Origin of the sequence: Nodularia harveyana UHCC-0300, from assembly GCF_034931085.1 — a bacterium.
GTDB lineage: Bacteria > Cyanobacteriota > Cyanobacteriia > Cyanobacteriales > Nostocaceae > Nodularia > Nodularia harveyana.
This window is the reverse complement of record NZ_JAYGHG010000026.1, coordinates 1-57,671: the sequence shown is the minus strand read 5'-3', so window position 1 is coordinate 57,671 and position 57,671 is coordinate 1. Positions and strand designations below refer to the sequence as shown.

General features: G+C 41.5%; 55 protein-coding genes (1 of these 55 running past the window's edge). 30 read left to right on the top strand and 25 right to left on the bottom strand.

What is annotated here, in order from left to right; all coding sequences use genetic code 11:
• The 4 genes from VB620_RS15015 to VB620_RS15000 all read left to right on the top strand — a co-directional run.
• A protein-coding gene (locus VB620_RS15015) for a histidine phosphatase family protein (protein ID WP_323196958.1) crosses the window boundary here: on the top strand, positions 1 to 95 show its 3' portion. The gene continues 553 nt to the left of window position 1, outside the view; 95 of the gene's 648 nt are visible here — the last part of the coding sequence; the start codon falls outside the window, past its left edge; it ends in the stop codon at positions 93 to 95.
• A gap of 157 nt (positions 96 to 252) precedes the next feature.
• On the top strand, positions 253 to 1,278 hold the full coding sequence (locus VB620_RS15010; RefSeq protein ID WP_323196957.1) for a glucokinase: 1,026 nt from the start codon (positions 253 to 255) through the stop codon (positions 1,276 to 1,278).
• A 42-nt stretch (positions 1,279 to 1,320) separates the two neighbouring features.
• The gene (locus tag VB620_RS15005) at positions 1,321 to 1,908 is read left to right on the top strand and encodes a hypothetical protein (protein WP_323196956.1); all 588 of its coding nucleotides are present in this window, start codon (positions 1,321 to 1,323) and stop codon (positions 1,906 to 1,908) included.
• A gap of 32 nt (positions 1,909 to 1,940) precedes the next feature.
• Positions 1,941 to 3,041, top strand: a complete 1,101-nt coding sequence (locus VB620_RS15000) for a TRAP transporter substrate-binding protein (protein WP_323196955.1) — start codon at positions 1,941 to 1,943, stop codon at positions 3,039 to 3,041.
• Between the two features lie 113 nt (positions 3,042 to 3,154).
• Here VB620_RS15000 and VB620_RS14995 read toward each other — a convergent pair whose 3' ends face one another.
• Both VB620_RS14995 and VB620_RS14990 read right to left on the bottom strand, forming a co-directional pair.
• Complete coding sequence (locus VB620_RS14995) at positions 3,155 to 4,492, bottom strand: TRAP transporter large permease (RefSeq protein WP_323196954.1); 1,338 nt, start codon at positions 4,490 to 4,492, stop codon at positions 3,155 to 3,157.
• The gene (locus VB620_RS14990) at positions 4,476 to 5,030 is read right to left on the bottom strand and encodes a TRAP transporter small permease subunit (protein WP_323196953.1); all 555 of its coding nucleotides are present in this window, start codon (positions 5,028 to 5,030) and stop codon (positions 4,476 to 4,478) included. Before VB620_RS14990 ends, VB620_RS14995 begins: the two co-directional genes overlap by 17 nt.
• A gap of 130 nt (positions 5,031 to 5,160) precedes the next feature.
• On the opposite strand from VB620_RS14990, the gene VB620_RS14985 reads away from it, so the two are divergent.
• The 3 genes from VB620_RS14985 to VB620_RS14975 all read left to right on the top strand — a co-directional run bounded on the left by VB620_RS14985 (position 5,161) and on the right by VB620_RS14975 (position 8,264).
• Positions 5,161 to 5,760, top strand: a complete 600-nt coding sequence (locus VB620_RS14985) for a cytochrome b/b6 domain-containing protein (protein ID WP_323196952.1) — start codon at positions 5,161 to 5,163, stop codon at positions 5,758 to 5,760.
• Between the two features lie 75 nt (positions 5,761 to 5,835).
• Positions 5,836 to 6,543 carry a molybdopterin-dependent oxidoreductase gene (locus VB620_RS14980; RefSeq protein WP_323196951.1) on the top strand — a complete coding sequence of 236 codons (708 nt, stop codon included), beginning with the start codon at positions 5,836 to 5,838 and terminating at the stop codon, positions 6,541 to 6,543.
• Positions 6,544 to 6,824: 281 nt separating this feature from the next.
• Positions 6,825 to 8,264, top strand: coding sequence for a bifunctional orotidine-5'-phosphate decarboxylase/orotate phosphoribosyltransferase (locus tag VB620_RS14975; protein WP_323196950.1), 1,440 nt, complete (start codon positions 6,825 to 6,827; stop codon positions 8,262 to 8,264).
• A 29-nt stretch (positions 8,265 to 8,293) separates the two neighbouring features.
• On the opposite strand, the gene VB620_RS14970 is transcribed toward VB620_RS14975, so the two are convergent.
• Entirely contained in the window at positions 8,294 to 9,352 is a 1,059-nt protein-coding gene (locus VB620_RS14970) for a DMT family transporter (protein WP_323196949.1), read from the bottom strand.
• Positions 9,353 to 9,549: 197 nt separating this feature from the next.
• Here VB620_RS14970 and VB620_RS14965 point away from each other — a divergent pair, with 197 nt between their 5' ends.
• Both VB620_RS14965 and VB620_RS14960 read left to right on the top strand, forming a co-directional pair.
• Positions 9,550 to 10,902 carry a histidine phosphatase family protein gene (locus VB620_RS14965; RefSeq protein ID WP_323196948.1) on the top strand — a complete coding sequence of 451 codons (1,353 nt, stop codon included), beginning with the start codon at positions 9,550 to 9,552 and terminating at the stop codon, positions 10,900 to 10,902.
• Positions 10,903 to 11,286: 384 nt separating this feature from the next.
• A complete protein-coding gene (locus VB620_RS14960; RefSeq protein WP_323196947.1) occupies positions 11,287 to 12,543 on the top strand; it encodes a dihydroorotase in 1,257 nt (418 codons plus the stop codon).
• A 96-nt stretch (positions 12,544 to 12,639) separates the two neighbouring features.
• Here the strand turns inward: VB620_RS14960 and era are convergent, their stop codons facing one another.
• On the bottom strand, positions 12,640 to 13,614 hold the full coding sequence (era, locus tag VB620_RS14955) for a GTPase Era (protein WP_323196946.1): 975 nt from the start codon (positions 13,612 to 13,614) through the stop codon (positions 12,640 to 12,642).
• A 623-nt stretch (positions 13,615 to 14,237) separates the two neighbouring features.
• Between era and VB620_RS14950 the strand changes: the two genes are divergently transcribed.
• Positions 14,238 to 15,638 carry a carotenoid oxygenase family protein gene (locus VB620_RS14950; RefSeq protein ID WP_323196945.1) on the top strand — a complete coding sequence of 467 codons (1,401 nt, stop codon included), beginning with the start codon at positions 14,238 to 14,240 and terminating at the stop codon, positions 15,636 to 15,638.
• 64 nt (positions 15,639 to 15,702) lie between these two features.
• On the opposite strand, the gene VB620_RS14945 is transcribed toward VB620_RS14950, so the two are convergent.
• The 8 genes from VB620_RS14945 to VB620_RS14910 form a co-directional block, all read right to left on the bottom strand.
• On the bottom strand, positions 15,703 to 16,764 hold the full coding sequence (locus tag VB620_RS14945; RefSeq protein ID WP_323196944.1) for a hypothetical protein: 1,062 nt from the start codon (positions 16,762 to 16,764) through the stop codon (positions 15,703 to 15,705).
• A gap of 68 nt (positions 16,765 to 16,832) precedes the next feature.
• On the bottom strand, positions 16,833 to 17,948 hold the full coding sequence (locus VB620_RS14940; RefSeq protein ID WP_323196975.1) for an LptF/LptG family permease: 1,116 nt from the start codon (positions 17,946 to 17,948) through the stop codon (positions 16,833 to 16,835).
• A 326-nt stretch (positions 17,949 to 18,274) separates the two neighbouring features.
• On the bottom strand, positions 18,275 to 19,003 hold the full coding sequence (lptB, locus tag VB620_RS14935) for an LPS export ABC transporter ATP-binding protein (RefSeq protein ID WP_323196943.1): 729 nt from the start codon (positions 19,001 to 19,003) through the stop codon (positions 18,275 to 18,277).
• A 190-nt stretch (positions 19,004 to 19,193) separates the two neighbouring features.
• Positions 19,194 to 19,640 (bottom strand): LptA/OstA family protein, encoded by a 447-nt coding sequence (locus VB620_RS14930; RefSeq protein WP_407674224.1) that lies wholly within the window; start codon positions 19,638 to 19,640, stop codon positions 19,194 to 19,196.
• 354 nt (positions 19,641 to 19,994) lie between these two features.
• The gene (locus VB620_RS14925; RefSeq protein WP_323196942.1) at positions 19,995 to 20,387 is read right to left on the bottom strand and encodes a DUF309 domain-containing protein; all 393 of its coding nucleotides are present in this window, start codon (positions 20,385 to 20,387) and stop codon (positions 19,995 to 19,997) included.
• Entirely contained in the window at positions 20,384 to 20,749 is a 366-nt protein-coding gene (locus VB620_RS14920) for a ferredoxin thioredoxin reductase catalytic beta subunit (protein ID WP_323196941.1), read from the bottom strand. Before VB620_RS14920 ends, VB620_RS14925 begins: the two co-directional genes overlap by 4 nt.
• Before the next feature lie 118 nt (positions 20,750 to 20,867).
• A complete protein-coding gene (locus VB620_RS14915) occupies positions 20,868 to 22,016 on the bottom strand; it encodes a DUF58 domain-containing protein (protein WP_323196940.1) in 1,149 nt (382 codons plus the stop codon).
• A 154-nt stretch (positions 22,017 to 22,170) separates the two neighbouring features.
• Positions 22,171 to 22,659 (bottom strand): hypothetical protein, encoded by a 489-nt coding sequence (locus VB620_RS14910; protein WP_323196939.1) that lies wholly within the window; start codon positions 22,657 to 22,659, stop codon positions 22,171 to 22,173.
• 463 nt (positions 22,660 to 23,122) lie between these two features.
• Between VB620_RS14910 and VB620_RS14905 the strand changes: the two genes are divergently transcribed.
• Positions 23,123 to 23,344 (top strand): DUF4327 family protein, encoded by a 222-nt coding sequence (locus VB620_RS14905; protein ID WP_323196938.1) that lies wholly within the window; start codon positions 23,123 to 23,125, stop codon positions 23,342 to 23,344.
• Positions 23,345 to 24,289: 945 nt separating this feature from the next.
• Here VB620_RS14905 and VB620_RS14900 read toward each other — a convergent pair.
• The 5 genes from VB620_RS14900 to VB620_RS14880 all read right to left on the bottom strand — a co-directional run bounded on the left by VB620_RS14900 (position 24,290) and on the right by VB620_RS14880 (position 28,471).
• Positions 24,290 to 24,628 (bottom strand): P-II family nitrogen regulator, encoded by a 339-nt coding sequence (locus VB620_RS14900; protein WP_323196937.1) that lies wholly within the window; start codon positions 24,626 to 24,628, stop codon positions 24,290 to 24,292.
• Positions 24,629 to 24,867: 239 nt separating this feature from the next.
• Positions 24,868 to 25,428 (bottom strand): hypothetical protein, encoded by a 561-nt coding sequence (locus VB620_RS14895; protein ID WP_323196936.1) that lies wholly within the window; start codon positions 25,426 to 25,428, stop codon positions 24,868 to 24,870.
• 31 nt (positions 25,429 to 25,459) lie between these two features.
• Positions 25,460 to 26,296, bottom strand: coding sequence for a bifunctional hydroxymethylpyrimidine kinase/phosphomethylpyrimidine kinase (gene thiD / locus VB620_RS14890; protein WP_323196935.1), 837 nt, complete (start codon positions 26,294 to 26,296; stop codon positions 25,460 to 25,462).
• A gap of 5 nt (positions 26,297 to 26,301) precedes the next feature.
• Positions 26,302 to 27,960 (bottom strand): hypothetical protein, encoded by a 1,659-nt coding sequence (locus VB620_RS14885; protein ID WP_323196934.1) that lies wholly within the window; start codon positions 27,958 to 27,960, stop codon positions 26,302 to 26,304.
• A gap of 94 nt (positions 27,961 to 28,054) precedes the next feature.
• The gene (locus VB620_RS14880; RefSeq protein ID WP_323196933.1) at positions 28,055 to 28,471 is read right to left on the bottom strand and encodes a hypothetical protein; all 417 of its coding nucleotides are present in this window, start codon (positions 28,469 to 28,471) and stop codon (positions 28,055 to 28,057) included.
• 109 nt (positions 28,472 to 28,580) lie between these two features.
• Between VB620_RS14880 and VB620_RS14875 the strand changes: the two genes are divergently transcribed.
• The 3 genes from VB620_RS14875 (at position 28,581) to hetF (ending at position 35,373) form a co-directional block, all read left to right on the top strand.
• A complete protein-coding gene (locus VB620_RS14875; RefSeq protein WP_323196932.1) occupies positions 28,581 to 30,434 on the top strand; it encodes a S8 family peptidase in 1,854 nt (617 codons plus the stop codon).
• A 118-nt stretch (positions 30,435 to 30,552) separates the two neighbouring features.
• Positions 30,553 to 30,777, top strand: a complete 225-nt coding sequence (locus tag VB620_RS14870; RefSeq protein WP_323196931.1) for a hypothetical protein — start codon at positions 30,553 to 30,555, stop codon at positions 30,775 to 30,777.
• Positions 30,778 to 32,883: 2,106 nt separating this feature from the next.
• Positions 32,884 to 35,373 carry a cell division protein HetF gene (hetF, locus tag VB620_RS14865; protein WP_323196930.1) on the top strand — a complete coding sequence of 830 codons (2,490 nt, stop codon included), beginning with the start codon at positions 32,884 to 32,886 and terminating at the stop codon, positions 35,371 to 35,373.
• A gap of 3 nt (positions 35,374 to 35,376) precedes the next feature.
• On the opposite strand, the gene VB620_RS14860 is transcribed toward hetF, so the two are convergent.
• From VB620_RS14860 to VB620_RS14850, 3 genes are all read right to left on the bottom strand, one after another.
• Positions 35,377 to 35,934, bottom strand: a complete 558-nt coding sequence (locus VB620_RS14860; protein WP_323196929.1) for a peroxiredoxin — start codon at positions 35,932 to 35,934, stop codon at positions 35,377 to 35,379.
• A gap of 45 nt (positions 35,935 to 35,979) precedes the next feature.
• Positions 35,980 to 36,222 (bottom strand): regulatory protein SipA, encoded by a 243-nt coding sequence (gene sipA / locus VB620_RS14855; RefSeq protein WP_323196973.1) that lies wholly within the window; start codon positions 36,220 to 36,222, stop codon positions 35,980 to 35,982.
• A gap of 161 nt (positions 36,223 to 36,383) precedes the next feature.
• Positions 36,384 to 36,899 (bottom strand): P pilus assembly/Cpx signaling pathway, periplasmic inhibitor/zinc-resistance associated protein, encoded by a 516-nt coding sequence (locus VB620_RS14850; RefSeq protein WP_323196928.1) that lies wholly within the window; start codon positions 36,897 to 36,899, stop codon positions 36,384 to 36,386.
• A gap of 325 nt (positions 36,900 to 37,224) precedes the next feature.
• Between VB620_RS14850 and VB620_RS14845 the strand changes: the two genes are divergently transcribed.
• From VB620_RS14845 to VB620_RS14820, 6 genes are all read left to right on the top strand, one after another.
• A complete protein-coding gene (locus VB620_RS14845) occupies positions 37,225 to 38,439 on the top strand; it encodes a sensor histidine kinase (protein WP_323196927.1) in 1,215 nt (404 codons plus the stop codon).
• Positions 38,436 to 39,098 (top strand): response regulator transcription factor, encoded by a 663-nt coding sequence (locus tag VB620_RS14840; RefSeq protein WP_323196926.1) that lies wholly within the window; start codon positions 38,436 to 38,438, stop codon positions 39,096 to 39,098. Before VB620_RS14845 ends, VB620_RS14840 begins: the two co-directional genes overlap by 4 nt.
• Before the next feature lie 365 nt (positions 39,099 to 39,463).
• Positions 39,464 to 39,835: a roadblock/LC7 domain-containing protein gene (locus VB620_RS14835; protein ID WP_323196925.1), complete on the top strand. Its 372-nt coding sequence runs from the start codon at positions 39,464 to 39,466 to the stop codon at positions 39,833 to 39,835.
• A gap of 142 nt (positions 39,836 to 39,977) precedes the next feature.
• Complete coding sequence (locus VB620_RS14830; protein WP_323196924.1) at positions 39,978 to 40,517, top strand: GTP-binding protein; 540 nt, start codon at positions 39,978 to 39,980, stop codon at positions 40,515 to 40,517.
• A 34-nt stretch (positions 40,518 to 40,551) separates the two neighbouring features.
• Positions 40,552 to 41,406, top strand: a complete 855-nt coding sequence (locus VB620_RS14825) for a DUF4388 domain-containing protein (RefSeq protein WP_323196923.1) — start codon at positions 40,552 to 40,554, stop codon at positions 41,404 to 41,406.
• A gap of 108 nt (positions 41,407 to 41,514) precedes the next feature.
• Positions 41,515 to 42,069, top strand: a complete 555-nt coding sequence (locus VB620_RS14820) for a protoglobin domain-containing protein (protein ID WP_323196922.1) — start codon at positions 41,515 to 41,517, stop codon at positions 42,067 to 42,069.
• A 70-nt stretch (positions 42,070 to 42,139) separates the two neighbouring features.
• Here VB620_RS14820 and VB620_RS14815 read toward each other — a convergent pair whose 3' ends face one another.
• Positions 42,140 to 42,574: a nucleoside deaminase gene (locus VB620_RS14815; protein ID WP_323196921.1), complete on the bottom strand. Its 435-nt coding sequence runs from the start codon at positions 42,572 to 42,574 to the stop codon at positions 42,140 to 42,142.
• 182 nt (positions 42,575 to 42,756) lie between these two features.
• Here VB620_RS14815 and VB620_RS14810 point away from each other — a divergent pair, with 182 nt between their 5' ends.
• A complete protein-coding gene (locus VB620_RS14810; protein WP_323196920.1) occupies positions 42,757 to 44,202 on the top strand; it encodes a sensor histidine kinase in 1,446 nt (481 codons plus the stop codon).
• Between the two features lie 94 nt (positions 44,203 to 44,296).
• Here VB620_RS14810 and VB620_RS14805 read toward each other — a convergent pair whose 3' ends face one another.
• Complete coding sequence (locus VB620_RS14805) at positions 44,297 to 45,778, bottom strand: UDP-N-acetylmuramoyl-L-alanyl-D-glutamate--2,6-diaminopimelate ligase (RefSeq protein WP_323196919.1); 1,482 nt, start codon at positions 45,776 to 45,778, stop codon at positions 44,297 to 44,299.
• 52 nt (positions 45,779 to 45,830) lie between these two features.
• The gene (locus VB620_RS14800) at positions 45,831 to 46,103 is read right to left on the bottom strand and encodes a glutaredoxin family protein (RefSeq protein WP_323196918.1); all 273 of its coding nucleotides are present in this window, start codon (positions 46,101 to 46,103) and stop codon (positions 45,831 to 45,833) included.
• A gap of 112 nt (positions 46,104 to 46,215) precedes the next feature.
• On the opposite strand from VB620_RS14800, the gene VB620_RS14795 reads away from it, so the two are divergent.
• From VB620_RS14795 to VB620_RS14770, 6 genes are all read left to right on the top strand, one after another.
• On the top strand, positions 46,216 to 47,340 hold the full coding sequence (locus VB620_RS14795; RefSeq protein ID WP_323196917.1) for an RNA-guided endonuclease InsQ/TnpB family protein: 1,125 nt from the start codon (positions 46,216 to 46,218) through the stop codon (positions 47,338 to 47,340).
• 79 nt (positions 47,341 to 47,419) lie between these two features.
• Positions 47,420 to 47,977: a Uma2 family endonuclease gene (locus VB620_RS14790; protein ID WP_323196972.1), complete on the top strand. Its 558-nt coding sequence runs from the start codon at positions 47,420 to 47,422 to the stop codon at positions 47,975 to 47,977.
• A 158-nt stretch (positions 47,978 to 48,135) separates the two neighbouring features.
• On the top strand, positions 48,136 to 48,345 hold the full coding sequence (locus VB620_RS14785) for a hypothetical protein (protein ID WP_323196916.1): 210 nt from the start codon (positions 48,136 to 48,138) through the stop codon (positions 48,343 to 48,345).
• Between the two features lie 695 nt (positions 48,346 to 49,040).
• A complete protein-coding gene (locus VB620_RS14780) occupies positions 49,041 to 49,592 on the top strand; it encodes an IS607 family transposase (RefSeq protein WP_323196971.1) in 552 nt (183 codons plus the stop codon).
• On the top strand, positions 49,495 to 50,700 hold the full coding sequence (locus tag VB620_RS14775; protein WP_323196970.1) for an RNA-guided endonuclease InsQ/TnpB family protein: 1,206 nt from the start codon (positions 49,495 to 49,497) through the stop codon (positions 50,698 to 50,700). The genes VB620_RS14780 and VB620_RS14775 overlap by 98 nt, the downstream gene beginning before the upstream one ends.
• Positions 50,701 to 50,779: 79 nt before the next feature.
• A complete protein-coding gene (locus tag VB620_RS14770) occupies positions 50,780 to 52,045 on the top strand; it encodes an exonuclease SbcCD subunit D (RefSeq protein ID WP_323196915.1) in 1,266 nt (421 codons plus the stop codon).
• 151 nt (positions 52,046 to 52,196) lie between these two features.
• Here the strand turns inward: VB620_RS14770 and VB620_RS14765 are convergent, their stop codons facing one another.
• Positions 52,197 to 52,892, bottom strand: coding sequence for a PEP-CTERM sorting domain-containing protein (locus VB620_RS14765; protein ID WP_323196914.1), 696 nt, complete (start codon positions 52,890 to 52,892; stop codon positions 52,197 to 52,199).
• Between the two features lie 216 nt (positions 52,893 to 53,108).
• Here VB620_RS14765 and VB620_RS14760 point away from each other — a divergent pair, with 216 nt between their 5' ends.
• Complete coding sequence (locus VB620_RS14760) at positions 53,109 to 54,545, top strand: lipase family alpha/beta hydrolase (protein WP_323196912.1); 1,437 nt, start codon at positions 53,109 to 53,111, stop codon at positions 54,543 to 54,545.
• Positions 54,546 to 54,661: 116 nt separating this feature from the next.
• On the top strand, positions 54,662 to 56,857 hold the full coding sequence (locus VB620_RS14755; RefSeq protein ID WP_323196911.1) for a single-stranded-DNA-specific exonuclease RecJ: 2,196 nt from the start codon (positions 54,662 to 54,664) through the stop codon (positions 56,855 to 56,857).
• Positions 56,858 to 56,913: 56 nt separating this feature from the next.
• Here the strand turns inward: VB620_RS14755 and psb30 are convergent, their stop codons facing one another.
• Positions 56,914 to 57,036 (bottom strand): photosystem II reaction center protein Ycf12/Psb30, encoded by a 123-nt coding sequence (gene psb30 / locus VB620_RS14750; protein ID WP_323196910.1) that lies wholly within the window; start codon positions 57,034 to 57,036, stop codon positions 56,914 to 56,916.
• Positions 57,037 to 57,165: 129 nt separating this feature from the next.
• Here psb30 and VB620_RS14745 point away from each other — a divergent pair, with 129 nt between their 5' ends.
• The gene (locus tag VB620_RS14745; protein WP_323196909.1) at positions 57,166 to 57,516 is read left to right on the top strand and encodes a YkgJ family cysteine cluster protein; all 351 of its coding nucleotides are present in this window, start codon (positions 57,166 to 57,168) and stop codon (positions 57,514 to 57,516) included.
• Positions 57,517 to 57,671 lie beyond the last annotated feature (155 nt).

Genomic DNA, 57,671 nt, shown 5'->3' with positions numbered 1-57,671 from the left:
TGAAAGTGGTGCGTCAAGATGATCAATGGTTGCTAGAACTAAAGGGAGATACTTCCCATTTGACAGATATAGAGGAAGTGATTCGATTTGCTTAAATAATAACTCGCTGCATCCTGGGTTGACTCTACAGAAAATAGGCTTTTCAGGCTTTTCATTGATTTTCAATGGTCTGTTTATTTACGCCGACTTGTACTAGATTTATCTGTGGGTTGAACCAAAATCCAAAATCTAAAATCTAAAATCTAAAATTGTATGACTTTGTTATTAGCAGGAGACATCGGCGGTACAAAAACTATCTTGCGGTTGGTGGAAGCATCAGACTCGCTAGAGTTAAACACGCTGAATGAGGAGACTTACAAAAGTGGAGATTTTGGGGATTTAGTGCCGTTGGTACAGCAATTTCTGGCTAAGGCGAATGTAGGTACACCAGAAAAAGCTTGTTTTGCGATCGCCGGACCCGTGGTCAATAATACAGCCAAGCTCACCAATTTAACCTGGTTTCTCGATACTGACCGTTTAAAACAAGAATTGGGCATTAATTCTATCTCCCTAATTAATGACTTTGCGGCTGTGGGTTACGGGATTTTGGGGTTAACTAAATCAGATTTGCTAACTTTGCAAGTCGGGAAACACCAACCAGAAGCACCCATTGCGGTAATTGGGGCGGGAACTGGTTTAGGACAAGGATTTTTAATTAAACAGGGTAATCATTATCAAGTGTTTCCCTCAGAAGGTGGACACGCTGATTTTGCTCCCCGCAGCGAGTTAGAATTTCAGCTATTGAAATACCTGTTAGATAAACATGATATCCAGCGTGTGTCTGTGGAAAGGGTAGTTTCGGGACAGGGAATTGTCGCCATTTATCAATTTTTGCGAGACAGAAAAATCTCCAGCGAATCCCCAGAAATCGCCCAAGTAGTCAGAACCTGGGAACAGGAAGCCGGACAGCCGGAAAAAAGCGTTGATCCTGGGGCTACTATTGGAGCCGCCGCACTGGATGGAAGCGATCGCCTTTCTGTTCAAACCTTAAAATTATTTGTAGACATTTACGGCGCAGAAGCCGGCAACCTCGCCCTGAAACTCTTACCCTCTGGTGGTTTATATATTGCCGGTGGGATTGCACCCAAAATTCAAACCCTGCTACAAAACGGCAGTTTTCTCCTCAACTTCAGCCAAAAAGGTAGAATGCGTCCACTTCTCGAAGATATCCCCGTGTATATAATTCTCAACCAACAAGTGGGGCTAATTGGTGCAGCTTTAAGTGCGGCTAGGCTATAACCAATAGCATCGGTAATAACAGCATCCGTAATCGCTAAAATTATGACTTTTAAATATTTATTCCCACTCCTCACCGCCACTCTCATCTCTAGCGGTTCTCCCCTTCTAGCAGCCGAAAAACCCCAAACTCCACCAGAAACTCCAGTAGTACAACCAAAATGGCAGGTATACACCGCACCAGACGGAGGCTTTACCGTCTTAATGCCAGGACAGCCAGAAAAAGATACCCAAATCCAAAAAACCTACATGGGGGAGATTAACTTAGAAATGTTTGTTGCTGAACCCCCAAAGCAGCAAGTAGCATATTTGGTTGTTTACAATGATTTTCCTTACAGTTACGGTGAAATCACAGACCCCGAAGTAATACTGAATAACGCCAGGGATATGGCCTTAAAAACTACCAGAAGTAATTTAATTAGGCAGGGTCAAGTACGTACTTATAGCGGCATTCCCGGCAAAGAAATTGAATATGTGAATACTGGCGGCAAAATTACCAGAAATAGAATGTATGTTCTCAATGGTCGTTTGTATCAAGTCATGGCCATCACCAGTAAAAAACAACAGCGCACCTTAGCTAAAACCATTACCGGCTATTTAAATTCCTTCAATTTAGTTGTGAAAAGTAATTAGCCACTCCCCACTCCCCACTCCCTATACCAAGCATGAAACGTAGAAAAATTATTAACACAGGTGCGATCGCCACTGCAACAGCCATCACATTAAGTTCCTGTGCGCGTACCCAAACCGCCGCTAACATCCAAACTGGACTACCGAATCTGCGGTGGCGAATGGTAACTAGCTGGCCGAAATCTCTAGGGATTTTTAGCGGTGCAGAGATACTTGCTAAACGAGTCAGCGAAATGACCAACGGACGTTTCACCATTACACCCTTAGCCGCAGGGGAACTAGTTCCGGGGTTGCAAGTCATGGACACAGTGCAAGCAGGAACAGTGGAATGCGGACATACAGCCAATTATTATTACATCGGTAAAAACTTAGCCTTAGCCTTCGGCACCTCCGTACCCTTCGGCTTAAACGCCCAACAGCAAAACTCTTGGCTATATCATGGTGGCGGACTAGAAACCATGCAAAAAATTTATAGCGACTTCAATATAATTAACTTTCCAGCCGGTAACACTGGCGCACAGATGGGAGGATGGTTTAAAAGAGAAATTAACACCGTTGCCGACCTCCAAGGTTTAAAAATGCGGATTCCCGGATTAGGGGGACAAGTCATCTCTCGCATGGGTGTGAACGCGCAAGTATTACCAGGAGGCGAAATTTTTCTAGCACTAGATAGAGGCGCAATCGATGCCGCAGAATGGGTAGGCCCCTACGATGATGAGAAACTAGGGTTACACAAAGCCGCCCAGTTTTACTATTATCCCGGTTGGTGGGAACCAGGGCCAACCTTAGATGTACTAGTTAATCGTAGTGCTTGGGACAAATTACCTCCAGAATACCAAGCCATATTCAAAACAGCAGCTTATGAAGCCAACATGAATATGCTAGCTGAATATGATGCCTTGAATGGTCAAGCCCTAGCAAGATTAACCGCCGGCGGTACTAAATTAGTTGCCTTCAGCCCAGAAATCATGCAAGCATCTCAAAAAGCCTCCGTTGACTTCTTAGAAGAAAATGCTACTAAAGACGCAAATTTCAAACAAGTTTACGAACAGTGGAAAGGCTTCCGTAAACAAGTTTTCGACTGGAACCGTGTCAATGAATTAAGCTACGCCAATTTCGCCATCTCTAATAGTTAGGTGTGGGGAGTGGGGAGTGTGGGAAGTGTGGGAGGTGTGGGAAAAATGTTCTCCCCTTTCTTCTCTTTCTCCCCTCCTCGCTTGCGGGGAGGGGTTGGGGGTGGGGTAATCTTTCACCTTCCCAAATTCGGTAAAAAACTCACAATACCGGGGAAAGCGATAATTAATAGCAAAACTAAAATTTGCAGCAAAACAAACGGGATAACGCCCCGATAAATGTCAGATGTCGTGACTTCTGGAGGTGCGACACCACGGAGGTAAAACAACGCAAAACCAAAGGGCGGTGTGAGGAAGGATGTTTGCAGATTTGCTCCCAAAATCACACCATACCAAACCAAATCAATGCCTAATTCTTCGGCTACTGGCACAAATAAGGGGATGACAATAAAAGCAATCTCGAAAAAGTCGATAAAAAAGCCAAGAATAAACACCGTCACCATGCTGACCATTAAAAAGCCGATTTTACCGCCGGGAAGATTCGCCAGGACATCGAACATAAATTGATCGCCATTTAAACCCCGGAATACTAAACTAAAGGCAGTGGAACCCAAGAGAATAAACAGCACCATGCTGGTGATTTTTAAAGTTGTATCACAAACCCGACGCAGAGATTCTAAGGTAAGTTGACGATTTGCAGCCGCTAATGCGATCGCACCAGCACAACCCACAGCACCCGCCTCAGTCGGTGTCGCAAAGCCAAAAAAGATACTTCCCAAAACCAATAAAATCAAAATCAACGGCGGTAACATCACCTGAATAATCCGTTTTCCCAAAGCCTTCCCACCAATATCCCGCACCTCAGCAGGCAAAGCTGGCGCTAAATCCGGCTTTAAAAATGCCACAATCAGCACATGAATAGCAAACGCCCCCGACATCATCAAACCCGGAATCAGGGAACCCAAAAATAAATCCCCAACAGAAATCCCCAACTGATCACCCAGTACCACCAAAACCACACTCGGCGGGATAATTTGCCCCAAAGTCCCCGATGCTGCAATCACACCAGTAGCTAATTGCTTGTTATATCCATAGCGCAGCATAATCGGCAGAGAAATTAAACCCATAGCCACCACCGTAGCCGCTACCACCCCAGTAGTTGCAGCCAACAGCGCCCCCACCAACACCACAGCTAAAGCCAATCCGCCACGCAACCGCCCCAAAACAATCCCCATTGTTTCCAACAAATTCTCAGCTATCCCAGATTTCTCCAGCATAGACCCCATAAAAATAAAATAGGGGATAGCCAACAGAGTATAATTTGACATAATGCCGAAAATGCGCTGAGGCATAGCAGTGAGAAACACCGGGTCAAATACATCCAATGAAATCCCGATTATTCCAAATAAAATTGCCACCCCACCCAGAGAAAAAGCTACAGGATATCCCAGAGATAGCAGCACTAACGCCCCCGCAAACATCACTAGCCCCAGCCATTCATAATCCAGTGTCATGATTTGCCTCCTGGGGTTCGAGTCTGCCTTGAATAATTGCCAAATTTTTGATGACCTGAGAAATTCCTTGGAAAATTAACAACACAAAAGCCACAATAATCATGGTTTTAATCGGGTAGCGGGGTAAACCATCATGATCAGGCGATGTTTCCCAAATTTGCCACGAAGCCACGACAGTATCCCAAGAAAAAAATATCACCATCAGACAGAAGGGAATCAGAAATAATACTGTTCCTAACAAATCTGCTAGTGCTTTCCGCCGAGGCGGCCAATTACTGTAAAAAACATCCACCCTCACGTGTTCATTGTGCTTTAACGTGTAGCTTGCACCCAACAAGAAAATTAAATCAAAAATATACCACTGGGCTTCTCTATATGCGTTAGAACTTAAATCAACCCCAATTAATCCCCCCAGGTATTCCCCTAAAACATTCCATACACCAAGTATCACCATGACTAGCACCAACCAATTGGTTAATTTACCAATCCATTCAGTACAGATATCAATAATTCTGGCTATCCTTAAGAGTCTTTCCACTGCTTAAAACTTTGTTTCATTCTGTCTTAGTGGTTTATCTTATTATCTTTTGACTACAAAGGTACAAAGTCATAAAGAAGAGATGACTAAGAATTATGATTGAGTTGTCGGTTTAATTACAGTTTAATCAATGAGTCTTAATGTTCCCTCTCCCCAGCGCCGATTACATATTCAAGCCATAGGCGCGAAGATTTTCCACTCTGTAAATATCATCAGTTTATTTCTCATGCTCACCAGTGGACTACAAATTTACAATGCTAACCCCGTATTTGGTGGACGTGCGGGTTTACACATTCCCCCCATATTTACTTTGGGAGGTTGGTTAGCCGGGGGTAGACATTGGCATTTTGCAGCTATGTGGTTATTTTCATTAAATCTGCTGTGGTATGGACTTTATGTTTTAATTACCCGACGCTGGCGCAGTCGATTTGTGGGTGTAAATGACATCAAAGCATTACAAAAAACGCAAAATTCTCGGCGTTTAACTTACGCTTGGCATCGGATAATTTATACAGCAATTATCCCTATTTTACTGTTAGCATTACTCACAGGGATAGGAATGTATAAACCTGCTCAATTTCCCTGGATTGTAGAGATGTTCGGCGATTGGCAAGCATTAAGAATTGTGCATTTTGCTACAGTACCAATAGTAATTATATTTACCATTATTCACTGGATATTAGGTAAAAAAGCTGGCGGTTCCCAACTAACAGAATCCATGTTTTGGTAAATTAACTGAATTAAAATCGCTCAAAAAACCATCTATGTTTATCTGCGGTTAATTCCTCTAAAATCCTCAAAATCTATGAATTTCCATCATTTACAGCGTCGTCAATTTCTCAAAGTTTCAGGTTTATCTAGCTTAAGTTTACTTCTAAGCGGCTGTGGTACACCTCTATTTGAAGATATAGTAGGGACACTTTCTGAACCACTAAATCGCCAAGTGGGAGAATTAATATTAAACCCCCAAAAACCTGTACCAGAATTTTCTCTAAGTGAAATTCAACCGGAGAAATTAATAGTTAATACTTTCAGAGGTACACCAATTATTGACCCAGAACAATATCGTTTAATTATTGATGGTGCAGTAAACAATCCTCTCAGTCTTACTTTGGCAGAAATTCAGGCTTTACCCCAAACTTCTATGATTATTCGCCATGTTTGTGTGGAAGGTTGGGCGGCTATAGTACAGTGGGGTGGTGTATGTCTGCGGGAAATTATCGCTCTTGCGGAACCTCAAGCTAATGTCAAGTTTGCTTATTTTAAATCGGCTGATGGTTACTACGAAAGTTGGGATATAGCTTCTGCTTTACATCCTCAAACTTTGTTAGCTTATGAGAAAAATGGCGAAATTTTACCTGTTGATAATGGTGCGCCTTTACGTTTAGCTTCTCCTATTAAACTCGGTTATAAGCAGAGTAAATGGGTAACGCAAATCTCCCTTGTGAGTGGTTTATCTCTGTTTAAGGGTTACTGGGAAGATCAGGGTTATGACTGGTTTGCTGGACTTTAGAGAGTTTTAACAGTTAACGGTTAACAGTTATCAGTTATCAGTATTGTAGGGTGCGTTAGGATGAAATCCGTAACGCACCATTATTAAGGGTTTGGTGCGTTACGCTACCGCTAACACACCCTACTGGATTGACAAGCTTAAAACAGTGCATTATGAAAAAGCCGAAAACATTGATTTATCTCAATTTTCTGAAAAATCTATTGCAACATTTTAGCCTTGTCAGTCCACTACGTGTTTGTTAAATAATCAAATAGTAGTCCTATATTTAGGTGATTATAAAGATGAATTTTCTGGAGAAGTTAGAGGCTAGTATATCGCAAAATCAAAGTTTACTTTTTGTAGGTCTTGACCCGAATCCTGAGATGATGTCTGCTGATTATAAATCTCAGGATATGATTTCTGACTTGCAGAAGTGGTTAGAATTTATTATTAGGGAAACTGCGGATTTTGTCTGTGCTTATAAGCCGACTTTGGGATTTTATGAGGCTTTAGGTGTTCGTGGTTTAGAATTACTAGAAAAAGTTTTGGCGGCTATTCCCAGTCATATTCCTATTATTTTAGATGCGAAACATAGTGATTTAAATACAAGTACGGTGTTTGCACGTACAGTTTTTACAGAATGGAATGTAGATGCAATTACTCTGAGTCCTTATACAGGTCAAGACCATGTAGCACCGTTTTTAGTTTACCCTGATAAGGCGGTATTTATTTTATGTTGTACTTCTAATTTAGGTGCTGCATCTTTACAACAATATCCCAGTAATGATTCACCGCTTTATTTACAGGTGGTGAAGGAGTCGAAAAATTGGGGGACTCCAGAACAGTTGGCGTTGGAAGTAGGGACGACAAATCCGGAAGTGATGGCGCTAATTCGCTCAGTTGCGCCGGAAAGAATGATTATGGCGCGGAGTATTTGGGCTGAGGGTAGTAATTTCAATCAAATTTTAGAGGCTGGGTTGAATGCTGAGAATGATGGGTTATTGATTCCGGTTCCTCAAGATATGTTGAGTCAACCGAATTTAAGGGAAAGTATTCAGGCTTTATCTGCTGAAATTAATCTGGCAAAAACTAAAATTGTCCGTGATGCTTCTAGTTGTACTGTATTGTTACCTGATGTTTCTGTTGTGAATCAGCACTCGCAGCAAGATTTGATTTTGCAACTTTATGATATTGGTTGCATTATGTTTGGTAATTTTGTGCAAGCGTCAGGGGCTACTTTTCCTTATTATATTGATTTACGGGAAATTATTTCTAATCCCCAAGTTTTTCATCAAGTTCTGATTGCTTATGAGGAGATTTTAAATTCTCTAAGTTTTGATAGGTTGGCGGGTATTCCTTACGGTTCTTTACCTACTGCGACTGGTTTATCTTTGCGTCTCCATTGTCCGATGATTTATCCCCGGAAGGAGGTAAAAGCACATGGAACTCGTAGGTTAATTGAGGGTAATTTTCAGGTTGGTGAAACTGTGGTGGTGGTTGATGATATTTTAATCACTGGTAAAAGTGTGATGGAGGGTGCGGAAAAGTTGCAATCAGCAGGTTTGAATGTTCGGGATATTGTGGTGTTGATTGATCATGAACAAGGTGTGAAAGCACGATTACTTAATAATGGTTATCAAGCCCATGCGGTGTTCACTTTGGGAGAAATTACGGAAACTCTTTATCGGGCTGGGAGAATTAATCAGGAGCAGTTTTTAGCTTTTCATGAAAGTGAAGGTTAGCTGAAATAAATATGATTAACTACCTGTTGTTAAATGCCTTTAAATCCAATTTCACTTTCTATTTCTTGTTGTGCTGGTGCAGATTTTATGCTGTCGGGTGTATGTCTGCGATTATGTTTTTGCCAAATACCAAATTGGCTGAGAGATACCCCAACTAAAATGACGCTACCGCCTATGTATTGGGCTAGGGTAGGGGTTTCGCCGAGGATGAAATAAGCTGCTAAAATTCCGGTGACCGGGGTAAAGGAGGCGACTAAGGAAGCCACAGAGACAGAGGACTTTCGCAAACCCTGCACCCAAAATGACTGACCTAAAACTATAATGACTATGCCATATAACAACATCCACTGCCATAAAAAAGGTGAAAATATATCCATAAAATGTTCGCTACCATAAAGAATGATGGCAGTAAAAAAAAATATCATAGTTCCCAAGGCAGTGCGAAAGATGCTATATATTCCTATGGGAATCTGAGAGAGATAGTTTTTACTAATGATGGTAGATATGGCTAGGGCTACTGATGCGATCGCAGTTAAGATTTCCCCAAGTCCTAAATTAAAACCGCCAAGATTCATCATCTCTTGTCCTGGTGGCTGAAGAAAGATAGCCAGGATTACACCCATAAAGGCGGCGATCGCACCCACAACTTCCCAAATATTTACCCGTTCCCCCAACAACCAAAAGGATAAAGCTAAAATCAATGGGGGTTCCAATCTCCCCACCAAAATAATATTATTCACCTCAGTTAACTCCAAGGCTTGGAAAATTAAACTGGGAGAAATAGCACCCGCAAGAATGGCTACCACAATCAAAATTAACCAATTCTTCCGGGATATTTGCCTCAAACTTGCTTTGTTCCACTGTCGCCCATAGATCAACATCAGAACCATTAAACCGCAGAAGTTCCCCACAAATAAAACGTTACACAATGAAATCGGATTGCGACCATCTATTAAGTTTTCAGCACCGATTTCTGTCAGCTTGCGAGTAACTGCACCAGAACCGCCAAAAATCAAGATTGCTAGCCAGAGATAGGCTTGTCCGGGAATATTAGAGATGGAACGATACCATTTTTTTTGACTAGCCACAATCACACCACAGTATTGAAAACGCTGTTGATCATACTAGGCTTTACTAATTACGTCTAGGTCAGGAAATCACAGTATTATTGCATTTGTGTTATTTACCCCTGTGGGCGAGACTAATTGATGATGGCGGGTATTTATGAATTAAGCTCCTGCAATCGTTGTAGAATTATACCTTTAGATATAGGAGGGGAATGCAGATGACTCGTGTCATCATTGTGCGCCACGGAGAAAGCAGCTATAACACCGAGCGGCGAATCCAAGGACGTACCGATGTATCAAGGTTAACGGAAAAAGGTTGTGCAGATGCCAGTAAGGTAGGAAAAGCCCTCAGCAGTATTTCGTTTAGTGCTATTTATCACAGTCCTCTCCAGCGAGCGAAACAAACAGCCGAGATTATATATAGTGAGTTAAAGACTGATTCTCAGAAATCAGTGACTCCGCAAAGTTCCGATCAACTGATGGAAATTGATTTGCCTTTGTGGGCAGAAATGCTGAGTGCTGAGGTTAAAGTAAAGTTTAGCGAAGACTACCACATCTGGAAAGAACGCCCCCATGAATTGCGGATGTTGGTAAAAGATGCACAAGGAACTAGAGAACATTTTCCGGTGCTGTCTATCTATGAACAAGCGCAGTCATTTTGGCAAGAAATTTTGTCACGTCATCAAGGGGAAACTATCCTGATAGTGGCGCATAATGGCATTAATCGCGCCCTGATTAGTACAGCTTTGGGGATTCCTCCTAGCCGCTACCATTCTCTACAGCAATCTAACTGTTGTATCAGTGTCCTCAATTTTGCTGGTGGTTTAGGAGAACCAGTGCAATTAGAATCAATGAATCAAACCCAACACTTGGGTGAGGTTTTTCCCTCTTTGCGACCAGATCATCAAGGTGTACGGTTGTTGCTGGTGCGTCATGGAGAAACTGAATGGAATCGCCAAACCAGATTTCAAGGTCAAATTGATATTCCCCTCAATGACAATGGTAAAAAACAAGGACAAACAGCTGGGGAATTTCTCCAAGATGTGACTATTGACTTTGCTGTTAGTAGTTCAATGATGCGCCCGAAAGAAACAGCAGAATTAATATTGGCTCACCATCCTAATGTAAATTTAGAATTACAAGATGGTTTGAGAGAAATCAGTCATGGACTGTGGGAAGGAAAGTTAGAAAAAGAGATCGAGGAAGAGTTTCCTGGAGAGTTGGAGCGCTGGAGACTTGTACCAGCAGAGGTGCAAATGCCAGAAGGTGAAAATTTGCAGGATGTTTGTGAGCGTAGTGTGGCATCTTGGCAATCAATTGTAGAAGCTGCATTGGCTAAAAAACTCCAAACTGGTTTAATCGTGGCTCACGATGCGACTAATAAGACTTTGTTGTGTCATGTTCTGGGTTTATCAACGGAAAACTTCTGGAATTTCCGCCAGGGTAATGGTGCTGTGAGTGTTATTGATTACCCATCCGGATTAAATGGTTTACCTGTGTTACAAGCGATGAATATTACTAGTCATTTGAGTGGAGGGGTGTTAGATAAAACTGCGGCTGGAGCCTTGTAATCAAATTCTGGCGAAGGAAAATAAAACCACAGAGACATAGAAAAAATACTGTTATGTTCATCTGTGGTTATAAATAATTTTTGTTGTATCGGTTCTTGGGTAATACCAACAGGACTTACGCAAAATATCTCTCAAACCCTTATTTCTCTGTGTACTCTGTGTCTCTGTGGTTCGTTATTCCGTCACTTGTGCGTAAGTCCTCACCAATTTAAAAATAAAGATGTATCAAAATAACCCCACCCTAACCCTCCTCCGAAGTTCACCCGGAGGGAAACCCTCCTTGTGACTTCTCCCCGGAAGCAGGGAGGGAACTGGAGAGGTCGAAATAATATGCAGTTGGGATAAGTCTGAAAATAAATTGTCTAAATAATAATCTGAAATTATATGGCGGAATTGCTACGACAGGTAAGGATAATTGATCCAGGTTTGGAAATTGACGAAATTGCTGATGTTCTGATTGCTGATGGTGAAGTTAAAGCTGTCGCTAGCCAGATTTCTGATTTGAGTTCGGATGCTGAAATTAAAGATTGTCGGGGCTTGGTTCTCGGTACTGGTTTAGTGGATTTGTATAGTCATTCCGGCGAACCTGGATTCGAGGAACGGGAAACTCTGTCATCTTTATTACAGGCTGCTGCGGCTGGGGGCTTTACGCGCATCGGTATTTTACCTGATACGTCTCCCGCTATTGATCATCCTGCTATGGTGTCACAGTTGCATCAAAGGGTTGGGGAAATGGTAAATATGCCCCATGTTGATATTTGGGGGGCGCTGAGTCTGGATTTGGCGGGGAAGCAATTGACGGAATTAACAGATTTAGCTGCTGCGGGTGTGGTGGGTTTTACGGATGGTAAGGCTGGGGAGAATTTGGGGTTTGTCCGCCGGGTTTTGGAATATCTGCGACCTGTGGGTAAACCGGTGGCTTTTTCTCCTGGCGATCGCCTATTATCTGCGAATGGAGTTGTCCGTGAAGGTACGGAAGCTCTACGTTTGGGTTTACCACCAATCCCTGCTAGTGCGGAAACAACGGCGATCGCATCTTTGATCGAATTAGTCGCAGCTACAGGTACACCAGTACATATCATGCGGGTTTCTACCGCTCGCAGTGTGGAACTCATCGCCTCGGCTAAGGCTGCGGGTTTACCGATCACCGCCAGCACCACTTGGATGCATTTGTTACTTGACACTAAAGCTATTAAGAGTTATAATACAAGTCTCCGTTTAGACCCACCTTTAGGTAATTCCAGCGATGTGGAGGCTTTAGCTGAGGGTGTGAAAGCAGGTGTCATTGATGCGATCGCCATTGATCATGCAGGTTACACTTATGAGGAGAAAGTCCAAGCCTTTGCAGAATCGCCCCCAGGCGCAATTGGTTTGGAATTAGCATTACCTTTGTTATGGCAGAATTTGGTAGAAACTGGCAAATTTACCGCATTACAACTATGGCGAGCTTTAAGCACCCAACCAGCCAGATGTTTGCAACAGGTTCCCAGTACAATTACTCCTGATCACAAAGCAGAACTTACCTTATTTGACCCCCAGGATATCTGGAAAGTGGAAAAGAAAAATCTTTGTACACTGTCTCAGAATACACCCTGGCTCGGACAAGAAATCAAGGGGCGGGTTGTGCAGATTTGGGTATAAGTTCAGTTATCAGTTATCAGTTATCAGTTATCAGTTATCAGTTATCAGTTAGTTGTTTTTTCATTTGACAAATGACTAATGACTAATGACTAATGACTATTCTTCCACACGGTAGCCCAACTCTGCTAAACTCATCCGGGATTGTCGCCATTTTGGTTGCACTTTGACGAACAGTTCTAGATAAACTTTACCATCAAGGAGTTTTTGAATTTGTTCGCGGGCTGCGCTACCAATGGCTTTGAGCATAGAGCCACCTTTCCCAATCAAAATCCCTTTTTGAGAATCTCTTTCAACGTGTATAGTTGCCAGGATACGGGTAATAGTGGGAGCTTCTTCGACTAAATCAATGGCGATCGCCACTGAATGGGGAACTTCTTCCCGTGTTAACAGTAAAATCTGTTCCCGAATTAACTCACCCATGATAAACCGTTCCGGTTGGTCGGTTACTAAGTCCGGGGGATAATAAAACGGCCCGGTTTCTAAACCTGCAATTAATAACTGTTGTAATTCTGGTAAACCGGCGCTAGTTTGGGCGGAAAACTTGACTGTCGGCCATTGTTGCTCTTTAGCTAAAGACTGGTAACTTTGATCAATGAGGTCAAAATTCGACGGTTGTTGGTCAATTTTATTTAAACCCAAAATCACAGGGGTTTCAGTCCTAATTAGCAAATCTACAATAAAGCGATCGCCAGCGCCACAAGGTACGGAACCATCGACCACAAACAAGACTACATCTACCGCATCAATCGCATTTCTGGCATTTTTTACCAGCACTTTTCCCAACTCATGATGGGGTTTATGGATTCCTGGTGTATCGACAAAAATTAACTGTGCTTCTGGGGTAGTTAAAATCCCCCGTAAACGATTGCGTGTAGTTTGGGCTATGGGAGATGTAATTGCAATTTTTTGTCCTATTAATTGATTCATCAAAGTAGATTTACCGACATTGGGACGACCAATAATGCCGATAAACCCTGATTTAAATTCAGGAGGAGCCTGGGGGATAGATACTTCTCCTGAAAAAGAGAAGTTGTGATTATCAGTACTAGTCACCTTTAGCTCCACCGTCATATATTACAAGTTAGATGAATTGATTCTGGTTTCAGATCCGCAACAAACATAATTTAGCTCTGGGATTTTCAGGGATTACCCTGACCTCAGTTTAATCTATTAATGACCGAAAATAATGGGATACAAGCCCCGTCACTTCGACAAGCTCAGTGCATCGCGTTCTAGGACGGCTTTATGTTAAAATTTGGGCATAGTCGCCATAGGGCATTGGGAGACTTTAAACGGACATGGAGGGATGATAAGACCACTTGTGGCGTGTTCCAGCGAAGTGTCAAGGAATCCTCGCTTCTTTAGGACGAGGAGGTATGTCAACTAGCGATAAAAGTCTGAAAGTATCATCAGATTTGTCTTTAGATTCTGGGCGGTTGCGATAAATACATCTACTAGTAGTATGAAGCACCCTTAGAGGGTGTTTGAAAAGTATCAGATGAAACCAATAATCTCCAAAAACCTAACCCCCCTTCCCCCCTTCCCTACCTACCAGGGAATGGGGGTTTCAAAGCCTCTCTCCGTGTCGGGGAGAGGTTTGGAGAGGGGTTCATTTATACATTAAAAACTTTTCAAACATCCCCTTAAGGCGATCGCTAATATTATAAAAAAGACTTGTTCACTCGCTCAACACCATGACAACCACACAAATTAATCCCTATCTCGATCACAACTTTGCACCAGTGCGGTCAGAGATCACCACCGATACCCTCAAAGTCATCGGGGAATTACCCGCCAATCTCTCAGGGATGTTTGTCCGCAATGGCCCCAACCCCCAATGGTCTCCCATTGGTAAGTATCATTGGTTTGATGGCGATGGGATGTTACATGGTCTGAGAATTAGCAATGGTCAAGCCACCTATTGTAATCGCTACATACGAACCAAAGGATGGGAGATAGAAAACAAAGCCGGAAAAGCCGTATGGTCGGGAATATTTGAACCACCCCAGCCAGATAATCCTCATGGTGGATACAAAAATACTGCTAATACAGCCCTAGTTTGGCACGCTGGACAAATGTTAGCGTTAAATGAAGGCGGTGCGCCCCACGCTATCCAGTTACCAGATTTACAGACAATTGGTGAATATACTTATAATAATCAATTAGTTTCTGCCTTTACAGCCCATCCCAAGGTAGATCCGAATACAGGTGAAATGATGTTCTTTGGTTACTCATTCGCCCCACCTTACTTACAATACAGCGTAGTTTCGGCAACAGGTGAAATACTGCGAACAGTGCCAATTGACCTGCCCATCGGGGTGATGATGCACGATTTCGCCATCACCGAAAACTATACAATCTTTATGGATTTACCCTTAACATTCAACCCTGAAAGAATGCAACGGGGAGAACCTGCGATGATGTTTGAAGGCGATCGCCCCAGTCGCTTTGGGATTGTCCCCCGTCATGGTGATAACAGTAATATCCGATGGTTTGAAAGTCCCGCTTGTTACGTCTTCCATACCTTCAACGCCTACGAAGATGGAGACGAAATTGTACTGATCGCCTGTCGCATGAGTTCCACCACAGTCTTAAAAGCAGATAATTCCGCAACTGATACAGAAGCAGATATTCCCCGTTTACATCGCTGGCGATTTAACCTCACCACGGGGAAACTGCGCGAAGAAATGCTAGACGATGTACCTGCGGAATTTCCCCGCATTAACGAAACCCTCTGCGGACAACCTACAAAATACGGCTATGCTGGCAAAATGGCTCCGGGTTCCCTCCCACTATTTGACGGTGTAATTAAATACGACCTGAAAAATGGCAAATCTCAAACCCATGAATTTGGTAAGGGACGTTATGGCGGTGAAGCAGTATTTGCACCCAGCATTGGCGCTACAAGTGAAGATGATGGCTGGTTAATCACCTTTGTTTACGATCAAAATACAGAAACTTCGGAACTGGTGGTAGTCAACGCCCAAGATGTCACCGCAGAACCTGTGGCGCGGGTAATTATTCCCCAAAGAGTACCCTATGGTTTTCACGGTACTTGGATTTCAGAAGCACAGTTAAGCAGTAGCACAATCTGAATCAGGGGTGGGAGGATAGCATAATTAATCCTGAGTTTCTATTCTCCCCCCATCTCTAAAAATCTTAATCTCCAGAATTTCTGATTTGTTCCAGTATCTCTAAGTCTTGTTTAGAGAGTTCGCCTATATCTGAGGAATTGACCTGCATTTGTTCCGCAGGCGATCGCCAAATTAAATTACCATTACGATCAGCCACCACTGGCGAAATCTGGTTAACTGAACTGGGAGGCTGGATAGCAGAAGAGGGTCTATTAGTTTGAACACCAGACATTGTGGATTCTGCGGCGCTAGGTAATTCCGGGATACTATCGAAATTATTCCCAGAGTTCGGCGGTAAATTAGTTGGTATAGGTGCTGTAGGTTGAACACCATTGACAGGATTTAACCCCGGATTAGTTAAACTAGGGGCTATCTGTGTAACTCCACCAACCGGAGTGGGTGCTAAAGGATTAATTTGATTTCCACTCCCCACACTAGGGACACTCAAATTACTTAATTCACTCAGTGGTATGAGTGATAAACCCTTTGGTTCAGAACTTTCACTTTTTGCAGTTTCATTAACACCATCACCGGACTGAGAAGATTTTGCATCTGTTGATGGAGATGTGGTTGGTAAAGGTTTAATTCCTAAAGGTTGATCATTAACATTAAAGGTTCCCGACTGCAATAACTGTTCCGCTTCTGTCACAAAGGGATTCTTTCCCATAGGCGGTGCTATATCATTCACTGTCGCTATTTCGGGCTTTGATTCTGCATTAGAAGACCCTTGTTTGTTGATTTCCCCCAATACATTATCACTATTATTTGGCTGAGGTGGTAACGGTGGAAGAGGAGCTATGACAGGTAGATTTCCCGGTTCCGCATCATTCAACAAAGCTGGTAAATTATCCAAATCGGCGGCGATCGCTCTATCTTCTGCTGAAAGATTAGAACCATCGGACTGGAGAGCCGGAATCTCTTGATTTTCCTTATAAGTGGACATATTCGGGTTAGACCAATATTCCCGAATTACCAGCCCTATCGCTGATAAAAAAATTGCTGTTCCCCAAATACTAGGTTTAGCTAAAACCAATAATTTAGCTTTGAAATAACGTAAATAAGCGGATTTATTATGATTCTCTGACATAATTACACATCATAAACAACTGAAACTTACCAATATTTATCTATCTTATTTTAGCTCCCTCACCTAAATCATCGTTGAGCCACCCGCATCAATAGAAATAAGCCTATCCCTAAAAACAAGAAATTAGGCAACCAAGCTCCCATAAACGGAGAAAAAACACCAGCCTGTCCCATTGCGCCACTAATAAAGAAAATTAAATAATAGGTAAAGATGACAATAACACTTACACCAAAACTTGTACCTCGTCCGCTACGTTGGGGTCGAGTTCCCATAGATGCGCCCACTAAACCAAAAACCACACAAACAAATGGTAAAGAAAATTTTTGTTGGATACGCACTTCCAATTTGCGAATTTTTTGCCTGTCTCCACCGATACGTTCTATTTCTAACTGTTCTAAAGACTCACTAATATTCATTTCCCCATAATCTCGGCTTCTCTCAGCTAAGTTTAAAGGTGTCCGAGGTAGTTGTAGTTGTTGGTGTTCAAACCGTAAAATATTGCGATAGGAACTATCAGGAGCCACTAAATAAACCGTACCGTTATAAAAATCCCAAACATTGTCACCCACATTCCACTCGGCAGATTCAGATACCACAATTTGATTTAAACCTGCCGTTGTGCGGTCTATAATTGTTAAACCCTTCATTTTTTTTCCATCAAACTGGTCAGCGTAAAATAAACGTGCCAGTATCCTCTGTCTGCTACCATCAGCCTGTTGAACATCTCGATATTCAGGATAAAAAATGTTTGACTGCTGAAAAGTCGGTTTATCTGATTTCAGGGCTTTTTCCAAAGTAACAGTTGCTCGGTAATTGGCTGCGGGTGCTATTTGCTCATTAAACACAAATGTCATTCCCGTGACTAGCAAACTCAACATCACCGCCGTCAACACCATGCGATAAACACTTACCCCACAGCCACGCATAGCAATAAGTTCGCTCTCGCTAGAAAGACGACTATAAGTCATCAAAGTAGCCAGGAGGGTGGACATGGGAAAAGCTAAAACAATAAAATTGGGAAACTTTAATAAAAAAACCTGAATTGCAATACTAATTGGTAATCCCGATTCTACAATTCGCCTGACTAACTCAAATACAGCGTCAATAGTCACACCCAGGGATGAAAACGCTCCGACACCAAATAAAAATGGTGCTACCAATTCTTTGGTAAGGTAGCGATCCATGAGGGTGAAAGGTAAGAGGGAATTGAAACTGTATAAAGAATTAAATTTTTTGGCTATCATGACGAACTATCAAACTTAAGCAGGGTTATAAAAATAAACTGTTATGGTGAAAAGTAGGTCTAAAATCCCTAATATGAAGCTTTAATTATCTGTTTATATCCTAACAAATTTAACAGCAACGGTTAAATTTTTAATTAATAACAGGACTGGAAAATTAGCGTAAAACAAACCGCAAATTCGGCAAAGTATGCAGAAATTATGGAATAACTAACCACAGAGACGCAGAGGACACAGAGGAATCAGGATTTGCGTAAGTTTTAATTAATTTAGGCTTGAAAGTTATCACCCAAATAATACTGCCGCACTAAGGGATTATGATAAAGTTCTTCAGGATTACCGAAAGCGAGAATTTGTCCCTCGCGCATAATATAGGCGCGGTCTGTAATGGCTAAGGTTTCTCTAACATTATGGTCTGTAATTAATATACCCATACCGCGATCGCTCAATTGGGCGACAATGTGCTGAATCTCAGAAACAGCAATGGGATCAACTCCCGCAAATGGTTCATCCAGAAGTAAAAATTTTGGCCCGTCTTTTCCCGCAGCTAATGCTCGTGCTAATTCTGTGCGCCGTCTTTCTCCACCGGAAAGTTGAATACCTTTGCTATTCGCTACTTTTTCCAAACGAAACTCATGTAGTAAAGCTTGCATTCGGTTTGACCACTCCCTACGTGGGACATTAGTTTGTTCTAGGACTAAGAGAATATTCTCCTCTACTGAGAGTTGGCGAAAAACACTTGGTTCCTGAGCTAAATAACCAATACCTAATTGCGCTCTTTTATGCATAGGCATTGTAGTTATTTCCATCGTATCTAGCCAAACTTTGCCTTGGTTGGGTTTTTCCAAGCCTGTAGCAATGTAGAATGTGGTCGTTTTACCCGCACCATTGGGGCCTAGTAACCCCACGATTTCACCCTGAGAAATGGAAAGGTTGACGCGATTGACTATATTTCGCTTACCGTAAGACTTGTGAATATTCTCTAAAACGATTTTCACGATTCGCGCCTATGTTCCTCATTGATTTCTCCCAGCCGCAGACTCGTGACTTTTAGTCATGAGTTAAACGATCAATCTTTACTATGTTTAGAATAGTATACGGTTGCCTATTATCGACATATCAACCCCATAGCCGCCTGTGGAGAACTTTTAATACTTGGAGTTGAGTTCTACTTATAGAAAGTTGCAGCTAATTATCAACTTCACTATCATTCACCATATAGGTAGATTCTACCTGACGGTTGGATTGCGGTAAAGCTACGAAACGCCCTTCATCAATCAGATAAGTCACTTTTTCCGCACGGATACTATTGACTCCCTCTTGTAAAATATAAACGTTGCCACTGAGATCAATGCGACGTTCCTTGCTAAAAAATTGTGCTTGAGCAGCTGTGGCTTTAATCTGGCGAGATGGATATAACATTTGCACGTTACCGCGAGCCGTTGCTACTTGGGTGTTGGCGTTATATTCTTGGACATCAGCGCTGATGGTGAGGGGGCTATTTGTCTGAGATGTTTGTGCAGTGGCAGTTTGGACGTGAGTGGGAAATGTGAATGTACCCAAGAGGGCAGCTGGTAACATCAAGGCGAATCCTAGACGACGGATTTGTGATACTGGTATTTGATAGTAAGACATGATACTTTTAAAAATTTAGGATATCAGCTTATATACTAACTATGCGATCGCAATTTTTTGGCTTGAGATAACTGCTAGTTAAAATATTGACGCTATGTTGAACCTCAAGGTTTCGCCCATATCAACATTTATTTATGGTAACCGCCAAAGTGGTTACAAAAAAAACGATCACAAAACCCTTGTTATTAACGAGTTTTAAGGCTGCTCCCTGCCCCCTGCACCCTGCCCCCTGCACCCTGCACCCTGCTCCCCTGCCCCTGCCCCCTGCACCCTGCCCCCTGCCCCCCTGCCTCTTTCTCCCCTAGCCTGCATTCCCAGTTTGAGGCTGGGAAAGAGTTGATCAGGGGTTGAGTTTTACTCGTTGGTGAGGATAATTTTTGGTGTAGGCAAAGCCTGATGTTCACCTAAGTCACCAGCACTCAGGGTTTCTGCTCCCATTTGTTGTAGTGCGGATAACAAGGCGGTACTCTGACTTAATAACTCGTCTACATCAATTTTATTGTAAACAGATGGGTAACGTCGGAGGCGATTGCAGCCTTCTCCTAGTAAAATTACTGCACCTCGCCAGTTACCATTACCCAAATGATACTGACCTACAGCAATTTGTAAAATACCTTGATAAAAGGTTTTTTCTGGTTCGCCGGCTTCTATCCATAAAGCTTCTAAGGTGTCATGACAGGCGTAGAATTGACCAGAGTTAAACTGTTCTACACCTTGCCAAAATTCTAGGGGGATAATGTCGCTCATCCCATACTTTCTCTGACTTCTTTGATGGCTTCTAGGCTAATTTCTTGTTGTTCGCCGGCAAATTCGTTATCTGGGGTCAGAAACAGCATACAGTGGCATTCTTTGCGTTCTCTCATGGGGACACAAGGACAGTTCCAATATGTAGCATGAACTTCTGCTTCTTTGTCTTCGTAGTGGCGACAGGGACACAAAGGCGCACCCAAATCGTCTTTATGTTTGGCTAATCCTTCAATAACTACGGCGGTGACAGAAGGTTCTGAACAGAAGTAGGTTCCGGTACGTTTGGCGTACTGTTCGGAAAAGTGCCGCATTGCCTCTAGGCTTTTATCAGTGGATGTTGTGTTATTTTCTGATGAGATCATGTGGATCGGCGCTCATAATTTAAATATTTCTTTGCATTGTACCTCAGCCTCACGGGGCTATTACCGGGGAGATTTGCCGAATTTCAATTCCATGCTGATTTGAAAAACATCTAGGGTGTCATAATTTTTGTAGTTGCGGTTGCAGTTCTTGGTCGTTCTGCACCACAATTCCGGGGTAATCCCGATTAACTACTGCTTGTTCGCCTGGTGAGGTCGTATTCTGCCACAATACCCAACGACTACCTTGTGTTAGAGAGGTTAATGTTGAGGAATTTTGAGTTAGCCAAATTATGGACTGGTTTTGGCGATCGCTGCTAATCTCTTCTTGATATCTAGTTGCGGCTAAAGTTTCTAACACCACGCGATCGCCCTTAACTAAACCTGTGGATGCTGTCCATAACTGCACTGGGATTTGCTCCCGGACTGCATAAAAATATAAAGAAGCTGCCGTAATTACTGCTTGTTCAAAGTTATCGGCTTCCCAATTTCCCGCACTATCCAGGGCAATAATGATGTCTTGTCCACCTGTAACTATTTCTAACTCCCGCACCCGTAATTCCCCGTAACGAGCGCTAGTCCGCCAGTGAATCAGCCGGGTGGGATCACCAAGACGATATGGACGCAGCGATCGCACTAACCCAGATGTCGCTGTTTGCAAAGGTATATTCCGGGGATCACCGCGTTTGCTGTCTTCTTTCCCCAAATCATCCACCAGGGGACAAGTAGTCAAAGGTAACACCGTGGGATAAACAATGGCACTAGCCGCACACTGACGCTGACGACGACACCAAAATAAACCTAATGGCGCACCGGTAGCCAATTCCACTGTATGCCAGCGATAAACGCCCCGCAGGGTAGTTGTTTGATAATATACCCAACGATAACTGCTGTGGCTGTTAATTGTCTCGATCGCTGTTTTTACTGGTTTACCCAAGACATAAGGTAATATATCCTCCACCTGTAATAAACTCACAGGTTGCCGAGTTTGATTGCAGATTTCTAATTCCACAGTCAACTCATCCCCTGCTGATACAGGTTGCATGGGGCGACGTTTCACAACTAAACCCACAAGCGATCGCGGTGGTAAAAAAGCAGATATACCCAGAAGGGCAAAACTAATCCCACTGATGGCATACAACCAGCCAGCCATAGTATTCACGGCTGCACCAAAAAAACAAATCGCAATTCCGCCTAATACCCACCCAGTGTACGCAGGGGCGATCGCACGGGTTTCTAACCAGTTAGTAATGGGTTTGATAATCTTCATGTTTCTTTTTTAACCCAAATTCAATCATCTGGCTCTCCCAACTGGCTGGCATGGTACATTAATGCTTGAGTAACAACCAGTATTTTATACCCTATAGACTTTAATTAATCAATAAATCTACCAGGGTTACTGATTCCTCTGTTCGCGCCAAATATTAACGGTGTTTAAATTTTTTCCTCTGAGAACTGCGACGCATCGCTTCTCTACCCAAAATAAACATTCCCGTCACACCCAAGCTGACAAAGCAAACATATTCATACCAATATTGGCGTATTTGCTCCATTGTATTGAATGTTAAATGCCAAGAATTGACATAAAGCATGAGCAAAAGTATGATTAGGGACCCAAAACCAACGAAGCTCAAACCAATATAAATGCGTGCCGGATGCAAATCCCAATCGTTAATTTCCTCTAGATTAATTTCGGCTAGTTCCTGCAAAGATTCATCAGCCAGAGTCGAGGCTACTTGCAACTTCTGACTGAGCTTTGGCGGTAATATAGGTGTCAGTGTCGCTACTGCTGGGCGACGTAATACAGCCTCAGTGTATCGCAGCAATTCCAGTGGCTGACGACTAGTACTCGGTTGAGTAAATTCTAGATTTTCCCTAGCAGTTGGGATGGTGGCTTTCCTTTCAAAATCCATCGCACACCTAAAACAAATAGGATATTAATAGCCTAGCGAATCAGTTGGCAGTCTTGCAAATACTTGGAAGTGATTTCAATTGCCAGGAAGTAAACTAAATATCATTGTAAATTACCATACTCAGGCGGTTTTTTGCACTAACCTTTGAAAAATTTTAGCACTTTCCCATAAAGCAACGCACACCCCCTCTTCTATAGGTGTCTACCTAAAGACTGATACCAATTCCTGTTTAAATATGCGATTCTGGCCAAGGTGTCGAAGTCTAGAGTTCGTCTAGCCTGAACTCATCAGCGCCATTTCTGTCTGTAACAGAAACTTACGTATAAGAGAAAATTATAGGTATCACTAGTTGAACTGTTTTGATTCTTTACAATTTTCTCTAATTTTTTTGCTAACTTGAAGATAGAGACAAAAACTATTCTGTTGTATGTCATTTTTTTGATGAAAAGCAAAAGAAAAAGCTATGAATACTATTGTTAAATATGACATTGGGGTTATTAGGGAAGAAGCAAGTCAACTTGTCAAAAAAGGACTTCTTGACCGTCAACAGCCAATTTACTCGCTATGTAGATATGTCCCTAATCGAGATTGGCTATTATTTGAGATGGAACTAGAAAAGAATGAATTTTTACTCAGGGATAGAATTATTGACCTATTAAGTAGTGAAACATGGGAAGAAGATTGAACCTATACAACTTCATTCGTATTGACAATATACCCCATATTTTCTGAGATAAACCCCATCCATTAATCTGGGGGATTTCAATGGCAATTTTCGCTAAATCAAGTTACATACCAAAAAAATGGCAGAATCTTCTCAGAGGATGTGTACTAGAACCCAGTTAATAGCCTCCTAATCACGGCTAGCTGTCTAGAAACTAATCAAAGCCAGATTCAAATAGCATTGTTATTAACCTGATATATCTTGTACTCTATTCTAGTCAGAGATATTTGGACTTGAACAGGGATAAATTTTCTGATTGCCTTCATGTGTATTTTCTCAGTAAAAACCTCTTCTAATAAACCAGGATTTACACGATAATATACAGGCATATCTTGCCAACAATGGCGGCAAAACCAAGCAAGACCAGAAACACGGATGTGCGATAAAAGTAATCTGGAACAACAAGGACAATAGGGCATCTTTTTTTCCAATCCTGGTGATAAAAACTGTTATATTTAAGATTATGACTAATCATTAATCAATACATAGTTATGCAAAAAACTACTCATACTTCAAGATTAATAATAATTATAATTAAACTGTAAAAATCTTTATATTACATAACTATTTTTAATATTTAGACATAAACTATTGTGTCTAAATCACAGAATATTACTTTTCTAAAATTTACAACTACCATGAGTATGATTTTAAATTAGTCCCAAGTCTCATTACCAATGTCTATTCTCTAAACACAAACTATCTTCTCAAATCAATTAACAACAAAAAGCGAGTTTATAGTAAGTACTTTAGTTTTGAATTAATTAAGAACTAAAGTACTTACTACAAAATAAACCCCATTTTTGGGTATATGATCAGGTTGTGTGTAAAGCACCCGACTAGAATGACACAACTAAAATAGTGTCTCAATTACATTTTTTGTCAAACCAGTACAACATTGTCGGCTCAAACGGCTTCCGTGTTGTTCTCCCCAGTCCGAATACGCACAACTTGCTCTACAGGAGAGATGAAAATTTTACCATCTCCAATTTCACCTGTGCGGGCAGCAGAAATAATTTTATCTACCACCATATCAACCTGGCTATCTTCAACCACAATTTCCACCTTGAGTTTTTGCAGAAATTCCACTGTATATTCTGAACCCCGATACCTTTCTGTTTGACCTTTCTGTCGTCCAAATCCGCGCACTTCAGAAACAGTCATACCGACAATACCAGCGTTGACTAAAGCAATTTTGACTTCATCAAGCTTAAAGGGGCGAATAATGGCTTCTACTTTTTTCATGATTTCGACTCCTTACTTCTAATAGGTTCGCTTATCTATCTAAGCAGATATAATGTCAGACACTGTAACCATTACCCCTATTTCCCAAAAATATGTAAAGACTACCACTTTTTTCAACTGTATTCACCCAGGGGAAACGTTGTAATTTGGGACTAATGTTTTAGTATGTAATTTTTTTAACTTCAAAATTTATCAAAAAGCGTAAGTAAGAGACTGAGAAGAATTGGCGGAATTATCAACTAAGGATTTTGGTTTTCCAATAAGGGACGCACAATAAAATACCCAGCACCAAAAGCCGAAAGCATTATTAACACGATAATCGCAGCTAACCACCAGCCACTAAATTCTTTGACTTTTTTCTCACTCTGTGGATAATACATTACTTCTTGCTCTTCTATAAAAAATGTTTCTGGTGTGGAGTCATTTATTTCTACTGGTGCAGAGAAGTTAGAGTAATGGTTTGTTTCATCAACTATCGATGGTTGACGCTGACGGGATGTTTGCTGCGGTGGAGAGGATGGTTTGGCGGGGTTTTTGACTTTATCAGGAGTTTGGGGAGGATTAGGTTGGGGAGGACTAGGTTGGGGATGAGAATCTACAAATGTTTGCAGGTGTGAAAAAGACTGGATAACCTGTGTAATTTCTCGGCGTAGTAATTGATTTTGCTGTTCTAGTTGCTGATTTTGCTGGGTGAGGGCATTTAATTTGGCTTGTGTTGATTGTAACTCCGTTGCCAATTCCCGATATACATACAGTGGCACAGAGGAAGGATGAGTTTCAGAATTTGGGGTTGTTTGCATTAGAGAATTATTAAAAAGTAAGGTGATTAAATCATAGAGAGATATTTGAATTTGGTAACAAGGGGAAAAAGTGTCCCACAGGCCCTTGTCCTTGACCAATATCTAGGGCGTAAGTAAGTGCGGTGGTAACATACTCCTTTGCTTGTTTTACGGCTGGCCATAACTCCATACCTATAGCCAGATTTGCGGCGATCGCAGCTGATAGTGTACAACCAGTACCGTGGGTATTTTTCGTCTCCACTTGTTTTGTGATTAAAGTTTCCAGTTTTTCTCCATCAAACCAGATATCAATACCACGCAAACTACCCTGCATCCCGCCACCCTTGACTAACACAGCCTTTACCTTGAGATTTCGGTGGATAACTTGAGCCGCCGCCCGCATCTCATCTAAACTATTAATTGTTAAACCACTTAAAATCTCCGCCTCATAACGATTTGGTGTCACAATAACCCCTTGAGGTAACAAAGCATAACGCAGAGTTTTCACCGCATCATCATCAATTAATTGCGCCCCTGTGCGTGACACCATCACCGGGTCAACTACCAAATTCTGAATTTGTAATGCTTCCACTTGCTGGGCGACAGCAGATATAATCTCTTGATTCAGCAACATTCCCGTTTTCGCAGCTTGTACACCAATATCTGACACCACAGCTTGAATTTGGGCTATCACCGCCTCCGTAGCCATAGCATCAACCCGCACCACCCCTAAAGTATTTTGTGCCGTCACACAGGTAATAGCACTAGTACCGTGAACACAGTGAAAAGCAAAGGTACGTAAATCAGCTTGAATACCTGCACCACCACCGCTATCGGAACCAGCAATAGTTAAAGCCACAGGTACTTTCGAGGTGATTTCAGCATTCATAAAAATTATCGGCGAGATTGTAGTTTCTCAGCTTGTGCAGCCAAAGGATTTGGTTGGGGATTTTGCGGTAGTGTTTGGGGTACTACACTTAAGTAAGGTTGTAACTTAGCTTCATCAACCCAACCAGAGTAATATTTTAACCTAGTAGATTGGGGAGAAAGCTCAAGTAACTCTAAATCCCCACGCATAGCATTCCAATTCCTGGGAACATTCGGTGAGAATTCGCCAGAACCAATACCTTGGGGACCACCACCGAAAAAATTAACAGCTACTTCATCCCATCCTCGCACAAAGCGAGCCTCCTGCGGAGGAGCTGCGCTAACGCCATTCCAACGCCAAGAAACACCAGCCCAATAAACAGGTAGTTTTCCTCGTGCTAAAAGAAATTCATCAAGACTTGCACCCTCATCCAGATTAACTGTAAAACCTTCAGGATATCTCACCTCATAACGTCCTTTAGCAGTCTGAAAGTCCACCGGACTCCACCACAAAACTTCTACAGTTGAGTCACCATTTTTCGGAGATAAAGAAACAGCCGGAGTTTCATTAGTCGATGCACTGTAAAGCGGTAATTCCTCAGATGGTAATTTAGCCATTGCGACAAATCGCCAACAATTCCAACTATCACCACTATTAGCAGTTTCCCACGCCACTTGGCAAACACCGTTAGCAGTACTCACCCAAAGTTGCTGATTTTCTAACCAAAGTTTATCAGGAATTGCCCCCACCAAAGGACTATTTTCCACAGTATATGTAGTTAAATCACCAGAATTAGGATTTTGTAAATCAGGACGATAAGCAACTAATCCTTGGGCGGGGATATAGGGATTTCCTTCGCTACTAATTTGAGTCCCCATCCAGAAAGTTGGATTTTTTGCCTCTCCTGTAATCACTAAATCGGTAATTTGTGTAAAGCCAAGTTGCTCTGGTTGAATTAAACTAAATTTATTAGTTTGTGGGTCATAACTAACAATAGTAGCAATGCCGTTATTACCTTCACCTTGCTCGAAAGAAACCGTCCACCAAATACTTTCTCCATAAGTCACAGCACTGGTAATGCGAGGGAAACCCAATTGATTTCCCGATGCCGAAAACCCCATTTTTAGTGCTGCTGCGTTTAAATCCTTGAGAGTGTAGATTGTTTGTTTATGAGAGGTTTTATTATCAGGGGTAATTAACTCAAATACCACTTTATCCTCTGCTGCTTCTGGTTCCTTTCCTCTGGTAATCAGATTATTTTCGTCAAGGGAAAATGGCGGCTCTCGCAAAACTCGATACTGATAAGTTTTACCCTGAAAATCAATCTTTTTAAAACTAGGATTTACTAACTCCTCAGCATCATAATTACTTGGTGGCTGTAAATCTGGTGATAAACTCCCCGGTTGTACAGTCCAAGTATTATTACCCCGACAAAAAACAAAATCTTGTTTTAAAGTTTGAAACTTCAGAGTATCAGCATCTCCTAATACATTATATATATGGTAGTTAAACCTCTCATAAAACCTACCCTCTGGCTGAGAATCAGGTAAATTTACAACTGTATCTGGAGGACAATTCTCTCCTTGAGGTGGCGCGACAATATCTATTTGATCTGAATTATTAGAGATATCAAGGCAGGAATTAAGTAGTAGAAAAACACTGAAAATAGGAATCAACCGTTTCATAATTAACCTGACTATTCTGTTAGTAATATTGTTAGTTATACCAATTTAATATAAAGCTTGAGACAAAGCCGAAGCATCAGAGAAACCTTACTACTTAAGTTAAGCCTGACAAAAATCCCTGCAAATACTTACCCCACTTTGCAGCTAGAGGAATTTCTGTAAAGGGAATACGTATAGGTGAGGAATTAGATAGAAGAAATTCTAACTGAATCACGCGACCTTTTTTGGGAAAATCATCTATTTCTACGACTTGATCATCTACCAAAAGACGGATTTCTTTCACATCCAGTAACGAAAAAGTTGCTAAATTAATCAGACCTTTAGGTGTGGGTTTTCCCCAAGTTATATTTTGATCTTTGAGACCTAATACAGCATAAATATCATACTTGGATTTATCAAATTCTTCTGCCCAAAGGCGGTATGCTTCCAGTTTCTGGTATTCCCGCGAACCTTGCCAAGCCAACCAGAAAAATGCCACGAGCAAAGGTAACCATAAAAGACCACGTTCCATTGTTTAAAAATTCCTCAATCTTGAGTAAAAATTGTTCAAAGTACACCAATCAGGCATGAAGATGAGTTATGGTAGTGAGAAAATTGGCAAAAAGCGGTGATCAGTTAATATGAAAAGACTTATATTATTGTGCTTGTTTGTCATCGGGTTAGGGGCTGCTGTCTTTGGGTTCCTGAATTTTCAGGGTTTAGCAGCTAAAGGCGAGTTTGAGACGATTGTGTTAGATTTTCGTCAAGATATGCCCGCAGAGGTGATACAGCAAAAATTACAAGCGATCGCTCAAGAATACAACGTTACACCCCGATTAGACAATAAATTTTCCGCGTCGGATAATGTGTATATTATTGAAGGCGATCGCCAGAGACTGAAAAAACTGCAAAAATCTCAATTCGCCCAATTTACACAATTAATCGAGCCAAATTATATCTATAGAAAAATTCCTCTCCCAGCTGAAGCAACTTCCTTTAAAGATATTTTACAATCTTCAGATAATTCAGGGAATCCGGGATTAAATAGCCCCAACGACCAATATTACAGCAAACAGTGGAACCTGCACAACATCGGCATGGAAGGCGCATGGAGTCAAACCAAAGGCAGTGGCATAACAGTCGCTGTAATTGACACAGGTATAACTCCCGTGCGTGACTTGCTAGACACAAAATTTGTTGCAGGCTATGATTTTGTCAGCGATCGCCAACAAGCCACAGACGATAACGGACACGGAACCCATGTCGCCGGTACCATCGCCCAAGCCACCAATAATACCTATGGTGTAGCAGGCATAGCTTACGAAGCCAGCCTCATGCCCTTAAAAGTCCTCAGTGGCAATGGTGGCGGAACCGTTGCCGATATAGCCGAAGCCATTAAATTTGCAGCTGACAACGGTGCAGACATAATTAATATGAGCTTAGGCGGCGGTGGTGAAAGCCAGTTAATGAAACAAGCCATTGACTACGCCCACAACAAAGGTGTCACAATAGTCGGCGCAGCCGGCAACGAAAACCAGAACGGGGCCAGTTATCCCGCACGTTACCCCCACGTTATCGGCGTTTCCGCATTCGGACCAGACGGAGAAAAAGCCCCCTATTCCAACTTTGGTGCAGGGGTAGATATTTCCGCACCTGGTGGCAGTGAAGCTGGTACAATTCTCCAAGAAACCATCGACCCAGACAACAACGGCGCAGGAGTATTTCTTGGACTCCAGGGAACCAGCATGGCAGCCCCCCACGTTGCCGGTGTCGCAGCATTAATTAAAGCCTCTGGAGTCACCGAACCAGACGAAATATTAAAAGTCCTCAAACAATCAGCCAGAGTTATCCCAGAAGATAGCTTCAACTACTATGGCGCAGGACAACTTAACGCCGAAGCCGCAGTTAAACTAGCCGCCGTCGGACAAATAAGTTTCCCAGACTTCTTCCGGTGGTTACGAGACAACGGTTATCTCAACCCCCGGTTTTGGATAGATGGTGGTGCAGTAGCACTAGTACCCAAAATCCTCATGGTCTTAGGTTCCTATTTCCTAGCTTGGTTTTTGCGAGTTTACTTCCCCTTCGCCTGGAGTTGGTCTTTATCCAGTGGTTTAATTGCAGGTAGTTCTGGGTTATTCTTCCTCCGGGGATTATATATCTTTGACCTACCCCAATGGCCTTTCCGAGTTTTAGGCAGTTCCATTCCCGAACTAGGCAACACCCTACAAGGCACGAACGCCTTAAACCCCATATTTGCCAGCGTCCTCATTCCCATAGTCTTAATAGCATTATTACTAGGGCATCCCAGTTGGAAATGGTTTGCCATTGGTTCCAGCTTAGGCTTCGCCGCATTTTTAACAGTTAGTGCCATTTACGACCCAGCAGTATGGGGCTTAGGAAGTAGCTACCTAGCCCGGAGTTTTTTAATAATTAACGCCGTACTCTGTTATGGAATAGCGCGTTTAGCATTAAAAACCGCAACTCAAACCGCATAATCAAAGAATAAAAACAGGAACAGGGAGAGGAGAGAAGAGAAAAGCTTGTTCAGAATAATAACTGTCTGGTAATTTCCCACTCCCCACTCCCCACTCCCTACTCCCCACTCCCTAAAATATGAAAATTACAGTCACAGGTACAATTCAACGCCGAAATATTGGTACTGGCGCTTGGGCGTTAGTCACAGAAGAAGGTGTTACTTACGAAATCCTCAGAGGTGCTGACAAAAACTTACTCCAAGCCGGACAAACAGCAAAAGTTATCGGACAGGTGCGAGAAGATATAATGACTATGGCTATGATTGGACCCGTTCTGGAAGTTGAATCATTTGAGGTCATCTAGTTTTCACCCTCACAGCCAGCCCACTCCCTACCAATAATTGTCAAGATATGTAGACACTCCTTGATGTTTAGGCTTATTATGTGGATAGATAATTGTGCTAAGATAATCTCAGGCATAATTGGTAAGGGATGCAAAAGCTAACTTGGCGTGAAAACCAAGAAATTTCTTATATAAACCAATTGTTAACAAACTAATAAGTTTAGTCCTCTGTTAATTCTTTAGCAGTCTCTAATTGAGAATCACAGGTCAAAACAGCTAGCTGTCAAATCCTTGATATCGGGAAAACAGGAACCGTTAGTTTGCATTTTTTGATTCATATCTGAAACTTACTACATATTTGTAAAAACGGTTACAATTCCAGTTTAGTCAATAAACTATGACATTAATAGTAATAAAAAATTATCCAGAGTAGAATATTTTTAGAATTTTGCGTTATAATGTTTGCCTAAGCAGCTACAAGTGAAGCGACGCTATCAGCGAAAGACTTTCTGTAAACACTCGGTTAAGTCTTTACCCCTACGGGAGTTAGTTATCAGGGTGCATCCACCAATTAAATGTTCTGAGTTTCAGTCCATGCCTCCGGATAAATCTTGCCTAAGATTTGTTATCATTCTTTTTGAATAAAAAAATCCCTTACTGGTGGTAGCCAGCCAGGAGAGTTAGTTATCAGGGTGTATCTACTAATAAACTTTTCTAGGAATGAATATCATGTTCCGGATAAAATTGTCACAAATGGGAATGTTGGTTATACCCAGCATAAAAAAATCCCCTACTGGTGGCAGTTTAGGGGAGTTAATTATCAGGAAGCATTATTCAAGCATCTGTTTTGAGATTCAACAATTGAGTTTTTTCTGGACAAAATTATCATTAATGATATGATGGTTGCTGTTCGTAGGAATCCCCGAATGAGTGTTAGTCAGGCAGGGGAATTAAATGTCAAGTTGCATCTACCAATTTAATCTTCAGGCTGCAACTACCATTCTCCGGAGAAATGCATCATCATAGTTACCGTTAACAGTTGGCTAAAATTAAATTACTGCGTTATCTTTGTGGATGTTGTCTAATTTTGTAGTCCCTTAACGGGAAAAAAATCCCCTAAGCGGTGTTAGCCAGTCAGGGGAGTTAGTTATCAGGGTGCATATACCAATTAAATGTTCGCGGCTCATCTACCATTCTCCGGACAAAAGTCGCATAAATCGTGTTGATGGCACAAAAAAAATCCCCTAAGCGGTGTTAGCCAGTCAGGGGAGTTAGTTATCAGGGTGCATCTACTAATTAAATGTTCGCGGCTCATTTACCATTCTCCGGACAAATTTCAGATTCATAAAAAAATCCCCTAAACGGTGTTAGCCAGTCAGGGGAGTTAGTTATCAGGGTGCATCTACCAATTAAATCTTCTCGGCTCATCTACCATTCTCCGGACAAATTTCAGATTCATAAAAAAATCCCCTAAACGGTGTTAGCCAGTCAGGGGAGTTAGTTATCAGGGTGCATCTACCAATTAAATGTTCGCGGCTCATCTACCATTCTCCGGATAAATTTCAGATTCATAAAAAAATCCCCCAACGGGTGTTAAGCCTTAGTGGTGAGAAATAGCAGCTATACAACCCACATTCCGCTTAGGGTTAATTGGGAAAATTAAGGTTTTAAACTGGTATAGTCCAGTTTTTCTGCGTGTTTCTGTAACTTCTAGTCGCCTGGTGCTGATGTGGTTACTTTCTTGACATACTCCCCGCCCTAAAAGTGCGGAGATTCTGGGTTCAAACAACAGTTGCAGGCATAGCCAGTCTTACACCATCTCGCCTAACAGACAATGCCCTGCCTGTTCCCACTACTATATCAGAAAGCCTTCCTAGAAGGACAGGACGGGGCTTTAAACCCATTTTTTTGGTAATTGGCTAAAACTGAAGGGTTTTTGGCTGACCTGTTCAAAAATTTTTGTAGGCAGGTGGTAGCTAATGTAGATAAACTTATAGCCGAGGGAGCAAAATAAGCTGGTTGAGAAACATTCAGTAACAGGATGCATCTAAGGTATCAGAAGGAGCGAAAAATCGAATTGAAACTTTCGCGTTTCAAGCTAGATTTAGGAGGCGAACAGGAAAAGTTGTGACCCAGGAATTTCATATCTCCGTAACCCCAGTAGGGCAGAATGACTACTTGGTACGGACGGAACAAGTCGCGCCTGGGGTGCCATTGGCAGAAGAACTGGTAACCTGGCCTGTAACTGAGTGGTTAGCATCTGCCGGTCATCTGATGAATGACCCACTAAAGTCGGTGTTGCAGGGTGAGGCGATCGCCAGAAACTCTGTTAATCTGGTGGCATTGGGACAGCAGTTCTATAATGCACTGTTTCAAGGTACTCTGCGAGATAGTTGGATTACGGCTCAAGGTATTGCCCAGAACCACCAACAAGTGCTGCGGCTACGTTTGGGGCTAAAAGATATTAGGTTAGCACGTCTACCGTGGGAAGTGATGCACGCTGGCGATCGCCCTCTGGCTACTGGCCCTTATATTGCTTTTTCCCGCTACCAAAGCGGAATGATGGCTGCATCTCGTTTACCATCCAGAAATAGACCAAAAATATCAAGTCCTACTGGTGTAAAAGTTTTAATGGTTCTGGCTTCCCCACCTGATCAAGTTCGTCTAGACTTGCTCAAACAAGAGGCTATTAACCTACAAGCTGAACTTCAGCGCCGCACACCACAAACTGAGACAAATGGCAATCCTTTACCGGATATTGAGCTAACGTTATTAGACCAACCAGGGAGAGAAGAATTAACCCAAGCTTTAGAACAAGGAAGATTCCAAGTTCTACACTATTCTGGTCATAGTAACTTAGGACCGAATGGGGGACAAATTTATCTGGTCAGCAGAAAAACTGGCTTAACAGAAACCCTGAGTGGTGATGATTTAGCCGGCTTGCTGGTGAATAATAATATTCAAATGGCTGTGTTTAATTCCTGTTGGGGAACATACACAGCTACATCCGATGGTGTTGGGGATATAACGGCTGAACGGAATTTGACAGAAAGTCTAGTGAGGCGGGGTATTAAGGGCGTTTTAGGAATGTCCGAAAGAATCCCTGATGAGGTGGCGCTGACGTTAACCCAATTGCTGTACCGTAATCTCAGCCAAGGATATCCTGTAGATTTGTGTGTGAGTCGGGTACGTCAGGGATTAATTTCTGCTTATGGTTCTCACCAGAGTTACTGGGCGTTACCAATTCTCTATCTGCAACAAAGTTTTGACGGTGTACTATGTCCAGATATACCTTCAACTGCAAACTCGGCGAATGGATATAGTCAAAATCAATCTGCGGCTGTAAATCCCACTGTTAACTATTTTGCTAAGGCGGATGATCCCAATATCAGTTCATCTATTGATGAGATGATTCCTTCTGGCTTTGGGGATGATTCTTCGGAATTAGACTGGTTAGGTGAAGAGACTTGGGGCGATTTAGTCGATGAGATTGAGTATGATGATGATGCTTATTATGCAGAGGATTCGGCTTTGGTTTCGGATCTGTTTAATCAGCTAGATCAGCAAAAAGGCACAAATGAGCAATTACCACTGCATCGGGGATTTGTTGCACCACTCACAGATCAGCCTTTTCAGGATCATGGGGGTGGTGAAGATATTGCTGACACAGAGAAACCAGTGGATTTCTGGGGAGAAATGCCAGAATCTGCCCAAGCTAATGGAAATAGTACGTCTTTACAACAAAAATCAGTATCGACTCCTCGACCTCGTACCCGTTATAAACTAAAACCGATTGTCGGTATTTTGGGTGTTGTCGGACTAAGTGCGATCGCTCTGATGATGGGCTGGGGTTGGTGGCAAAATCGTCAAGCATCGGTTAAATATATACCGAGTATTCCTCCTAAATCGCAAATCACCCCAAATCAATCAGAAACCGATATCACGAAGGCTGATACTGGAATTGTCACCGCTATAGCTACAGAAAAGTTAAGCCAAGGAGACTTGAAAGAGGGGCTGAAGGTGGTGGAAGAACTGCTAAATCGGGGTGCGCTATCCCCTGCTGAAGGTTCCCTGAATTTAATTCCACCAAACCAAATTGATGATCCAGCTGTTAACTTTCTCAAAGGGCGATTAGCATGGCAATTTATCCAGACTGGTGACAAGAAATATAGTATTGATGATGCGCGGCGTTATTGGGAAAATGCAGTGAAATCTCAGCCAGAATCACTGTTATATAATAATGCTTTGGGATTTGCTTACTATGCAGAAAATAATCTGAATCGAGCGAATAATTCTTGGTTTACGGCTTTGAATTTAGCTCTCAAACAGCAAAATACGGCTTCTTCTGAACCAGTAGCGGTAAATCCTAAACTATCTGAGGATGCTTTAACTGCTTATGCTGGATTAGCTTTGGGAATGTATACATCTGCATCTGATCAACCGGGGGCTAACAAACAAAAACAATATATTAATGAGGCTATTAAGTTGAGAAAATTGGTGATGAGTAATGATCCGGTGAATTTCCAGATCAATAAATTGAGTCAGAATTGGTTGTGGACAGAACAGGCGATCGCCGATTGGCGATCGCTCTTGGCGGCAAAAGGTGAAAATAGATAATCGCTAAGAAACCGAGGACTGCAATTTTTCCAGTTCCGCTAGAACTTCTGTACTGTGGATTGATGGGTTAACTTTTACAAAAGTCTCACGTAAAATTCCCTGGGGATCAATAATAAAACTATGGCGCATCGAGACAACACCGATCCAAGAACCATAGGCTTTACTCACCCCACCAGTGGTATCAGCTAAAAGGGGAAATTTTAACCCCTCTGAATCACAAAATTCGGCATGGGAATCAACATCATCAGCACTAACACCAATAATTTGAACATTTTTGGCGATGTATTTGGGTAAATCTTGTTGAAAACGACGAGCTTCAATAGTGCAACCAGAGGTAAAGTCTTTGGGATAAAAATATAGAACTACCCACTTACCCCGCCAGTCAGACAGGGAAACATTGCCATCACCTGTGTTAGTAGGCAAAGTAAACTCTGGTGCAGGTTGGTTTATTTCTGGAAGTTTACCACCCATAGCATCAGCAGCCGGGGTAAGATGCAACCAACTGATTACCGCAAAACAACTTACCAGTAATATATTTAAAAAATTGCGCCGAAAAATCATCGTGCAGACCAAAATGACAACTTTACACAAGTTTACAATTATTGGTTACTCGTTGTGAGATTCCGGTGCGGTATCTATACTTTCAATGTATTGGCTATCCAAAAGAAATCTTCCTTTGGCAAAATGTATACCCCAATATCCTCCAGGTCGGCGGTCAATCACGATACCCTCTTCTCCGATGGAAATCACATCAGGCGGGCGAAGCATAGGCATGGGATCTGCGGTTTTGACGTAGGGCGGTAGTGCTACAACTTTGACTTTACTACCAATGGCAAATTCTGGAGACATATTTATCAAGCTAGGAGTTTTCACTAAACTCATAACTCATAACTCGGCTCTTTTACTAGCTATTGGTAGAATTTTTTATTTATTGGCTGTGCTAGAAATGAAAAAAGGACAGGGGAGGCATGATTTCCCCTGTTCCCTGATTCTGCAAGTAGGTTAAAAAATTATTGTGAATTGCGTTGTTGACGGCGCGATTCCATATTTTGGCGCATTTCTGCCATTTGTTGACGCTGTTCGGGAGTTAGGACTGCTAACATCTGTTCTTTAGAGGCTTCCCGAATTTGGCGCATTTGGGTTTTCTGTTCTTCACTCAGATTTAAATTAGCGAAACCCTTTTCTCCTCGTTGTCCTCGGCGTGCTTGTCTTTGTCCTTGTCCGGCTTGTCTTTGAGCTTGACGTGCTTCTTTTGCAGCTTGCAATGTTGCTTTTTGTTCTGCTGTGAGAATTCCCTCTATTTGAGCGCGAGTATTGGTTTTAATTGTCTGCATTTGCGCTTTTTGAGCATCTGTTAAATTTAAGCGTCCGAAACCTCGACCACCTTTTTCACCTCCTCCTGGTTTGGACATTTGTGCCATCTGTAGAGGTGAGAAGGATCTCATTTGTGCTTGAGCAGCAAACGGTATTGCTGTAACAGCTAAGGTAATTGCGGCTGCTATTAGTGGTAATGGCTTAAGTTTCATAACTGATTTTTTGTCGTGTAATGTTTTCATGCCACCATCATAAGAAATGACCAGTCACAGTGACATCAGGCTAAAGTCACGATTCCACAGGTGACTAAAGTCATGGTTAATTAAGGAAAGTTGGCATTGGTGATTATATATAAGTTGCCGTAAAGATATATTTACGGAATAATAAACCACAGAGACGCAGAGGACACAGAGAAATCAGGATGTGAGAGAGTTTTTGCGTAAGTTCTGAGATAAAAATTATTGTTGTTTGATTAAATTTTAATTGCCAGAATTTATCTATGATCGAATAACTGTCAGCATCATAATTACTAATTTTATGGCTCCCCCGATTCACATTAAAAATCATCCTTTCCGATTTTTATTATATTTGGAGTGGGTTTTACTGGCGATCGCAGTTTTCACAGCTGCACTACCATCTCCCTCCCCGCGCTTTAATACTAATTTTCCAGAATTAACTATTTGTAGTCTGATTATTTTTGGAATTATGGGTTTACGATTACCCACCAGTAACTATTTAAGTAAATTCATTTATACAGCCTGTCAAGTTTTCTTAATTGTCACCACTGGATTTTTTGGGGGGAGAATTGCCAGGTTGTTTCCGTTTCTTTATATAATTTTAGTGACTCGCAGTTGCTTAATTTTCCAATTACCTGGAAGACTAGTTGTCACAAGTATATCATTTAGTTTATTTCTACTCACACTCAGACATCGCTTATTTAAATCGCCTTCCCCACTACCACCTCATGCACAAGAACGCTTCCGGTTTTTTCCTCTCAGTTTGGCGCTAATTTTTGGCTTGAGTTTAATTTTTATTTTACTATTAATGAATACTATTATAGCTGAAAGGCAAAGTCGGGAAAAATTAGCTCTGGCTAACGAAAAACTGCGTCAATATGCCTTGAAGATTGAAAATCAGGCTACTCTAGAAGAACGGAATCGCATTGCTAGAGAAATACATGATTCTTTAGGACATTCTTTAACAGCTTTAAATTTGCAATTAGAAACGGCTTTAAAATTATGGGAATCTCAACCTGCTAAAGCGAAAATATTCTTAGCCAGAGCTAAAGAACTTGGTTCTAAATCCCTTAGTGATGTGCGTCAGTCTGTTTCTACTATGCGCTATAATCCTTTACACGACCAAAGTTTAGAGCAAGCGATCGCAATTCTTCTAGAAGATTTTCACCGATCCAATGGCATTACCCCAACTTGTCATATTCATCTAGAATATTCTCTAGCATCTGAGGTGATTATATCTATTTATCGGATTATTCAAGAATCATTGACAAATATTTCTAAATATGCAGACGCATCAGCAGTTAAATTAGAAATCACCACCACTAAAGGACGTTTCCATTTAATAATTGAAGATAATGGCAGAGGTTTTAATATTATGCAAAATACTACTGGTTTTGGTTTGCAAAGTATGCGCGATCGCACCTTAGCTCTAGGAGGTGAATTTATGATTAATAGTCAACCCGGTTCTGGTTGTCAAGTTATAGTTGATATTCCTTTATTGAGCTTGACAAGATGATTAAAGTTTTATTAGTTGATGATCAGAACTTAATTCGTCAAGGATTAAAAGCCTTATTAGAACTAGAACCAGATTTAGAAATTATTGGGGAAGCAGAAAATGGAGAACAAGCAATTAAAAGGAGTGAAAAACTACAACCTGATGTCATTCTTATGGATATCAGAATGCCGATTATGGATGGGGTTGCAGCTACAAGAGAAATTCAAAAACGTCAGCCAAAAATCAAAATTTTAGTGTTGACCACTTTTGATGATGATGAATATATCAAAGCAGCCTTACAAAATGGCGCAATGGGTTATTTGCTTAAAGATACACCATCAGAAGAGTTAGCTGTGGCTATTCGTGCAGTTTATAAGGGATATACACAACTCGGCCCCGGAATAGTCAAAAAATTGGTAACTCAGTTTTCCACAGTGACAGCAACTCAGTCACCACCTGTACCACCGAACTTAGCTGAACTTACACCCAGAGAAAAAGAGGTTCTGCGGTTAATTGCTATCGGTGCTAATAACCGAGAAATTTCCCAGCAACTTTATATCTCTGAGGGGACTGTGAAAAATCATGTCACGAACATTTTAAACAGGTTAAGCTTGCGCGATCGCACTCAAGCAGCCATCATCGCACATACATTTTTAGGGTATTTAGATAAAAATAGTTAAAAATCTTTACATACCAATACTATATATTAACTCAATAGCTTTAGGTTTATTTTTATTAATAAAAAATGAGTAAATACTCACAAAAAATTTATATAAATACGTATAATATAATAGCATATTTACTAGTTTAATTTTCATCAGAAGAAAATTTATTATAACTGAACTGATACGCCCAGAATCTACCTATATAAATTTGGAATTGTTTCCATAAGATAGGTATTTACTCGGTTTGACTTTAATGTGATATTCAGCATAATTAAATCACATAGAGAACTCACAGCACAAATGTTGCTCTTCCCAGTTCCACTATTGCGGATCTTACTTATTCAAATATTACTAATTTTTAAACCAGGGGGCATCATACAATGGCAATCAACGCAGAAAAGCTAAACATAATTTTGCAGAATTTTGTCACTGCAACAACCGACGTTCAGGGAGCCGCTTTAGTAACTCCCGACGGTCTACCTTTAGGAACCAGCTTACCTGGTGGAATGGATGAAGAAAGAGTATCAGCAATGTCAGCCTCAATGCTTTCTTTAGGGGAACGTATTGGACTAGAGTTATCTAGAGGGAATATTGACCGCATCTTTGTTGAAGGTAACAAAGGTTTTGGTATCCTTACTGGCTGTGGCGAAGAAGCTGTATTGTTAGTTTTAGCTCGTGAAACTGCCAAACAAGGATTACTGATGTTAGAAATCAAGCGTGTTCTCTCAGAACTGAAGCTGATTTTGACATAATTAGTCTCCAATTCCACTGATGATTATACTATACACTGATCAGCCTTTTTTAATAGGTATTAATTAGATATTAATAGGCCAATCACAACTGATAATGTAGTCACCAGTGATGAATAATTGTTTGTTTATGGGTTAAAAAAGCATGGAAAACATGCGCTTAATTGTCACAGGAGCAGTAAGTGCAGGTAAGTCTACTTTTATCCGTTCCATCAGTGAAATTGATGTGGTCGATACAGATACTTTAGCCACTGATGAAACAAGTTTACTAAAGAAAAAGACTACTGTTGCTCTTGACTTTGGGCGGTTACAATTTAGCCCTGAAATGGCATTACATTTATATGGTACACCTGGTCAATCTCGCTTTGATTTTATGTGGGATATTTTGATTCGGAAAGCTCACGCTTATATCTTACTAGTAGCAGCACACCGACCAAGAGATTTTCGGCAAGCACGTAAAATTATTTCCTTCATGAATCAACGAGCGCAGATTCCCATGATTATTGGTTTAACTCATACCGATTATCCCGATGCTTGGAGTGAAGAAGATGTGTTTCTGGCTTTGGGATATATGGATGAAAATAATTTACCTCCAATGGTCAAAGTTAACCCAATGGAAAAAGATTCTGTAGCTAATGCGGTGATTGTTTTAGTAAACCATTTGATGGAAAGTTTTGTAGCTTAATACCAGTTGAACACCAGCTAAGAGAACGAATGTTATGACTATTACTGGTACTTTTAAAGATTTTTCTTTGCCAGAATTACTCCAGTTTTTAGATCACGGAAAAAAGACAGGAGTACTAGCTATTCATTTACAGTCACCAAATAGTAATATGGCACATTACTATATATGGCTACATCAAGGTCGTGTAATTGCCGCAGGGGACCGCTTGGATGAAAAAGGGCTGACATTAATGATTGCCCAACGGGGTTGGATTAGCGAAAGGGTGGTTGCTAGAGTCACTCAGATATGTCCTAATTTCAATAGCACACCTCTGGGACTATCCCTCAAGTCTCAAGGATTGTTAGACGGAGAACAGTTGAAACAGTTATTTAAAAGCCAAGTTGTACGACCAATATCAACTTTATTCCAAGCTGAGGATGGTTTGTTTACATTTAAACCAACCAGAAGTTTGCCCTTTGCAGAGATGACTGGGCTAAGTATGCCCGCTACTGAGGTGATACTGACAGGCTTGCGATTATTGCGAAATTGGGACGCTTTGGCGGACAAATTACCAGATCCAACTTCAGGTTTATCAAGTTTAACTACCAAACAGCCGGAGATGCAGCTTAATGGTCAGGAGTGGCAACTGTGGGAATTTGTGAATGGTGAAATTTCTTTAGATAAAATTTCGACTCATTTGAGACTATCTGTAGAAACTGTGCAACAAATCGCTTTTCGGCTGATAGTTGTTGGTTTGGTAGAGGAGCATTTTATGGTTGCTAATTCCCCATCTAATTTAGAAAATACCAGTACTGCTCTAAGTTTAGTACCTGTGGAAGAACCGCCGCCAAAACCAAATTTCAGTAAGTCATTTTTCAAGAATTTAGTGAGTTTCCTGAGAAGTAAATAGTTAAATATCTAGAAAACTCTGTCAGTGAGAAATGTTCGATATTTTTATACCGAATAACTCCACGAATAACTGTAACTAAATTTCATTCACCCATTATTTAGGATTAATATGACTATGGATAGCCTAGCTTTTTTGAAAACTCTCGAACAACGAGTTAGTTTAACTTCTGAAGATAAGTCTATTTTACAAGCAAATGCAGCATGGGGGCTAGAAATTGCGCCAGCAATGGCAGATCATTTTTATGCTTATCTAGGGCGTGATTCCGAAATGAATGCTATTCTGAATCAGAATGAGGGACGTGTTCACCGCCTACATGAAACCTTTATTCAATGGTTTCATCAAATGTTTACAGGTATGGATGATTGGGGTGATGAATATGCTAAATGTCGCTGGCATATTGGCGTGATTCATGTGAAGATTGGCATTGTTCCTCAGTATGTGGTTCCGGCTATGGGAGTTGTGGTTCATGAAGTGGGCAGAACTTTAAAAGCGAGTGGTAAACCGGACGAATTACAAGAATCTTTGGGTAAAATTTGTATGATCGATCTGGCTTTTATTGAGCAAGCTTATGTAGAAGTGGCTCGGTCTGCTGTATTGAGAGAAACTGGCTGGTCAGAGGCTTTGTTTAAACGGTTAGTTGCTACTGGGGCCTCATCTCTATAGGTTGTAGTTGCTGACTGTAGAAAAGGATTATGATCTTTGATTAGGGTATGTTAATTTAGTTTAATTTACCCTATTTCATGTTATTAAATAATTGTAAACATTCTTGCTTTAAAATTCCTCCTGTAAGTTTGATCTGTCTAAATGATTTAGCTATAACTTCCTCACAAGTGATACTAATTTGTGATTGATGGACTGAGATTAAATCTTGAATGGAAACACCATAGAAAATTTCCGATATATCTGCCCAGATACAGGCTGTAGCACACATGGGACAAGGTTCGGCGGTGGTATATATGGTGTAACCTGCTAAAGAGGGATTTTGCTGTTTAGCTGTTAAATTACGAATAACGTTGATTTCGGCATGGGCTGAGGGATCGTGATCTCGCCTGACTGTATTATGAGCTACAGCGACAACTTTTTGGTCTTTAACAATGACAGCACCATAAGGTGCATCTCCTTTTTGAGCTTCGGCGATCGCTAGGCGCATAAAATATTCTGGGTTCATTTACTTTGGATGATGTGGGGCGATCGCTCAATATAAACTTCTAACAGGGGAAATTCCACCTATATTGTTCGGTTATACCACTGTCGCCAATACACAAAAGAATATAACCTTTTATGTAATGGAGTAGTGAAATGCCGATGTTCAAGGCTGCCAGTCGCTCTGAAGTCAAGGGGTGAATACCTGTGTATCAATGGATCTTGCCAAGTCTGAGTGAAATTTTAGCCGAAAATCAAGCAACTGTGGCTGAATGCTCACCAATGAAAGCAGAACAACAGTGGCGTATCAGTTTAGCCGCTACAGAACAATTGCTAATTAATACTTTAGCAACTGGTTCACCTGATGCTACTACAGGATTAGTGTTAACTGCCCCTGCACCTCTATTTAGTCAGCCAAAATTAACCCAAAGCTTGCAAACTGTCACTTTTACAGCCAAGCCCTTCAACCCCTTGGCACTGATGCCATTTCAAATGCCCCAGGCCGCTACTGAAAATATACCAGTTCCCCCAGAATCAGTGCTGTCTTTATTACCAGCAGATCCACTGGTAGCAGAGCGTTTTTGCTTGGTGTTCACAGACAAATTTAGATTAGTCCTGGTTCTCAAAGAAGATAAAAACGGCGATAAATTCTTTGCGTTTTCCTTTGACCCCGAAGTGGTGGATAAAAGTTGGCGATCGCTCGGTGCGAGAATCATGCTAACTAATCCAGAATTGTATGCCGAAGTCGATACATTAGTCCAAAAGTATGATCCAGTCGCCCCAGACTACCGCACTGTAATTCAGTTTAGCCAGTTATTACTTCAGGAATTGGCAGAACCAGAAGCCAATCAGGAAGCATCAGAAACTAGTGCAGAGTGGGAACAAAAAATCGAGGCTGAAACCCCTAACACCCCAGCCCTGAAACCTGATGTCGAATTACTCCAAGCATTTGCTCACGAAGTGCGTACACCTTTAAGTACAATTCGGACTCTGACACGGTTATTACTGAAACGACGAGACTTACCTGATACCGTCACTAATCGGCTACAAATTATTGATCATGAGTGTACCGAGCAAATTGACCGGATGGAGTTGTTGTTTAAAGCTGCCGAATTAGAAACTTCCGCCTCCCTAAAATCTGCTAATACTCAACTCACACCCATGTCTTTAGATCAGGTATTGTTGCAGAGTGTACCCCGTTGGAAACAAGCAGCCCAGCGCCGGAATTTAACTTTAGATGTGGTTTTACCGCAGCATTTACCCACAGTGGTGAGTAACCCCAATATGCTGGATCGGGTTCTGACTGGTTTATTAGAGAATTTCACCCGCAGCTTACCCCCAGGGAGTCATATTCAAGTACAGGTAATTCCGGCTGGTGACCAACTCAAGTTACAATTATCTCCCCAATCCCATTGTCCAGAAAGCAATTCCGCTAACGAAACTGTGACACCACCAATTCGTAAAGCTCTAGGGCAATTGCTGATGTTTCAACCAGAAACAGGTACGATTAGTTTAAATATTGCTGCTACTAAACATTTATTCCAGGCAATTGGCGGTAAATTGATCGTCCGCCAACGCCAACATTATGGGGAAGTGTTAACTATTTTCTTACCTTTGGAAGTCAGCAGTAAGCAAAAAGTTATTAGTCATTAGTCAATCAATTTTAGATTTTAGATTTTAGATTTTGGATTAGACTGCAATCTAAAATACTTCCTACACTCCCCACACCTCCCACACTCCCCGGTCCCTAACTTACTCTCGCCTGTAAAGCCTCCCGCGCCTGTTCTCGGTCGTCAAAGTGAATTTTTTCTGTGCCGAGAATTTGGTAATCTTCGTGACCTTTACCAGCGAGTAATACACCATCACCGGGTTCTGCTTGTAAAATTGCTGTCCGGATGGCTGTAGCGCGATCGCAAATTACAGTAGGTTTAACTGTATCCGGGATTCCCGCCAACACATCTTGTAAAATTCGTTCCGGGTCTTCAGTGCGGGGATTGTCTGAAGTTAGCACCGCCACATCAGCTAACTCAGCCGCGATTTTACCCATTTTAGGGCGCTTAGTGCGATCGCGATCGCCACCACAACCAAACACACAAATCATTTTTCCAGGAATAAACGGCCGTGCAGCTTTCAGCAAATTCTCCAAACTATCAGGAGTATGGGCATAATCCACAATTACACTAATTTCTTGCTCAGAACTAATTTGCACACGTTCCATCCGTCCAGGAACCCCAGGAAACTCAGAAATAGCCCCAGCCGCTAACTGCAAATCTACTCCTAAATGTAAAACCGCACCCACAGCCGCCAACAGGTTTTCTAAATTATACTGACCAACCAAAGGAGAACGAAAAGCCACATCACCCTTTGGTGTATGCAACATTCCACTCACACCATTCGGCTCGTAAGTTAAATCACTCATGTACAAATCAGCACTGTGATGATTAACGCTGTAACTCCAAACCCGGTCGGAACTTAAACCAGCGATTAAACGTTGACCATACTCATCATCAGCATTAATTATTGCCCTTCCCTGGAGATATTCAGGACTAAATAACAACGCCTTCGCTGCAAAATAATCCTCCATATCTTTGTGATAGTCCAGATGGTCTTGAGTGAGATTACTGAACACCCCCACCTCAAACTTGCAGCCCAAAATGCGACGTTGCACCAAAGCATGGGAACTGACTTCCATCGCCCCAAACTCACAACCAGCATTCAAGGCTTCAGCCAGCTGCTGTTGTAAATCTACAGCAAAGGGCGTAGTGTAGGTAGCAGTTTGGGCAAAACCAGGCCAACGAGTGTAAAGAGTTCCTATCAAAGCCGTAGATAGATTGGCTTTACTCAGCAGAAATTCAATTAAATGAGTCGTGGTAGTTTTACCATTAGTACCAGTCACACCCACTAGCTTGAGTTTTTGTCCGGGATAACCGTAAAAAGCAGCCGCTAATTGGGCGGAGGCTTGAGTCATATCTGCCGCACTGATAACCACAGCCCCATCCGTGGGAGGATTATTCTCTAATGCTTCGGGTGAAATAACCGCCGCTACAGCACCCGATGCGATCGCACTTTGCCAAAACTCACCCCCATCTACCCGCGTTCCCGGCATACCAATAAACAAATCACCCACACCGCAAGCATGAGAATTAGTCTTCAAACCCTTAACTTCCACATCAGCCACAGCCGCATAATCAACACCATCCACAGCCGCCAGTAAATCACGCAATTTCATTTAGTGAACCTCATCACACAAAACTCTTGCGCTTATTCTGCATTATTTTTTCCTAATTAGATAAATATTTACTCAACATTTGCGTTAATTGCTGCACACTAGCACGGGGAGAAGGCCTCGGCAAACGCTCCTCTGTGTCCTCTGCGCCTCTGTGGTTCGATAAACAAAGAACCGGCACCTCATACTGATAAGCCAAAAACCAATCCTCACGGGTCGTAATATCCCGAACTTCCAACTCAAAACTGAGATTTTCCACCTGTTCCAACTTTTCCTGCAAACCCTCACACAAATGACATCCCGGCTTGCTGTATAAAATCAATTGCATTTTCTCAACACATTGAAAGTTCAGTTCAACTTTACCAAAGAAATGGGTTTAAAGCCTCTCTGCGAGACGCTACGCGAACGCACTTCTAGGGCGACTTTGATATAATCTTGTCATGAAAACACTGAAGTTTAAGCTATATGAACACAAAAGGAATAGACACCTGAAACGGATGATCAACGCCGCAGGGGTAATCTATAACCATTGTATTGCTCTGCATAAACGATATTATCGGATGTGGGGCAAACACTTAAACTGTGCTAAACTACAGTCTCATATTGCCAAATTAAGAAAACGTCATCGCCTTTGGCAATCAATAGGTTCTCAAACAGTGCAAGATATCTGTCAACGCATAGAGAAAGCCTATCAACTATTTTTCAAACACAATAAAAAAGGAGTTAGACCACCTGGTTTCAAGAAGGTCAGAAAATACAAATCATTCACTCTTAAACAAGCAGGTTATAAGTTCTTAGGTGGCAACAGAGTCAAGGTAGGAAATCGAGTTTATCAATTTTGTAAGTCCAGAGAAATAGAAGCAAAAATCAAAACATTAACCATTAAGCGCACACCACTAGGTGAGTTATTTATGGTGGTTGTAGTTGATAATCAGTTAGAACCAGAAATCAAATCAACGACTGGTAAAATAGCGGGGTTTGACTTTGGACTCAAAACATTTTTAACTTGCTCCGATGGAACTTTAATTGAATCACCTCAATTCCTGAAACAATCTCTAAATGCCATCAAAAAAGCTAGTAAAAATCACTCCAAAAAACTCAAAGGATCACACAATCGTGAACGGGCTAGAAAAAACTTAGTTCGTAAATATGAAGATGTTTGTAACCACAGACGTGATTGGTTTTGGAAATTAGCTAATCAATTGACAGACAAGTTTGATGTTTTATGTTTTGAAACCTTAACCCTCAAGGGTATGCAACGTCTTTGGGGTAGAAAAATATCAGACTTAGCTTTTGGAGAATTTCTACAAATATTAGAATGGGTAGCCAAAAAGAAAAATAAACAAGTTATTTTTGTAGATAAGTGGTATCCATCTAGTAAAACTTGTTCTGGTTGTGGGCATATTTTAGAAAATCTAGATTTATCTGTTAGACAATGGCGTTGTCCATCTTGTCAGTCAATTAATGGACGGGATGAAAACGCTGCTAAAAATATTCAAATGGTTGGGGCATCAACCATTGGGTTAGGTGATATTAGACTGGCTACGCCAGCAATTGCTGTTTGACCCCAGAATCCCCACGCCTTTAGGCTGGGGAGTATGTCAACAAACTACAATTAAAACAACAGTCAGCCATGCTAACGCTATGACTCAACTTAAATCTCAACTGACACTCTCAGAATTTCTCGCCTTACCAGAAGGGAATATCACCCACGAACTAATTGATGGGGAAGCAAAACCGAAAATAGCACCAAAAAGATATCACTCCCGATTAACCCTAGCTATTAGTCAACTTTTAACACTGTGGGCAGAAAATCGCGGTGAGGTTGGTATTGAATGGGCAGTTACTTTAAAACGCAAAGGTAAAGATTGGGTTCCAGTACCAGACTTGCTGTATATTTCCTACTCTCGCCTATCTCCTGAAGTAATTGCAGATGAACCTTGTCCCATACCTCCAGACTTAGCCATTGAAATTATTTCCCCAGACCAAAGCTTTGGACAAATGAGCGCCAAAGCCACAGATTACCTTGATGCTGGTGTGATGAGAGTTTGGGTTGTAGATGCCAAAGCCAAGACTGTGACAATATTTTATCCTGATACCAAACCGGAAACAAAATTTGGTGAGGATATTTTAGAAGATGCTTTATTAGCAGGGCTAGAAATTACACCCGAACAAATTTTTCAACAGGCGGGAATCCCTTAGATTTATAGAATACAATTTATAAATTTTATTTGACAATCTGAGCTTTAGTCTAATGTCAAATTTTAGCTATTTAGATGTATAATTTTTAGTAGAAATTTCAACTCAGCGAGATTATATATTTCGCTAGCTTTACTTAATATCTGAATGGGTGTAAGGCGATGATTTCTCAAGATTATGACTCAATTGATGCGGTAAATGAACTGTTAAGAAAAATTAGAATAAAAAAAACTCAATTAAAACTGGCGGAAGCATCTAATATGGCTTATACTTCGGCAGTTTTAAAGAATCAACTATTAGCATTACAGCAGCAATTATCGGCATCACAAGACACGGAAATTCAGTCATTAATGAGTTTATTAGATGAATGAACTCAAATCATATCCTAAACATATTCTGCAAGCTGGGGACAATTACCGAGGTCTGATTAATTAGTGACGAGGCTTGTAAAGTGTAAAATCTCAAGAATAATATTCAGCTTTATTAATAGACTAATTCTGACGCAGACTTGTAAATATTCGATTTGGCGTTCCGAACCCAACTTTCATTAACCCAGTGGGAAAATAAATTAGACAACAATTTTGTTGATGGCGATCGCCTGAAACGCTATTATATTATTTTATGAAGCATATCTGTTAACAAATGTTAAAACCCCGCTCATAATTCAGCAGGGCTAAATTGTGTTTCTATCCTTAGAACCAATTCATAATCAGAATAACACTAATGCTGGTAAACAGGATTAACGCACCCATAATCATCGATTGACCCAATTGATTAGGGAAATTGGAGTTATTCATTTTTGATAAAATCCAGAATTTTTATTCTCCCCTTAACTTATCATTAACCCCGTAAATATACATAAAAGCGCTATATAACTTAAAGTATTGTAAGGTTTCTTAGTAAAGATTTTAAAAATATATATCAGTGCGGAAGTTTGACTGTAACCCTTGTTTAATGACGATTGACAAGTCCACATAGCCATTTCGGTTTTGGGTACTCGTGGGGAAAAGGTTATTCAATAGCTAAATATTTGCTAACAATAGATTACATATGCTAATAACTTGGACTGCACCCAAACACTTTAAGGAAGTACGCAGACAATGGCAAGATCGAAAGCATCAAAAACGAAGCGGGACAAAGACTCTTTAACGTCGAGTCCTACCTTCGTGGTGCAACTAGAGCTTCCATTATTTGTTACTGCCGAGTCAGTTCAACCAAACAACGAGACGACCTTGGTAGACAAATTGCTTACATACAATCACTCTACCCAGATGCCGAAATCATCAAAGACATCGGCAGTGGAATCAACTTTAAAAGGAAAGGATTGCAAGCCTTACTGGACAGACTTATGCGGGGAGATAAGCTCACGCTTGTTGTTGCCTGTCGTGACCGACTCGCAAGGTTTGGATTCGAGCTTATTCAGTACATGGTCGAGCAAAACGGTGGACAAATCGTGGTTCTCGACAACACTGTATACTGCCCACAATCAGAACTTACCTCGGATCTTCTCTCCATCCTCCATGTCTTCTCTTGTCGGATGCACGGACTCAGAAAGTACAGTAAAAAAATCAAGGAAGATCCGGATCTTCCTCACTGCGGCACAAAGGCAGACTCTTAGGCATTGGTTTGGTGTATCTAGATTTGTCTATAACACTACTGTCAAATTGCTACAGGATTCTAGCGTCAAAGCTAACTGGAAAGCGATTAAAACTGACATATTAAATGGACTACCAGAATGGAGTAAATCAGTCCCTTATCAAATTAAATCAATCGCCATCAAAGATGCTTGTAAGGCTGTTAGTAATGCCAAGAAAAAGTTTAAAAATGGTGGTGGTATTAGCAAGGTTAGATTTAGGTCAAGAAAAGACTCTGTGCAATCTTGTTACATTCCCAAGTCTGCGGTAAAGGATTTGGGAATCTACCACACTATATTAGGTGAGGCAACCTTCAAAGAATCCTTACCACAAAGCTTTGGCGATTGTCGTTTAGTATTTGCCTACCGTGATTACTATCTGACAGTTCCAGAGGATGTGCCACAACAAAAGTCTGATAACCAAGGACGTGTTGTGGCACTTGACCCCGGTATCAGAACATTCATCACTTTCTTTTCTGAATGCAGTTTTGGTGAAATTGGAACAGCTGCTAATTTGCAAATTCAGAAGCTATGTTTCCGCTTAGATAAATTAATTTCTAAATTCACTAAAGCCAAGTGCAAACAAAGAAGAAGGATGAAGCTTGCCGCCAGTAGACTGCGAGGTAAAATCAAAAACCTTGTAGACGAATTGCACAAGAAAACTGCTAGATTTTTGGTCGATAACTTTGACATTATTTTGCTGCCAACTTTTGAAACATCCCAAATGTCTAAGAAGGTGAGGGAGTCCGGTCTTGGGGTTTCCCCAAGTGTAGGAACTCCCGAACCCGTAAGGGCAAAGCGCCGAATTAGGTCAAAGTCAGTGCGTCAAATGTTAACACTCTCTCACTATCGATTTAAGCAGTTTCTCAAGCACAAAGCTTTTGAGACTAACAAGGTAGTTATGGATGTTAACGAGGCGTATACATCAAAAACAGTCAGTTGGACTGGTGAAATAATTCCCAATCTTGGTGGTGCTAAATTCGTCAAGTCTCCATCTGATGGGCAAATGATGAGCCGGGACATGAATGGTGCGCGAGGGATTTTCCTTCGTGCATTGGTTGATACGCCCTCTCTCAAGGAGTGTATTTGTTAATGAATGTTAGCAAAAAAGTATCGGTAGCTAATTTATAGCTAAGGTGTATTTAACTAAAGTCAACTGACACCTAATAAAGATGATAAAAATCCTCCATCTCTCTGATATCCATATGGGAAGCGGTTTTTCCCACGGACGTATGAATCCGGCGACAGGACTTAACACACGACTAGAGGATTTTGTCAAGACATTATCTCGATGTATCGACCGTGCGCTAGCAGATACTGTAGATTTAGTGTTATTTGGTGGTGATGCGTTTCCGGATGCGACCCCAGCGCCTTATGTACAAGAAGCCTTTGCGAGTCAGTTTCGCCGACTCGTGGATGCAGATATTCCCACAGTGCTGTTAGTCGGGAACCATGACCAACATTCCCAAGGAACGGGAGGAGCGAGTTTAAATATTTACCGCACCTTGGGAGTTCCGGGTTTTGTCGTCGGCGATACTTTAACCACTCATAATATCGAAACCCGTAATGGCAAAATCCAAGTAATTACCCTACCTTGGCTAACTCGTTCGACTTTGATGACTCGCCAAGAAACTAAAAATGCGTCTTTGTCTGAAGTTAATCAAATGTTAACAGAACGCCTCCAAGTGGTTTTAGAAGGAGAAATTCGCCGTCTCGATGCTGATGTTCCCACCGTGCTTTTAGCTCACTTGATGGCTGATAATGCAACTTTAGGCGCTGAACGTTTTTTAGCAGTGGGTAAGGGTTTTACTTTACCTTTATCTTTGCTAACGCGACCATGTTTTGATTATGTGGCATTAGGTCACGTTCACCGCCACCAAAATTTAAATAAATCCAATAACCCGCCGGTGATTTATCCCGGAAGTATTGAACGGGTAGATTTTAGCGAAGAAAAAGAAGATAAAGGCTATGTGATGATAGAACTGGAGAAAGGAACGGCTAATTGGGAGTTTTGTCCTTTACCGGTTCGCAGTTTTCAAACTATTCAGGTGGATATATCGAAAGCCGATGATCCTCAAGTTGCATTAATGAAGGCGATCGCTAAATATAATATAGAAGATGCGGTAGTGCGGTTAATTTATCAACTGCGTTCCGAACAAATGGATATGATTGATAACGCTGCTATCCATACAGCCTTAACTCCAGCACACAACTACACAATTCAAGCAGAATTAATCAGCCAGTTAGCTAGACCTAGAATCCCAGAATTGACCGCCAGTAGCAGTATTGACCCCAGGTCAGCTTTGCAAACTTATCTGAATAACCGTGAAGACTTAAAAGATATCGCCACATCTATGTTGGAAGCAGCAGAAAAGTTACTAAATAATGATGTAGATATTTCCCTGGAACCGACTATTGGACTGACAAAGCTAAAATAGCATATTAGACGTATTGCCATCATCTTAGATTCCCTTATACCACACCAACCTACAATTTTGCTTCTTCCTTTTTTTTCTTATTCCTTAGCGTTCTTTGTGTCCTTTGCGGTTAGTTTCTCTAACGGAATTTCACTAAATCGCCAAACTTTGCTCAACGTCGAATTGAGCGTTTAATCATTCCTGTGACACCCAAAGCACCAAACGCTAATAAACCGAAAATATTAGCCGATTCCGGAACAGAGGCTGTTTTAATAATTAATCGAGGAGTTATCCCAGAGAAATTAGATCCACCTAATGTTAAAGCTCCTTGGTCTTGGGCGCGAATTGCTAAACCCACAAATCTATCATCATTGCTGACTAAATTCTGCACAAAAGAAGTTACGTCAAAATCAATAACTTCTCCACCAACAACAGTTGATGTGTCAATTGTGTTTAACAGCGTGCTTTCTTGTAAATCAGATGCATCGACTTCCCCATTCCCAATATATCCAAATACTCCCAAACTATTAGGTGGATTACCAGGAAGAATACCCAGACCCGTGGTTTGAATAGTAGATATTTCAGCTTGGAAAATAGCGCTTGTAATTACTTGCAAAGGTGGGAGAGAAAATTCAGCCAGATCAAATTCGGCAAATTCTGCCGATTCTCCTTGGGGTCCTAAAACTACAGTATCAAAATTATTAGGAAAAACTTCATCGCCTAAACCATCAAATTCCGATGAAAAACCGCCATCTATAACTTCAAATGTCACTGTGGGACTGAAGGTAAAATTAGCAGCTTTTGCCTGTTGAATCATTAGCAAACTAAATAACAGGCTGATTCCCGCAGTTAGCGCTACCTTTTGCATATAAATAACTAGCCAAATGTTGGAAAATATACTTAATTATAGAGTTAATTTATAATGTCGTCAATTTTTGAGCTTGATCGAGTCAATGCTAGATTTGGTGATTTTCTAGGGAATAATACAAATCATCACAAAACTATAGCAAAAAATATATATTCTGGTAGCTTTTAATTGCTACTACGGCTGAAAGCTAAATTTAACTTTAAAAAGCAAATAATAATGAAATATTTACCCATCATCTATGTGCGTGGATATGCTGGCTCAGATAAAGATGTTGAGCAAACGGTTGAAGATCCATTTTATGGATTTAATCACGGTTCTGCACATATTCGGGTGGGTGCGGAAGGAAACCCGGAGCAGTATATTTTCGAGAGTCCACTATTGCGGCTAATTACTGATCACGGTTATCGACCTGTTTTTGAGCATAATCAGGAGCAGCAGTTGAGAAACAACTGGAAATCTATTTCGATCTACCGATTTTATGATCAAACTACTGAAAGCTTTGGTTCTGAAACAACTATCAGACTATCAATGGAGGAAGTAGCAGAGGGTTTAAGAGAACTGATCAAAAATGTTAAATCTCAGACTGGTGCTAATAAAGTTTACTTAGTTGCTCACTCTATGGGGGGTCTGGTTTGTCGCAGTCTGATACAGAAGATTTATCCAGAGAATAACGAGAAGGCTCTTGATCATATTGATAAATTTTTTACCTATGGTACACCTCATGGTGGGATTCATTTTGATGTGGGGCGTGGATTAATTGAAAAAATTATTGACACACTCAGATTAAATAATATGGATGACTTTGGTCCCCGACGAATGTATGAATATTTAACACCTCAAAGACAGAAAAAATTTTTGTTACCTGAGAAATTTGATGTCCAAAGCTTGAATAACTCTTTTCCAGTAGACCGGGTTTTTTGTATTATCGGTACAAATGCGAGTGATTACGAAGAGGGTTTTGGTTTGACACAGAAGGTTGTAGGCGCTCAAAGTGATGGTCTAGTTCAAATTGACAAAGCTTATGTCAGAGGGTCACACCGCGCCTATATTTATCGGACTCATGGTGGCCGTTATGGAATGGTCAATTCGGAAGAAGCTTATCAGAATCTGCAACGGTTTTTATTCGGTGATATCAAGGTCAAGTTGTCTCTATTTGGTGTAGAATTGAGCGATCGCCAGAATACTTTTTATCAGATGGAAGTCCGCTCTGCTCTGCGTGGTCTTCCGGTTGCTATCCATGAACAAAACATTGATCATTATTGTCCGATCACATTAGAATTAACCAGGGATAAACCCATCCCATTATTTACAGCTTTCATGATTCCTAGCTACTCAGCTAAGTCTGATTCTAGTTGTCGATATGCGATTAAATTAGCATTACATTCCTTTGTAAAAGAAAAGCGCAACTGGTTGTTTGGTAACCATATCGACCAATTACCCTTGTGGTCTGACTATCTGATTGTGGATGTCAAAGTTGTCGATGGTGCATACAGGGCTAAATATACGTGGAATACTGACGAAGAGCCGAACATTTCCATTAATCCCAATCCCCAGGAAGATACTTTTGTTGCTGATATTCCCTTACCGGAACGAGGACAAAAAGCGTTGGGAAATGAAGCAAAAGTTCATTTAGAAATTTTTCTGTGGAGTTAGGGAAATCAAGTCTGCTGTGTGGCAAAATATCGGGTAAATGTATTTTTACTGGCAAAAAATGTTATGAGTTATGAGTGAACTCTCAACTGCGGAGCAACACTCACAACTGATAATTGATGCTCAATCAAACTTTGCCTCAACCGACACTAGCTAACAACTGCTTACCTAATCAGCGTTGGCAAATTTATCCACAGCAACCAGAATCTGCGGAAAATCTGGCGCGGTTAACTAATGTTTCTCCTATTATTAGCCAGCTATTGATTAATCGTGGCGTAACTACAGCAGAAGCAGCACAAGGTTTTTTAAATCCAGAGTCTTTAGTTTTACCTTCACCTTTAGAAGAGTTTCCTGATTTGGCGGTGAGTGTGGAATTGTTGCAAGGGGCGATCGCATCTCAAGCTAAAATAGCTATCTGTGGTGACTATGATGCTGATGGCATGACTAGCACCGCTTTACTGTTGCGTAGTCTCCGCAGTTTAGGTGCAGAAGTAGATTATGCTATCCCTAGCCGGATGCACGATGGTTATGGAATCAATGAACGAATCGTGGAAGAATTTCACAGCGAGGGTGTAAATCTGATTCTGACTGTAGATAATGGCATTTCTGCCTATGCACCCATCGCCAGAGCCAGAGAACTCGGTCTAAATGTAATTGTCACTGACCACCACGACATCCCCCCCAAATTACCTCCAGCTAACGCCATTCTCAACCCCAAACTGATTGCGGAATCTTCACCTTATCGCAGTGTTGCAGGTGTGGGTGTGGCTTACATTTTAGCGGTATCTCTAGCGCAACAGTTAGGCGAAATTAAAGGCTTAGTGCAGCCGATGTTAGCGTTATTTACCCTGGGAACCATTGCAGACTTAGCTCCTTTAACTGGTGTGAATCGGCGTTGGGTGAAACGTGGTTTAAAGCATTTACCTAAATCTTATTTACCGGGAATCAAGGCGTTAATTCAAGTGGCTGGCTTGCAGGTGAGGGAAGAAGCAGGGAGCAGGGAGCAGGGGAGCAGGGAGCAGGGAGCAGGGGAGCGGGGAGCAGGGAGCAAGGGAGCAAGGGAGCAGGGAGCAGGGGGAAAGAGTTCCTCGTCTGCGAAAAGTTTAAAGCCTGAAGATATTGGCTTTCGTTTGGGACCACGGATTAATGCTATTGGTCGCATTGGTGATCCCCAAACAATCATTGAATTATTAACTACAGATGATATGGCGATCGCACTAGATCGGGCGATGGAGTGTGAGTTAACTAACACCAGCCGTCAGCAAATGTGCGAGGAAATTGAACAACAGGCGATCGCCTATGTGGAAGCTGAGTTTGTCTCTGACCTCCCCCAAGACCGAGTATTAGTAGTTGTGCAACCTAATTGGCATCATGGTGTAATTGGGATTGTCGCCTCTCGCCTAGTGGAACGCTACGGTGTGCCTGTGTTTATTGGTACTTATGAGAATGAGACAGAGATTCGCGGTTCTGCCCGTGGGATTCCTGAATTTAATGTATTTGAGGCGTTACAATATTGTCACGATTTGCTCGGTAAGTTTGGCGGACACAAAGCCGCCGGGGGTTTCTCTTTAGCCGCCGAGAATTTGCAGATATTGCGATCGCGCCTCTGTGAATTTGCCCATCAGTGTTTAGAACTACAACACCTGAAACCGTTAGTAAAAATTGATGCCCAACTTGATTTTAATCACATCAATCAGCAGCTGTACCAACAGTTAAATTCTCTGCATCCCTGCGGTATGGAAAACCCCGATCCCCTGTTCTGGACATCCCAGGTACAGGTAATTGAGCAGCAAATCGTTGGTAAGGGTCACATTAAATTAACACTCAGCCAAACTATAGATCATCAACAGTATAAAATTAAAGCGATCGCCTGGAGGTGGCGCGACTATTTCCCCCTCCCACCGCGAGTTGATATTGCATACAAGCTACGAGAAAATCACTTTAATGGCAAAACTACCATTGAGTTGGAGCTACAGGGTGTCAGACTCACCGAGCAAAATTTTGATCATCAAGCTCCTAATTCCCAACGCCTAGAGCTATCTGATCTATTTAATCAATCCCCAGCTAGTCCGCTAAAAACTCAGTTTCAGTACCACCAGCGAGACTATATCTGCGGTATCTATCAAAACGACATTTCACCAGAATTAAGAATTAAAAATCCTGAAGGCAAAGTTTTAGTCATACAACCAGGACACACCATTGGTCTACTGGGTAACAATCGTCAGGACTCTGTAGAAGTTGATATATCTCAACCAAAATATGACCAGATTATCCAAGCTGCTCTTCAGGCATTATCTACCCTCAGTGTTCACTGAGTCCTGAGATATGAGACTTAATTAACTCCACACTCAGCACTCAGGATATTGCCGATTTACATATCACCGTTGCGAAATGCCAGTACAAAGATAACTGCGGGACCAGCAATGATGATGAGACCCACGGAAACTAGCTGTAAGATAACTTCCCAATTGACATTACTTAAAGCGTCGAACATTTTCCCTTGTCCTTATAATTTTTTGGAAAAATACAAAGTAACTTCAGTTACAAAACCCAATATTAATCATATCTGTCTGTGGGCTGCTACATTTAATTTACTTAACAAAATTATAGGAAAATCAATAAAATGGCAAACTGGCAATGTGTGAAACAATGTGGCGCTTGCTGTAACCTTGACCCCGAAGAGCGTCCAGATTTAGAAGAGTATCTTTTACCCGAAGAACTGGAACTCTACCTGAGTATGGTAGGGGAAGGAGGATGGTGCATTAACTTCGATCATACCAACCGCGAATGCCAAATTTACGCAAATCGCCCCCGTTTCTGCCGTGTAGAACCAAAAATATTTGGGGAGATGTACGGAATTGAGCCGGAAGAACTAGATGATTTTGCCATTGACTGCTGTAACCAGCACATAGAGAGTATATATGGCGATCGCAGTTTGGAAATTCTCCGCTTTAATAAAGCCGTTGGTATTTAGGTATGGGGAAAACTATCCCACAAGAAAACGTAACCGTTCAGGGGGGGGTGGAAGAGCGATCGCCAAAGGAGGGGCTGAGTCCTGCGGATATGCTTGTGCGTTCGCCCATCGCTAAAAATTCTCCCCAAAATCTGATAAATTAAGTGATATGGAAG

What these genes read in the sequence shown, in the direction of transcription:
- VB620_RS14875 (WP_323196932.1), top strand. Translation starts at nt 28,581, where the DNA reads ATGAAAAGACTTATATTATTGTGCTTGTTTGTCATCGGGTTAGGGGCT.
- VB620_RS14860 (WP_323196929.1), bottom strand. Translation starts at nt 35,934, where the DNA reads ATGATTTTTCGGCGCAATTTTTTAAATATATTACTGGTAAGTTGTTTT.
- VB620_RS14755 (WP_323196911.1), top strand. Translation starts at nt 54,662, where the DNA reads ATGCTCAATCAAACTTTGCCTCAACCGACACTAGCTAACAACTGCTTA.
- VB620_RS14835 (WP_323196925.1), top strand. Translation starts at nt 39,464, where the DNA reads ATGGCAATCAACGCAGAAAAGCTAAACATAATTTTGCAGAATTTTGTC.
- VB620_RS14805 (WP_323196919.1), bottom strand. Translation starts at nt 45,778, where the DNA reads ATGAAATTGCGTGATTTACTGGCGGCTGTGGATGGTGTTGATTATGCG.
- VB620_RS14800 (WP_323196918.1), bottom strand. Translation starts at nt 46,103, where the DNA reads ATGCAATTGATTTTATACAGCAAGCCGGGATGTCATTTGTGTGAGGGT.
- VB620_RS14900 (WP_323196937.1), bottom strand. Translation starts at nt 24,628, where the DNA reads ATGAAAAAAGTAGAAGCCATTATTCGCCCCTTTAAGCTTGATGAAGTC.
- VB620_RS14995 (WP_323196954.1), bottom strand. Translation starts at nt 4,492, where the DNA reads ATGACACTGGATTATGAATGGCTGGGGCTAGTGATGTTTGCGGGGGCG.
- psb30 (WP_323196910.1), bottom strand. Translation starts at nt 57,036, where the DNA reads ATGTTCGACGCTTTAAGTAATGTCAATTGGGAAGTTATCTTACAGCTA.
- VB620_RS14845 (WP_323196927.1), top strand. Translation starts at nt 37,225, where the DNA reads ATGGCTCCCCCGATTCACATTAAAAATCATCCTTTCCGATTTTTATTA.
- VB620_RS14830 (WP_323196924.1), top strand. Translation starts at nt 39,978, where the DNA reads ATGGAAAACATGCGCTTAATTGTCACAGGAGCAGTAAGTGCAGGTAAG.
- VB620_RS14770 (WP_323196915.1), top strand. Translation starts at nt 50,780, where the DNA reads ATGATAAAAATCCTCCATCTCTCTGATATCCATATGGGAAGCGGTTTT.
- VB620_RS14905 (WP_323196938.1), top strand. Translation starts at nt 23,123, where the DNA reads ATGAATACTATTGTTAAATATGACATTGGGGTTATTAGGGAAGAAGCA.
- VB620_RS14985 (WP_323196952.1), top strand. Translation starts at nt 5,161, where the DNA reads ATGAGTCTTAATGTTCCCTCTCCCCAGCGCCGATTACATATTCAAGCC.
- VB620_RS14785 (WP_323196916.1), top strand. Translation starts at nt 48,136, where the DNA reads ATGATTTCTCAAGATTATGACTCAATTGATGCGGTAAATGAACTGTTA.
- VB620_RS14745 (WP_323196909.1), top strand. Translation starts at nt 57,166, where the DNA reads ATGGCAAACTGGCAATGTGTGAAACAATGTGGCGCTTGCTGTAACCTT.
- thiD (WP_323196935.1), bottom strand. Translation starts at nt 26,296, where the DNA reads ATGAATGCTGAAATCACCTCGAAAGTACCTGTGGCTTTAACTATTGCT.
- VB620_RS15010 (WP_323196957.1), top strand. Translation starts at nt 253, where the DNA reads ATGACTTTGTTATTAGCAGGAGACATCGGCGGTACAAAAACTATCTTG.
- VB620_RS15005 (WP_323196956.1), top strand. Translation starts at nt 1,321, where the DNA reads ATGACTTTTAAATATTTATTCCCACTCCTCACCGCCACTCTCATCTCT.
- VB620_RS14960 (WP_323196947.1), top strand. Translation starts at nt 11,287, where the DNA reads ATGGCGGAATTGCTACGACAGGTAAGGATAATTGATCCAGGTTTGGAA.
- VB620_RS14965 (WP_323196948.1), top strand. Translation starts at nt 9,550, where the DNA reads ATGACTCGTGTCATCATTGTGCGCCACGGAGAAAGCAGCTATAACACC.
- era (WP_323196946.1), bottom strand. Translation starts at nt 13,614, where the DNA reads ATGACGGTGGAGCTAAAGGTGACTAGTACTGATAATCACAACTTCTCT.
- VB620_RS14925 (WP_323196942.1), bottom strand. Translation starts at nt 20,387, where the DNA reads ATGAGCGACATTATCCCCCTAGAATTTTGGCAAGGTGTAGAACAGTTT.
- VB620_RS14980 (WP_323196951.1), top strand. Translation starts at nt 5,836, where the DNA reads ATGAATTTCCATCATTTACAGCGTCGTCAATTTCTCAAAGTTTCAGGT.
- VB620_RS14910 (WP_323196939.1), bottom strand. Translation starts at nt 22,659, where the DNA reads ATGGATTTTGAAAGGAAAGCCACCATCCCAACTGCTAGGGAAAATCTA.
- VB620_RS14825 (WP_323196923.1), top strand. Translation starts at nt 40,552, where the DNA reads ATGACTATTACTGGTACTTTTAAAGATTTTTCTTTGCCAGAATTACTC.
- sipA (WP_323196973.1), bottom strand. Translation starts at nt 36,222, where the DNA reads ATGTCTCCAGAATTTGCCATTGGTAGTAAAGTCAAAGTTGTAGCACTA.
- VB620_RS14815 (WP_323196921.1), bottom strand. Translation starts at nt 42,574, where the DNA reads ATGAACCCAGAATATTTTATGCGCCTAGCGATCGCCGAAGCTCAAAAA.
- VB620_RS14760 (WP_323196912.1), top strand. Translation starts at nt 53,109, where the DNA reads ATGAAATATTTACCCATCATCTATGTGCGTGGATATGCTGGCTCAGAT.
- VB620_RS14950 (WP_323196945.1), top strand. Translation starts at nt 14,238, where the DNA reads ATGACAACCACACAAATTAATCCCTATCTCGATCACAACTTTGCACCA.
- VB620_RS14895 (WP_323196936.1), bottom strand. Translation starts at nt 25,428, where the DNA reads ATGCAAACAACCCCAAATTCTGAAACTCATCCTTCCTCTGTGCCACTG.
- VB620_RS14775 (WP_323196970.1), top strand. Translation starts at nt 49,495, where the DNA reads ATGTCTTCTCTTGTCGGATGCACGGACTCAGAAAGTACAGTAAAAAAA.
- VB620_RS14885 (WP_323196934.1), bottom strand. Translation starts at nt 27,960, where the DNA reads ATGAAACGGTTGATTCCTATTTTCAGTGTTTTTCTACTACTTAATTCC.
- VB620_RS14930 (WP_407674224.1), bottom strand. Translation starts at nt 19,640, where the DNA reads ATGTCTTACTATCAAATACCAGTATCACAAATCCGTCGTCTAGGATTC.
- VB620_RS14765 (WP_323196914.1), bottom strand. Translation starts at nt 52,892, where the DNA reads ATGCAAAAGGTAGCGCTAACTGCGGGAATCAGCCTGTTATTTAGTTTG.
- VB620_RS14790 (WP_323196972.1), top strand. Translation starts at nt 47,420, where the DNA reads ATGACTCAACTTAAATCTCAACTGACACTCTCAGAATTTCTCGCCTTA.
- VB620_RS14880 (WP_323196933.1), bottom strand. Translation starts at nt 28,471, where the DNA reads ATGGAACGTGGTCTTTTATGGTTACCTTTGCTCGTGGCATTTTTCTGG.
- VB620_RS14840 (WP_323196926.1), top strand. Translation starts at nt 38,436, where the DNA reads ATGATTAAAGTTTTATTAGTTGATGATCAGAACTTAATTCGTCAAGGA.
- VB620_RS14820 (WP_323196922.1), top strand. Translation starts at nt 41,515, where the DNA reads ATGACTATGGATAGCCTAGCTTTTTTGAAAACTCTCGAACAACGAGTT.
- VB620_RS14795 (WP_323196917.1), top strand. Translation starts at nt 46,216, where the DNA reads ATGAAAACACTGAAGTTTAAGCTATATGAACACAAAAGGAATAGACAC.
- VB620_RS14850 (WP_323196928.1), bottom strand. Translation starts at nt 36,899, where the DNA reads ATGAAACTTAAGCCATTACCACTAATAGCAGCCGCAATTACCTTAGCT.
- VB620_RS14915 (WP_323196940.1), bottom strand. Translation starts at nt 22,016, where the DNA reads ATGAAGATTATCAAACCCATTACTAACTGGTTAGAAACCCGTGCGATC.
- VB620_RS14975 (WP_323196950.1), top strand. Translation starts at nt 6,825, where the DNA reads ATGAATTTTCTGGAGAAGTTAGAGGCTAGTATATCGCAAAATCAAAGT.
- VB620_RS15000 (WP_323196955.1), top strand. Translation starts at nt 1,941, where the DNA reads ATGAAACGTAGAAAAATTATTAACACAGGTGCGATCGCCACTGCAACA.
- VB620_RS14870 (WP_323196931.1), top strand. Translation starts at nt 30,553, where the DNA reads ATGAAAATTACAGTCACAGGTACAATTCAACGCCGAAATATTGGTACT.
- VB620_RS14940 (WP_323196975.1), bottom strand. Translation starts at nt 17,948, where the DNA reads ATGGATCGCTACCTTACCAAAGAATTGGTAGCACCATTTTTATTTGGT.
- VB620_RS14920 (WP_323196941.1), bottom strand. Translation starts at nt 20,749, where the DNA reads ATGATCTCATCAGAAAATAACACAACATCCACTGATAAAAGCCTAGAG.
- VB620_RS14945 (WP_323196944.1), bottom strand. Translation starts at nt 16,764, where the DNA reads ATGTCAGAGAATCATAATAAATCCGCTTATTTACGTTATTTCAAAGCT.